The 55,677-nt window shown below is 64.7% G+C and carries 55 protein-coding genes (2 of these 55 only partly in view); 32 read left to right on the forward strand and 23 right to left on the reverse strand.

Annotation, left to right across the window (positions count from 1 at the left end; translation table 11 throughout):
• The 4 genes in view from ilvD to Q0L25_RS08005 are tightly spaced (each overlapping or abutting the next) and all read left to right on the forward strand, a layout consistent with a single transcriptional unit that may run on beyond the window.
• Nucleotides 1-201, forward strand: the 3' portion of a protein-coding gene (gene ilvD, locus Q0L25_RS07990) for a dihydroxy-acid dehydratase (protein ID WP_296613155.1). Its footprint begins 1,521 nt before the window's first position; the window shows 201 of its 1,722 coding nt (coding positions 1,522-1,722); its start codon lies off the left edge, out of view; it ends in the stop codon at nucleotides 199-201.
• On the forward strand, nucleotides 182-607 hold the full coding sequence (locus tag Q0L25_RS07995) for a hypothetical protein (protein WP_296613156.1): 426 nt from the start codon (nucleotides 182-184) through the stop codon (nucleotides 605-607). Before ilvD ends, Q0L25_RS07995 begins: the two co-directional genes overlap by 20 nt.
• Nucleotides 604-1,998, forward strand: a complete 1,395-nt coding sequence (locus tag Q0L25_RS08000) for an NAD(P)H-hydrate dehydratase (RefSeq protein WP_296613158.1) — start codon at nucleotides 604-606, stop codon at nucleotides 1,996-1,998. Before Q0L25_RS07995 ends, Q0L25_RS08000 begins: the two co-directional genes overlap by 4 nt.
• Nucleotides 1,995-3,182 (forward strand): class I SAM-dependent RNA methyltransferase, encoded by a 1,188-nt coding sequence (locus tag Q0L25_RS08005; protein ID WP_296613159.1) that lies wholly within the window; start codon nucleotides 1,995-1,997, stop codon nucleotides 3,180-3,182. Before Q0L25_RS08000 ends, Q0L25_RS08005 begins: the two co-directional genes overlap by 4 nt.
• On the opposite strand, the gene truA is transcribed toward Q0L25_RS08005, so the two are convergent.
• Complete coding sequence (gene truA, locus Q0L25_RS08010) at nucleotides 3,172-3,921, reverse strand: tRNA pseudouridine(38-40) synthase TruA (RefSeq protein WP_296613161.1); 750 nt, start codon at nucleotides 3,919-3,921, stop codon at nucleotides 3,172-3,174. The two genes, Q0L25_RS08005 and truA, sit on opposite strands and share 11 nt — an antisense overlap.
• A complete protein-coding gene (gene fmt, locus Q0L25_RS08015) occupies nucleotides 3,918-4,826 on the reverse strand; it encodes a methionyl-tRNA formyltransferase (RefSeq protein ID WP_296613162.1) in 909 nt (302 codons plus the stop codon). The genes truA and fmt overlap by 4 nt, the downstream gene beginning before the upstream one ends.
• Before the next feature lie 55 nt (nucleotides 4,827-4,881).
• Here fmt and recR point away from each other — a divergent pair, with 55 nt between their 5' ends.
• A complete protein-coding gene (recR, locus tag Q0L25_RS08020; RefSeq protein ID WP_296613164.1) occupies nucleotides 4,882-5,478 on the forward strand; it encodes a recombination mediator RecR in 597 nt (198 codons plus the stop codon).
• Between the two features lie 15 nt (nucleotides 5,479-5,493).
• Here the strand turns inward: recR and Q0L25_RS08025 are convergent, their stop codons facing one another.
• The 4 genes from Q0L25_RS08025 to Q0L25_RS08040 all read right to left on the reverse strand — a co-directional run bounded on the left by Q0L25_RS08025 (nucleotide 5,494) and on the right by Q0L25_RS08040 (nucleotide 9,338).
• Nucleotides 5,494-6,225 (reverse strand): NYN domain-containing protein, encoded by a 732-nt coding sequence (locus tag Q0L25_RS08025; RefSeq protein WP_296613165.1) that lies wholly within the window; start codon nucleotides 6,223-6,225, stop codon nucleotides 5,494-5,496.
• 57 nt (nucleotides 6,226-6,282) lie between these two features.
• Nucleotides 6,283-6,672, reverse strand: coding sequence for a DoxX family protein (locus Q0L25_RS08030; RefSeq protein WP_296613167.1), 390 nt, complete (start codon nucleotides 6,670-6,672; stop codon nucleotides 6,283-6,285).
• 77 nt (nucleotides 6,673-6,749) lie between these two features.
• The gene (locus tag Q0L25_RS08035) at nucleotides 6,750-7,250 is read right to left on the reverse strand and encodes a GreA/GreB family elongation factor (RefSeq protein WP_296613168.1); all 501 of its coding nucleotides are present in this window, start codon (nucleotides 7,248-7,250) and stop codon (nucleotides 6,750-6,752) included.
• A 105-nt stretch (nucleotides 7,251-7,355) separates the two neighbouring features.
• A complete protein-coding gene (locus tag Q0L25_RS08040; protein ID WP_296613170.1) occupies nucleotides 7,356-9,338 on the reverse strand; it encodes a lytic transglycosylase domain-containing protein in 1,983 nt (660 codons plus the stop codon).
• An 88-nt stretch (nucleotides 9,339-9,426) separates the two neighbouring features.
• Between Q0L25_RS08040 and dapA the strand changes: the two genes are divergently transcribed.
• Nucleotides 9,427-10,308, forward strand: coding sequence for a 4-hydroxy-tetrahydrodipicolinate synthase (dapA, locus tag Q0L25_RS08045; RefSeq protein WP_296613171.1), 882 nt, complete (start codon nucleotides 9,427-9,429; stop codon nucleotides 10,306-10,308).
• Between the two features lie 88 nt (nucleotides 10,309-10,396).
• On the opposite strand, the gene Q0L25_RS08050 is transcribed toward dapA, so the two are convergent.
• From Q0L25_RS08050 to Q0L25_RS08060, 3 genes are read right to left on the reverse strand one after another with little or no spacing between them, the layout of a single operon-like run.
• The gene (locus Q0L25_RS08050; RefSeq protein ID WP_296613174.1) at nucleotides 10,397-11,326 is read right to left on the reverse strand and encodes a TauD/TfdA family dioxygenase; all 930 of its coding nucleotides are present in this window, start codon (nucleotides 11,324-11,326) and stop codon (nucleotides 10,397-10,399) included.
• Between the two features lie 27 nt (nucleotides 11,327-11,353).
• Nucleotides 11,354-12,757: an MFS transporter gene (locus Q0L25_RS08055; protein ID WP_296613176.1), complete on the reverse strand. Its 1,404-nt coding sequence runs from the start codon at nucleotides 12,755-12,757 to the stop codon at nucleotides 11,354-11,356.
• An 8-nt stretch (nucleotides 12,758-12,765) separates the two neighbouring features.
• Nucleotides 12,766-15,168, reverse strand: coding sequence for a TonB-dependent receptor (locus Q0L25_RS08060; RefSeq protein ID WP_296613178.1), 2,403 nt, complete (start codon nucleotides 15,166-15,168; stop codon nucleotides 12,766-12,768).
• A gap of 516 nt (nucleotides 15,169-15,684) precedes the next feature.
• Here Q0L25_RS08060 and Q0L25_RS08065 point away from each other — a divergent pair.
• The 7 genes from Q0L25_RS08065 to Q0L25_RS08095 all read left to right on the forward strand — a co-directional run bounded on the left by Q0L25_RS08065 (nucleotide 15,685) and on the right by Q0L25_RS08095 (nucleotide 23,289).
• On the forward strand, nucleotides 15,685-16,311 hold the full coding sequence (locus Q0L25_RS08065) for a DUF805 domain-containing protein (RefSeq protein WP_296613180.1): 627 nt from the start codon (nucleotides 15,685-15,687) through the stop codon (nucleotides 16,309-16,311).
• A gap of 41 nt (nucleotides 16,312-16,352) precedes the next feature.
• Complete coding sequence (gene smpB, locus Q0L25_RS08070) at nucleotides 16,353-16,838, forward strand: SsrA-binding protein SmpB (protein ID WP_296613182.1); 486 nt, start codon at nucleotides 16,353-16,355, stop codon at nucleotides 16,836-16,838.
• Between the two features lie 127 nt (nucleotides 16,839-16,965).
• Nucleotides 16,966-18,981 (forward strand): M13 family metallopeptidase, encoded by a 2,016-nt coding sequence (locus tag Q0L25_RS08075; RefSeq protein WP_296613184.1) that lies wholly within the window; start codon nucleotides 16,966-16,968, stop codon nucleotides 18,979-18,981.
• Between the two features lie 150 nt (nucleotides 18,982-19,131).
• The gene (locus Q0L25_RS08080) at nucleotides 19,132-19,710 is read left to right on the forward strand and encodes an LptA/OstA family protein (protein ID WP_296613186.1); all 579 of its coding nucleotides are present in this window, start codon (nucleotides 19,132-19,134) and stop codon (nucleotides 19,708-19,710) included.
• An 89-nt stretch (nucleotides 19,711-19,799) separates the two neighbouring features.
• Nucleotides 19,800-22,202: a response regulator gene (locus tag Q0L25_RS08085; RefSeq protein WP_296613188.1), complete on the forward strand. Its 2,403-nt coding sequence runs from the start codon at nucleotides 19,800-19,802 to the stop codon at nucleotides 22,200-22,202.
• Entirely contained in the window at nucleotides 22,199-22,936 is a 738-nt protein-coding gene (locus tag Q0L25_RS08090) for a polysaccharide deacetylase family protein (protein ID WP_296613190.1), read from the forward strand. Before Q0L25_RS08085 ends, Q0L25_RS08090 begins: the two co-directional genes overlap by 4 nt.
• Before the next feature lie 8 nt (nucleotides 22,937-22,944).
• On the forward strand, nucleotides 22,945-23,289 hold the full coding sequence (locus tag Q0L25_RS08095; protein WP_296613192.1) for a response regulator: 345 nt from the start codon (nucleotides 22,945-22,947) through the stop codon (nucleotides 23,287-23,289).
• Between the two features lie 28 nt (nucleotides 23,290-23,317).
• Here Q0L25_RS08095 and Q0L25_RS08100 read toward each other — a convergent pair whose 3' ends face one another.
• Nucleotides 23,318-23,833, reverse strand: a complete 516-nt coding sequence (locus Q0L25_RS08100; protein WP_296613194.1) for a phosphoribosyltransferase — start codon at nucleotides 23,831-23,833, stop codon at nucleotides 23,318-23,320.
• On the reverse strand, nucleotides 23,833-24,852 hold the full coding sequence (locus tag Q0L25_RS08105) for an adenosine deaminase (RefSeq protein WP_296613195.1): 1,020 nt from the start codon (nucleotides 24,850-24,852) through the stop codon (nucleotides 23,833-23,835). The genes Q0L25_RS08100 and Q0L25_RS08105 overlap by 1 nt, the downstream gene beginning before the upstream one ends.
• 169 nt (nucleotides 24,853-25,021) lie before the next feature.
• On the opposite strand from Q0L25_RS08105, the gene recA reads away from it, so the two are divergent.
• The 3 genes from recA (at nucleotide 25,022) to Q0L25_RS08120 (ending at nucleotide 27,825) form a co-directional block, all read left to right on the forward strand.
• The gene (recA, locus tag Q0L25_RS08110; RefSeq protein WP_296613197.1) at nucleotides 25,022-26,101 is read left to right on the forward strand and encodes a recombinase RecA; all 1,080 of its coding nucleotides are present in this window, start codon (nucleotides 25,022-25,024) and stop codon (nucleotides 26,099-26,101) included.
• Nucleotides 26,102-26,349: 248 nt separating this feature from the next.
• A complete protein-coding gene (locus Q0L25_RS08115) occupies nucleotides 26,350-27,168 on the forward strand; it encodes a trans-aconitate 2-methyltransferase (RefSeq protein WP_296613199.1) in 819 nt (272 codons plus the stop codon).
• Between the two features lie 30 nt (nucleotides 27,169-27,198).
• Nucleotides 27,199-27,825 carry a glutathione S-transferase gene (locus Q0L25_RS08120; protein WP_296613201.1) on the forward strand — a complete coding sequence of 209 codons (627 nt, stop codon included), beginning with the start codon at nucleotides 27,199-27,201 and terminating at the stop codon, nucleotides 27,823-27,825.
• Nucleotides 27,826-27,829: 4 nt separating this feature from the next.
• Here the strand turns inward: Q0L25_RS08120 and Q0L25_RS08125 are convergent, their stop codons facing one another.
• Nucleotides 27,830-29,137, reverse strand: coding sequence for a dicarboxylate/amino acid:cation symporter (locus Q0L25_RS08125; protein ID WP_296613203.1), 1,308 nt, complete (start codon nucleotides 29,135-29,137; stop codon nucleotides 27,830-27,832).
• 75 nt (nucleotides 29,138-29,212) lie between these two features.
• Between Q0L25_RS08125 and Q0L25_RS08130 the strand changes: the two genes are divergently transcribed.
• Nucleotides 29,213-30,478: a Xaa-Pro peptidase family protein gene (locus Q0L25_RS08130; protein ID WP_296613206.1), complete on the forward strand. Its 1,266-nt coding sequence runs from the start codon at nucleotides 29,213-29,215 to the stop codon at nucleotides 30,476-30,478.
• 174 nt (nucleotides 30,479-30,652) lie between these two features.
• On the opposite strand, the gene Q0L25_RS08135 is transcribed toward Q0L25_RS08130, so the two are convergent.
• The gene (locus Q0L25_RS08135; protein WP_296613208.1) at nucleotides 30,653-30,943 is read right to left on the reverse strand and encodes an I78 family peptidase inhibitor; all 291 of its coding nucleotides are present in this window, start codon (nucleotides 30,941-30,943) and stop codon (nucleotides 30,653-30,655) included.
• Nucleotides 30,940-32,115, reverse strand: coding sequence for a ribonuclease D (gene rnd / locus Q0L25_RS08140; protein ID WP_296613210.1), 1,176 nt, complete (start codon nucleotides 32,113-32,115; stop codon nucleotides 30,940-30,942). Before rnd ends, Q0L25_RS08135 begins: the two co-directional genes overlap by 4 nt.
• 171 nt (nucleotides 32,116-32,286) lie before the next feature.
• On the opposite strand from rnd, the gene aspS reads away from it, so the two are divergent.
• The 6 genes from aspS (at nucleotide 32,287) to Q0L25_RS08170 (ending at nucleotide 37,735) form a co-directional block, all read left to right on the forward strand.
• Nucleotides 32,287-34,122 carry an aspartate--tRNA ligase gene (gene aspS, locus Q0L25_RS08145; RefSeq protein ID WP_296613212.1) on the forward strand — a complete coding sequence of 612 codons (1,836 nt, stop codon included), beginning with the start codon at nucleotides 32,287-32,289 and terminating at the stop codon, nucleotides 34,120-34,122.
• An 88-nt stretch (nucleotides 34,123-34,210) separates the two neighbouring features.
• Nucleotides 34,211-34,816 (forward strand): NAD(P)-dependent oxidoreductase, encoded by a 606-nt coding sequence (locus Q0L25_RS08150; protein WP_296613214.1) that lies wholly within the window; start codon nucleotides 34,211-34,213, stop codon nucleotides 34,814-34,816.
• Between the two features lie 43 nt (nucleotides 34,817-34,859).
• A complete protein-coding gene (locus Q0L25_RS08155) occupies nucleotides 34,860-35,633 on the forward strand; it encodes a polyphosphate kinase (protein WP_296613216.1) in 774 nt (257 codons plus the stop codon).
• Nucleotides 35,634-35,679: 46 nt separating this feature from the next.
• A complete protein-coding gene (locus Q0L25_RS08160; RefSeq protein WP_296613218.1) occupies nucleotides 35,680-35,946 on the forward strand; it encodes a DUF6356 family protein in 267 nt (88 codons plus the stop codon).
• 1 nt (nucleotide 35,947) lies between these two features.
• Nucleotides 35,948-37,303: an FAD/NAD(P)-binding protein gene (locus Q0L25_RS08165; protein ID WP_296613219.1), complete on the forward strand. Its 1,356-nt coding sequence runs from the start codon at nucleotides 35,948-35,950 to the stop codon at nucleotides 37,301-37,303.
• Nucleotides 37,304-37,360: 57 nt separating this feature from the next.
• Complete coding sequence (locus Q0L25_RS08170) at nucleotides 37,361-37,735, forward strand: hypothetical protein (RefSeq protein ID WP_296613221.1); 375 nt, start codon at nucleotides 37,361-37,363, stop codon at nucleotides 37,733-37,735.
• A gap of 27 nt (nucleotides 37,736-37,762) precedes the next feature.
• Here the strand turns inward: Q0L25_RS08170 and Q0L25_RS08175 are convergent, their stop codons facing one another.
• On the reverse strand, nucleotides 37,763-38,392 hold the full coding sequence (locus Q0L25_RS08175) for a carbonic anhydrase (protein ID WP_296613222.1): 630 nt from the start codon (nucleotides 38,390-38,392) through the stop codon (nucleotides 37,763-37,765).
• Between the two features lie 83 nt (nucleotides 38,393-38,475).
• Here Q0L25_RS08175 and lipA point away from each other — a divergent pair, with 83 nt between their 5' ends.
• Nucleotides 38,476-39,399 carry a lipoyl synthase gene (gene lipA / locus Q0L25_RS08180; RefSeq protein ID WP_296613224.1) on the forward strand — a complete coding sequence of 308 codons (924 nt, stop codon included), beginning with the start codon at nucleotides 38,476-38,478 and terminating at the stop codon, nucleotides 39,397-39,399.
• Nucleotides 39,399-39,881: a type II toxin-antitoxin system RatA family toxin gene (locus tag Q0L25_RS08185; protein ID WP_296613226.1), complete on the forward strand. Its 483-nt coding sequence runs from the start codon at nucleotides 39,399-39,401 to the stop codon at nucleotides 39,879-39,881. The genes lipA and Q0L25_RS08185 overlap by 1 nt, the downstream gene beginning before the upstream one ends.
• Here the strand turns inward: Q0L25_RS08185 and Q0L25_RS08190 are convergent.
• Genes Q0L25_RS08190 through Q0L25_RS08200 form a run of 3 tightly spaced genes read right to left on the reverse strand, consistent with a single transcriptional unit; the run spans nucleotide 39,818 to nucleotide 42,040 of the window.
• A complete protein-coding gene (locus Q0L25_RS08190) occupies nucleotides 39,818-40,348 on the reverse strand; it encodes a CinA family protein (protein ID WP_296613228.1) in 531 nt (176 codons plus the stop codon). The genes Q0L25_RS08185 and Q0L25_RS08190 overlap by 64 nt on opposite strands.
• Nucleotides 40,345-40,899: a hypothetical protein gene (locus Q0L25_RS08195; protein ID WP_296613229.1), complete on the reverse strand. Its 555-nt coding sequence runs from the start codon at nucleotides 40,897-40,899 to the stop codon at nucleotides 40,345-40,347. Before Q0L25_RS08195 ends, Q0L25_RS08190 begins: the two co-directional genes overlap by 4 nt.
• Before the next feature lie 10 nt (nucleotides 40,900-40,909).
• Entirely contained in the window at nucleotides 40,910-42,040 is a 1,131-nt protein-coding gene (locus Q0L25_RS08200) for a bifunctional 2-C-methyl-D-erythritol 4-phosphate cytidylyltransferase/2-C-methyl-D-erythritol 2,4-cyclodiphosphate synthase (RefSeq protein WP_296613231.1), read from the reverse strand.
• Nucleotides 42,041-42,118: 78 nt separating this feature from the next.
• Here Q0L25_RS08200 and dusB point away from each other — a divergent pair, with 78 nt between their 5' ends.
• The 7 genes from dusB to hflX all read left to right on the forward strand — a co-directional run bounded on the left by dusB (nucleotide 42,119) and on the right by hflX (nucleotide 51,223).
• A complete protein-coding gene (gene dusB / locus Q0L25_RS08205) occupies nucleotides 42,119-43,117 on the forward strand; it encodes a tRNA dihydrouridine synthase DusB (RefSeq protein ID WP_296613233.1) in 999 nt (332 codons plus the stop codon).
• Complete coding sequence (locus Q0L25_RS08210; RefSeq protein WP_296613235.1) at nucleotides 43,086-44,150, forward strand: ATP-binding protein; 1,065 nt, start codon at nucleotides 43,086-43,088, stop codon at nucleotides 44,148-44,150. Before dusB ends, Q0L25_RS08210 begins: the two co-directional genes overlap by 32 nt.
• Nucleotides 44,147-45,583, forward strand: a complete 1,437-nt coding sequence (gene ntrC, locus Q0L25_RS08215; protein ID WP_296613237.1) for a nitrogen regulation protein NR(I) — start codon at nucleotides 44,147-44,149, stop codon at nucleotides 45,581-45,583. Before Q0L25_RS08210 ends, ntrC begins: the two co-directional genes overlap by 4 nt.
• Nucleotides 45,584-45,647: 64 nt before the next feature.
• Nucleotides 45,648-47,918 carry an ATP-binding protein gene (locus Q0L25_RS08220; protein WP_296613239.1) on the forward strand — a complete coding sequence of 757 codons (2,271 nt, stop codon included), beginning with the start codon at nucleotides 45,648-45,650 and terminating at the stop codon, nucleotides 47,916-47,918.
• A complete protein-coding gene (locus Q0L25_RS08225; RefSeq protein WP_296613240.1) occupies nucleotides 47,915-49,285 on the forward strand; it encodes a sigma-54 dependent transcriptional regulator in 1,371 nt (456 codons plus the stop codon). Before Q0L25_RS08220 ends, Q0L25_RS08225 begins: the two co-directional genes overlap by 4 nt.
• 97 nt (nucleotides 49,286-49,382) lie before the next feature.
• On the forward strand, nucleotides 49,383-49,940 hold the full coding sequence (gene hfq / locus Q0L25_RS08230; protein WP_296613241.1) for an RNA chaperone Hfq: 558 nt from the start codon (nucleotides 49,383-49,385) through the stop codon (nucleotides 49,938-49,940).
• Nucleotides 49,937-51,223, forward strand: coding sequence for a GTPase HflX (gene hflX, locus Q0L25_RS08235; RefSeq protein WP_296613243.1), 1,287 nt, complete (start codon nucleotides 49,937-49,939; stop codon nucleotides 51,221-51,223). The genes hfq and hflX overlap by 4 nt, the downstream gene beginning before the upstream one ends.
• A 48-nt stretch (nucleotides 51,224-51,271) precedes the next feature.
• On the opposite strand, the gene mazG is transcribed toward hflX, so the two are convergent.
• The 5 genes in view from mazG to metG are tightly spaced (at most 60 nt apart) and all read right to left on the reverse strand, a layout consistent with a single transcriptional unit that may run on beyond the window.
• Nucleotides 51,272-52,027, reverse strand: a complete 756-nt coding sequence (gene mazG / locus Q0L25_RS08240) for a nucleoside triphosphate pyrophosphohydrolase (RefSeq protein ID WP_296613244.1) — start codon at nucleotides 52,025-52,027, stop codon at nucleotides 51,272-51,274.
• 60 nt (nucleotides 52,028-52,087) lie between these two features.
• Nucleotides 52,088-52,690, reverse strand: coding sequence for a TIGR02281 family clan AA aspartic protease (locus tag Q0L25_RS08245; protein WP_296613246.1), 603 nt, complete (start codon nucleotides 52,688-52,690; stop codon nucleotides 52,088-52,090).
• Nucleotides 52,687-53,457 carry an MBL fold metallo-hydrolase gene (locus Q0L25_RS08250; protein WP_296613247.1) on the reverse strand — a complete coding sequence of 257 codons (771 nt, stop codon included), beginning with the start codon at nucleotides 53,455-53,457 and terminating at the stop codon, nucleotides 52,687-52,689. The genes Q0L25_RS08245 and Q0L25_RS08250 overlap by 4 nt, the downstream gene beginning before the upstream one ends.
• Complete coding sequence (locus Q0L25_RS08255; RefSeq protein ID WP_296613249.1) at nucleotides 53,454-54,233, reverse strand: TatD family hydrolase; 780 nt, start codon at nucleotides 54,231-54,233, stop codon at nucleotides 53,454-53,456. The genes Q0L25_RS08250 and Q0L25_RS08255 overlap by 4 nt, the downstream gene beginning before the upstream one ends.
• Nucleotides 54,230-55,677: the 3' portion of a methionine--tRNA ligase gene (metG, locus tag Q0L25_RS08260; RefSeq protein ID WP_296613251.1), read on the reverse strand. 91 nt of this gene lie beyond the right edge of the window; only the last 1,448 of its 1,539 coding nucleotides appear in the window; the start codon falls outside the window, past its right edge — the gene reads right to left on this strand; the stop codon is at nucleotides 54,230-54,232. The genes Q0L25_RS08255 and metG overlap by 4 nt, the downstream gene beginning before the upstream one ends.

The following is a 55,677-nucleotide window of genomic DNA, read 5'->3' on the forward strand; positions in this document are numbered from 1 at the left end:
ATCGATGCCGAGGCGGGCACGATCGATCTCGACGTGGCCGAGGACGTGCTGGCCGAGCGGCGCAAGGCGTGGAAGGCGCGGGTGTCCGATTATGGGTCGGGCGCTTTGTGGCGCTATGCGCAGAATGTCGGCCCTGCCTATAAGGGCGCCGTGACCCATCCCGGAGCGGCGGCCGAAAAACATGTCTACGCGGATATCTAGCGCGCTCGCGGCTGTTCTGATTCTCACTGGCTGTTCGGCCGACCCGCGATCGTCGGCCGGCAGCGGCAATAGCGAGTTCGACAACGCGCTTGCCCAAGCAAGCTCGGATGCCGAGGACGATGGCCGCATCGTCTGCGCGCCTGCGGGCAATGCCGCATTCTCGCGCCAATGCACGCTCGATCGCGTGCAATCGGCCGAGGGGCTGATCCTGACCGTCCACAAGCCCGACGGCGGATTCCGCCGCCTGCTGGTGGTCAAGGACGGGCGTGGCGTCATCGCCGCCGACGGTGCCGAGCCGGCCAAGGTCACCATCGTCGACGATCATCAGATCGAAGTGGCGATAGGCGGCGACCGCTTCCGTTTGCCCGCGACGATGAAAGGCAAGGACGCTAAGGCGACCAAATGATTTCGAATGAAGGCTTCCCGGTCGTCACCGCCGCCGCAATGCGCGCGGCGGAAGAAGCGGTGTTCGCGAGCGGGGTTCCGCAAGCCGATCTGATGGAGCGGGCCGGGGCCGCCGTTGCGCGCGAGGTGGCCCGCTTTGCGATGGGGCGCCCAGTCCTGGTGCTCGCCGGTCCCGGCAATAATGGCGGCGACGCCATGGTCGCGGCGCGCCTGCTGCAAGCGAGCGGGCATGACGTCACGGTCGCGGCGCTTGGCGAGGCAAAGGCCGGCGCGGCCGCCGCTATGCGCGCTAAATGGACCGGTCGGGTGGTCGACCTTGCCGATGCGCCGGCGCGGCCGATCGTCGTTGACGGATTGTTCGGAACCGGCCTGACTCGCCCCCTCGCGCCCGATATGGCCGGCCACTTGCAGCGGTTGGTGAGCGCGGCCCATTTCACTCTCGCCATTGATCTGCCCTCGGGCATGGACACCGACTTCGGCCGCGACCTGGGGGCCGCCGGCGCCACGGTCACTCTTGCGCTCGGCGCGCTCAAGCCGGCGCATCTGCTCGGCAACGGTCTCGACCGTTGCGGGCACGTCCTGCTCGACGATATCGGTATTCCCATCGCGACGACGTGGCGGACAGTCGCGATGCCGCGCCTGAGCGCTCCCGGCCCCCAAAGCCAGAAATATACTCGCGGCCTGGTGGCGGTCCTGCAGGGCCGCATGCCCGGTGCCGCGGGGCTCGCGTCGAATGCGGCGCTGCATGGCGGCGCCGGCTATGTCGTGCGCGTCGGCGACTACGACGGCCAGGGACCGAACGCGATCGTCCATCGACCACTCGCGGAGTTCGACACTCTGCTGAACGACGAACGCACCGGCGCGGTGATCGTCGGCCCCGGACTGGGACGTGATGAAGGCATGAGTGCATATCTCGACGCGGCGATCGCCTCGACACGGCCGTTGGTGCTCGACGGCGACGCGCTGAGTGTGATCGGGAGCGATACCGGCCGGCTGCGCGGTCGCGCAGCGCCGACCTGCCTGACTCCGCATAGCGGCGAGTTCGACCGCATGTTCGGTGAGGGGGCGGGGAGCAAGATCGATCGCACGATCGCGGCGGCGGCGGAAACTGGGACGGTCATCGTGCACAAGGGCGCTGATACGGTCATCGCGACGCCTCAGGGCGATATGCGGGTCCATGCCGGAGGCTCGCCTTGGTTGTCGACGGCAGGCACTGGCGATGTGCTTGCCGGCCTCCTCGGCGCGCGGCTTGCCGGAGGCGTGACGCCGCTCGCGGCCGCTGAGACCGCCGTTTGGCTGCACGGTCGCGCCGCGCAGCTCGCCGGACCGGCTTTCGCCGCGGACGATCTGATCCCCTGCCTGCCACGCGCGATTGCGGAATGCCTGCGATGACCGCGGACACGATCGTTCGCGTCGCTGCGCGTGGCGAGGGCGCCACGGCGGATGGACGTCATGCGGCATTGGCGGCGCCGGGGGATACGCTCAACGCCGATGGCTCGATCACGCCTGGCCCGCATCACCAGATACCGCCCTGCCGTCACTTCCCGACCTGTGGCGGGTGCCAGCTCCAGCATCTCGACGATGCGAGCTACGCCCAGTTCATTACCGACCGCATCGCCGGTGCGCTCGCCGCCCACGAGCTGGTAGCCGATATCCGCACGCCGATCCTTTCGCCGCCCAGGACGCGGCGGCGGGCCTCGCTCCACGCCGAGGCCAAGGGCGGTCGGATACGCTTGGGCTTCGCCGAGGCCGGTAGTCATGCAATCGTCGATATTCAGAAATGTCATATACTTGCGCCGGAATTGTTCGCCCTGGTGGCACCGTTGCGCAAGCTGCTGGCACGCCTGGGATTGAAACGCCGCCGCGCCGATATCCAGATGACGTCATGCGATCAGGGTGTGGATCTACTGATCGGCGCGAGCTTCGACGGGCTGGAAGCGGCGGAGGCGATCATCGCGTTTTGCCAGCAGCACAAGGTCGCCCGCTTCGCGACCGATGACGGCATGGGACCCGAGGTGCGCTGGGAGCCTGATCCAGTCACCATCACTTTAGGGGAGGTGGCAGTACCGTTCCCGCCGGGCAGTTTCCTTCAGGCGACGCGCGACGGCGAGGCGGCGTTGATCGCCGCGGTGCGGGAAGCGGTCGGGCAGACAGGCACGATCGCCGACCTGTTTGCGGGGCTCGGCACGTTCGCGCTCTCCCTGGCCCCGGCGCGCGTCTATGCGGCCGAAGCAGGACGTGACGCCATTATGTCATTGAAAAGCGCCGCTGCGAGGGTGGGGCGGCAGGTGTTCGCCGATCATCGCGATCTCTATCGCCGGCCGCTGACGGTGGAGGAACTCGGCCGGTTCGGCGCGGTCGTGCTCGACCCGCCGCGCGCGGGGGCAAGGGATCAGGCGGCTGCTCTGGCCCAAGCGACCACACCGGTCATCGCCTATGTGTCCTGCAATCCCAGCAGTTTCGCACGGGATGCTCAGGTGATTTGCGAAGGTGGCTATCGTCTCGACTGGGTCCAGCCGGTCGGCCAATTCCGCTGGTCGACCCATGTCGAGCTTGCGGCGCGGTTCAGCCGATAGGCGGATAGTCCGCGCGCAGGAAGTACAGGCCATCCGGCGGTGCGTTGAATCCCAATTCGGCGCGATCCGCCGCTTCCAACGCCGCCCCAAGGTCGCCTTTCGACCATTTGCCCTGGCCGACGAGCTCCAGACACCCAACCATCGACCGCACCTGGTGATGCAGGAACGACCGCGCCGAGGCGAATATGCTGATCCGCGCGCCGTCGCGGACAACGTCGAGGCGGTCGAGCGTCTTGACCGGGCTGTCCGACTGGCAGTGCGCGGAGCGGAAAGTTGTAAAGTCGTGCCGTCCGACCAGGATTTGCGCGGCATCGTGCATCGCCGCGGCATCGAGTTCCTGCGGCACGCGCCACGCCAGCCCCTTTTCCCAGGTCAGCGGCGCGCGGCGGCAGACGATGCGATATTCGTAATGGCGGGCGAGGCACGAGAAGCGGGCATGCCAATCGTCGGGCACTACCTCGCACTCGAGGATCGCCACCGGATCGGGCCGCAACCGCGCATTGAGCGCTTCCATCAAGCGGAACGGCGTGATCGCCCGCGTGACATCAAGGTGCGCACGCATGCCCAGCGCATGGACGCCGGCATCGGTACGACCGGCCGCATGCGCGGTGACATGTTCCTGCAGGATTTCCTTGGCGGCGCGCTCGATCGCGGCTTGCACGCTCGGTCCATGATCTTGCCGCTGCCAACCCATGAAAGGACGGCCGTCATATTCCACCGTCAGCGCGAAACGCGTCACAGGCGCGTGCCTATGTCGATGGAAAAGCCGCGCAAAAGCTCGTTTGACGTCATGACGCCGCGTCCCGCGCGCTGCACCGCGAGCGGACGGATAGCGCCCTGGCCGCAGGCGATGGTCAGTTGGCCGTCGAGAACCTCACCCGGCCCGCCCGACAGGTCCATTACGGCGGCGCTGAGCACTTTGATCCGTTCGCCGGCATATTCGAAATAAGCACCCGGCGCCGGGTTGAACGCGCGGACCTGGCGTTCGACTTCCGCGGCGGAGCGGGTGAAGTCGATCCGCGCCTCGGCCTTGTCGATCTTCGACGCGTAGGTGATGCCATCTTCCGGCTGGGGCCGGGGCGAGAAGGCAGCGGGATCCTCGAGCACGCGCACCATCAGCCGGGCGCCCATTGCGGCCAGCTCAGCGGACAGAATTCCCGAAGTCTTTCCGTCGATTGAGGTGCTTTCCTCAAGCAGAACAGGGCCCGTATCTAGTCCAGCCTCCATCTGCATGATGCCAACGCCTGTTTCGGCATCGCCAGCCAGGATCGCACGCTGGATCGGGGCCGCGCCACGCCACCTTGGCAGCAAGGAGCCATGCACGTTGAGGCAGCCCAGTCGCGGCGCATCAAGCACCGCCTGCGGCAAGATCAGTCCATAAGCTGCTACCACCGCTACGTCGGGCGCCAGTGCCGCAAAGGCCTCGATCGCCCCCGGCTCCTTACGGAACGACAGCGGCGTGCGCACCTCGATCCCCAGCGTCTCGGCGCGCGCCTGGACCGGGGAGGGGGTCAGCGCCTTGCCGCGACGCCCGCCGGCACGTGGCGGCTGGCTGTATGCCGCCACGACGTCGTGGCCAGCGCCGATCAGGGCGTCGAGCACCGGAACGGCGAAATCCGGGGTTCCCATGAAGACGATCCGCATGGGATCTGCCTTTCGCCCCTTGGCAGGGGGGCACGCAACCCCCTATTTGTTCCGGATGGCATCGCAGGAAATCGAAGCGCTCACCCAGGCGCTGGCCCGGCTCCCCGGACTAGGGCCCCGCTCGGCGCGGCGGGCGGTGCTCCATCTGCTCAAGAAGCGCGAGGCCGCGCTGGGGCCGTTGCTCGCTGCGCTGGAGGCGGTGGATCGGAAGCTCGCTACCTGCTCGACCTGCGGTAATGTCGACACCAGCGACCCGTGCGCGGTGTGCGCCGATCCGCGCCGCGATCAACGGTCGTTGTGCGTGGTCGAGGAAGTCGCCGATCTATGGGCGCTCGAACGCTCGCGGCTGTTTCCGGGGCGCTATCACGTGCTCGGCGGGCGATTATCGGCGCTCGACGGCGTGCGGCCCGAGGATCTGGCGATCGCCAAACTGGTCGGCCGGGTTGAAGCCGGCGGGATCGACGAAGTGGTGCTGGCAATGAACGCCACGCTCGAAGGGCAGACCACCGCCCATTACATCGCCGAACGGATCGAACGGTTTCCGGTCCGACTTACGCAATTGGCCCACGGCCTGCCCGTCGGTGGCGAGCTCGACTATCTCGACGAGGGCACGCTCGCCCAGGCGATGCGCGCACGGCGGCCAGTGGGATGATGTCGCGCGAAGAAGCTACCGCACGCGCTTGACGTAGATGCGGCCGCCATCGCGGCGCTCCGTCTGGAAATTGGGTACTGCTTCGATCAGGTCGGAAAGGCGCTTGTAACCATAATTTCGCGCGTCGAAGCTTGAGCGATTGCCCGCCCGCTCGCCGAGTTCGGACAGGTTGACGAACCCGCGCTCGTCGCGCTTCACCGCATCATAGGCGTCGACCAGCAGCTTGAGCAGCTCGGGGTCCATGGCGGTCTTGCCCCCGGCTGCGGCACTCGTGTTGCCGTTGACGGTCTCCGGGGCGGGAGCGGGGCGAAGCGCGGTGACGTCGATGAACCGCGTGCACGCCTGGCGAAACGCCTCGGACGTCTTCGACGTGCCAAACCCGTAAACGGGCAGGCCGTCCTGCCGAATCCGCATCGCCAGCGGCATGAAGTCCGAATCCGACGACATGATACCGAAGCCGTGGACGCGGCCGCGATAGAGCAGGTCCATCGCGTCGATCGTCATCTTCATGTCGGTCGCGTTCTTACCCTTGGTGAGGTCGAACTGCTGCTGCGGCTCGATGCCGTAACGGACCGTCTGGTCGCGCCATCCCTTGAGCGCGGGCTTGGACCAATTGCCGTAGACGCGACGGATGTTGACCGTGCCGAGTTCAGCGAGAATGGTCAGCACCGGATCGAGGGTTTGCGACGAGGCATTGTCCGCGTCGATCAGCAACGCGATGTTGCGCCCATGAGTCTCGTCGGTCATGACGCCGGTGATAGCGGGCGCGACACGGCTTGCGCAATCGCGCCCGAATTAGCGGCCTTATTGCGAGGCCGGACGGCTACGCATGGCGTCGATGCTCCACGCTCCCGCGCCGGCCGCAGCGAAGAACAGGAAGATGAAGGCGTAGAGCATCGCCGGCTCACCGCCATTGACCGCCGGGAAGAAGCTCTTCGGCGCGTGTGCCATGAAATAGGCGACGGCCATCATGCCCGACAGGATAAACGCTACCGGTCGAGTGAAGAGGCCAAGCAGGAACAGCCCGCCGCCGACCAGTTCGAGTGTTCCCGCAGCGTAGAGCAAAGGATTGAGCGGCATCGGAAAGGGCGGAATGCCAAAGAACTTGGACACGCCATGTTGCATGAAACCGAGCGCAGTCACGATCCGCAGCAGGGACTGAAGCTGGGACGACCAATTGGCAGGAATGGGCATGGCGATCTCCTCGTCGTTACGAGCTTGATCTAGAATGCATCGACAGCGGCGACCAGCCAAGCGAAGGAAACGCTCCGTTACGCTCCAGAAGCATCGAGCGGCGGATAGGCCAGTGCGATGACCTCATATTCCTTTTCGCCCGCCGGCAGCGTGACGCGGCGCAAATCGCCGATCGCGGCACCGCGAAGCGCACGGGCGAGGGGGGCATTCCATCCTACCAACCCCTTACCGGCATCGGCCTCGTCGTCGCCGACCAGGGTCAGGGCGCGGTGGTTGTCGTCCTCGTCGGCGATCGTGATCGTGCAGCCGAACCAGGCGCGGCTGCGGTCGGGCTGTCGCGCCGGATCGACCACCTTCGCTGCCTTCATCCGCTTCGACAGCCAGCCAAGCCGGCGGTCGATCTCGCGCAGGCGCTTGCGGCCGTAGATATAGTCACCATTCTCCGACCGGTCGCCATTGCCGGCCGCCCAGGCGATGGTCTCGACAAGCTTCGGGCGCTCCTCGGCAAACAGCTGCTCATATTCGGCGCGCAGCGCGGCGAAGCCGGCAGGGGTGATATAGTTGGGGCGGTCGTTCATTCTCTATCCGTCGCCCCGGCGAAAGCTGGGGTCTCTAGCCGTACCGCGTCGTCGCCTGAGATCCCAGCTTTCGCCGGGATGGCGATGAGATTTGAAAGCCGACAGTCAGCCCGGCCGCTTGTTGCCCAAATACCAACTCAGCCGCGCATTGCCGCTCGAGAGCGACCTCTGCGGGTTGATCAGGTCATAGACTACCGCGTTTTCGAGCACGTGCTGGACGTAGCGCTTGGTTTCGTCGAACGGTATCGCCTCGATCCAGTCGACCCAGTCGACCGTGCCGGTGCGCGGATCGCCGTTCGCGGCGAGCCATTTGTTCACATTGCCGCCGCCGGCATTGTACGCCGCGATCGCCAGCGGGTAGCTGCCATATTGATTGTAGAGCCGCTGGAAATAGGCCGTACCAAGCTCGATGTTATAGTCGGTGCTGCTGAGCAGCATGCCTTGATCCCAGGCGAGGCCAAGCTTGCCGGCCTGCTCGCGCGCGGTGCCGTTCATCAGCTGCATCATGCCTCGCGCGCCGGCGCGGCTGATCAACGAGCGGTCGAACTGGCTTTCCTGGCGCATAATCGCATGCGCCATCGTCCAGCTCGACGCCGAGGATGCGGGTATATTGACCGTCGGGAATCCGGAGCGGCTATAATCGGTGACGCCGTTCAACAGCGCGCTGCGTCCGACCATCACCGACAGATCGGGCCGCCCAAGCGTCCGGGCCAATTCGTCGGCCAGCACATGGTCGTCGACGGTGCTCGCAAGGTTTGCGATCTGACGCAGGAAAAGGCTTTGATCCTCATGCGCGCCGACCGTGCCGAGAAACTGCGCCGCGCGGACGACCTCATTATTGTAGAAGGCTGAGCGTTCGGCGGGCGGAATCGACGGAGGCGTCGGCTCGGCCGGAGCGAGCAGCGGCTGGCCAAGGCGCTCGGCCGCTAGCTGGCCGTAGAATTGATCGCCATAGCGCGCCGCCGCAGTGAGGTTGCGCGTTGCTTCATCACTCTGCCGGGCGGCCTGGGCGGCGCGTCCTGCCCAATAGAAGCCCTTGGACTTGAGCGCAGTCGACCGCGACCCGCCGGTATAACGGACAAACATGCCGATCGCGTCGGCCGGACGACCTAGGCGCTTGAGCGCAGTCTGTCCGGCAAGCCACACCAGATCGGTATAGGGATCGCGCTCGGCGAGGGGGCGCAGCGCAATGTCGGTACCGGTCGGATAGGCGTCGTCGACCTGGCTCGCGATATTGTACGCGGTCGAATAGTCGCCCGCCTCCACCGCAGCCTTCGCATTGCGCAGCAGCAGGTCGAACCAGCGGTCGACATCGAGCGGCCGGCTCGTGAAATTGTGCGGGCGGGCCAGCAGCGCGCGCGCCGATCCCGCGGCGCCCGTGTTGGTCAGCCAGATTGCTTTGTCGGCCAGATAGCCGGGATCGCCGGCGCCTATCGCGTCGGCATTACCGGCGTCAGGGGCGTTGGTGCGCAGAGCTAGCCGCGCCGCGAACAGCGGGCGGCGCGCGGCGCTGGTGAACGCGAGCTGGCGCGCCGCCGCGGTGGTCTGGCCCTGCCACAGCAGCTGGTCCATCCGCACGTCCTGGTCCTTGGGCAGCAGCGCGTCGGGCCAGGTCGTCAGTACCTTGCTCTCGTCGGTAGGCGTCAGGCTGCCCTGAGCCCAGGCGTTGCGTGCGGCCGTCCGCGCATCGTCCAACGAACCCGTCGCAGTCAATGCCTCGGCGAAGCGAACCCAGGACGTACCGCTTTGCGGCGGATAGCGGCGGAAGAAGGCAACCGCGGTCGATGGCGACCAGCCGGGCATCGCCAGCGACGCTTCGGCGGCGCGGCGCATCGCGACATCGCCCGGCCAACCCGGATGCGCGAGCAGGAAACGAGCGTAGCTTTCGAACGGGGCGCTATTGGTCTGCCTGAGCGAGCGCCACTCGGTGATCGCCGCCGACAAGGCGCTGACCGACCTGGGGTCGGCGCTCGGCGCGCCCATCAATTTGGACTTGGCCCATTCGAGCTGGTCCTGGAACGCCATACCCGTCGCCGCCATCCCTGAAAGGGCGGCGGCGGCGATCCCGCTTCTGAACAACGCAAGCATGTGGACAGGATATGCTCTCCCGCCCTATCTGTCAGGATATAAAACAACGAAAAAACGGCGGATCGCCGCCGCGCGGGAGCGTTTAAGCATGTTTTCGGGATCGATCCCTGCACTGGTCACGCCTTTCGGGGCGGATGGCGCTTTCGCCGAGGACGCCTATCGCGAACTCGTCGAGTGGCAGATAGCCGAGGGATCGGCCGGATTGGTGCCGGTCGGGACGACTGGCGAAGCAGCGACACTGACTGCCGATGAGCATTTCTACGCGGTGCGCGTCTGTGCCGAACAGGCCAATCGTCGCGTGCCCATCCTGGCCGGTGCAGGGTCCAACGACACGCGGGTCGCGATCGCGAACGTCCATGCCGCCAAGGCTGCGGGCGCCGATGCCGCGTTGATGGTGCCGCCTTATTACAACCGCCCGAGCCAGGAGGGCATCTTCCGCCATTTCGAGGCGATCGCGCGCGAAACACCGTTGCCCATCGTGCTCTACAATGTGCCGGGAAGAACCGTCACCGATATCCAGCCGACGACGATGGCGCGGATCGTCAAGGCGTTTCCCGAGATATTTATCGGCGTGAAGGACGCGACCGGCAGTCTTGGCAGGGTGACCGAGCAACGGCTGGGCTGCGGCACGGATTTCGTCCAATTGTCGGGCAATGACGAGACCGCGCTGGCGTTCAACGCGATGGGCGGAGTCGGCTGTATCTCGGTCACCGCGAATGTCGCGCCGCGCTTGTGCGCGGAGTTCCAGGCCGCCTGGGCCACCGGCGATCGTGCCACGGCGCTGGCGCTCCACGATCGGCTTTACCCTTTGCACGTCTCGATGTTCACCGACGCCTCCCCCGGCCCGGTCAAATATGCGCTGGGCAAGCTCAAGCCGGATTGGCCGCTGCATCTCCGCCTGCCGATGACGGAGCCGAACGACGCCAGCCGTGCCGCGGTCGACGCGGCGATGGCCGTAGCGGGGCTATGACCCGGCGATGAAGGTTTCGACGCCGCGTCCGGCGTGACACGGACGCGGCGCCAGGATGGGGCAGCAGTCGCCACCCCATCCAGTTCGATCAGGCTGCGACCGCGACCAACTCGGGCTTGATCACCCGGCTGCGACTACCGTCGATCGCTACTGGCACGTCACCGGCGATGGTCGCCCGGCGCAGGGTCCGGCGTTGCGGCCCGAAATCGGCGATCGCACGGTGCTGGGTCGCGCGATTGTCCCAGATCGCGACGTCGTTGGGCTGCCAGCGCCAACGCACGGTGTTCTCGGGCTTGGTGATGTGGTCCTGCAGGATCGAGAACAGCCGCTGCGAATCCGCCGCGTTCAGCCCAACGAACTGCTTGACGAAATGGCCGAGCAACAACGCACGTTCGCCCGATTCCGGGTGGACGCGGACGACCGGGTGCTCGGTCTCGTAGACCGTCGAGGCGAATACCTTGCGATGCTCCTCGGCACGCTGGCGATCGGCGCCGAACGTGCCGGCATAATCGTAGAGGTTGGTGTGCAGCGCCCAGAGCGTGTCGACCAGGGTCCGCAGGCTGTCAGGCAGTTCCTGATAGGCCGTGACGCCGTTCGCCCATAACGTATCGCCGCCGGCGGCGGGAATGGTGATCGCCCGCAGGATCGACGCCTCGGGATAGGCGTCGACGAAGGTCACGTCGGTATGCCAGCTCGACGCGGCATAGCCTTCCTTCGAATCGAGCTCGAGCAGATACTTGCTGCCCGGCACGACCGGCACGGTTGGGTGAGCGACCGGATTGCCGAACTTTTCGGCGAACGCTTCCTGCGCGGCGTCGTCGAGATGATCTTGGTCACGGAAGAAGATCACCTTGTGGCGGACTAGAGCGGCGCGGATCGCGGCGATGCTGACCTGGTCGAGCTCGCCGGACAGTTTCACGCCGCGGATTTCGGCGCCGATCCGCCCGGCGACCGGCACGATGTCGAGCAGGGCGTCGGCATCCCGCGCATTCACGAATTCATGGACAAGATTGGTCATTGCACGTCTCCTTCGGGGTTTATGGGGTCATTCGGCGGGGGCGAGGGCTGCCCCCTGGGCGTCCAGCGCGCGGCGGACTTCGGCATGCGCCGCCTCATCGAGCGGAAAGCCGCTGACGAGCCAGGCGGAAAAGGCGTGAGCGACGGCGGGGCCGATCGCGAAGACGATAGCGAGGCTCTGCAGGGTGGCGGGGCTGTTGACCGCCTTGGGATCGAAACCGAGCCAGGACACGAGCGGCAGGGCGATCCCGACGGCGGCTGCGGTCGCCGCCTTGCCGGCCAAGCTGAACACCGAGAAATAGAGTCCGGTGCGATCCTCTTCATGGTCGAGCCGGTGCTTGTCGGCGATATCGGCGACGATCGCACGAAGCATCAGGTTGCCCGAACCCTGTGCCAGTCCCTGAGCGAAGGTCAGGGCGAGCAGCAAACCAAAGCGATCAGGCGTTACCAGCAGCAAGCCGAGGTTGATGACGACCTGGACAATCTCTCCGGCAACGGCGGTGCGATGCTTGCCCAGCCGGTATCCAATCTTGAGCCAGATCGGACCGGCCGACACACCAAACACGAACTGAAACAGGAACAGCCCGGCCGCCCAATCGGGCCGGTGCATGAAGAAACTGACATAAAAGACGATCAGCGATGCGCGGATGTTCTGGCCGAGCGTTACCGCGAAATCGGAACCGAGCACGCGCAGCAGCAACGGATCGGCGAGCACCGTGTGGATCGTCCGGCCGATCGGACGGCGGCGTGCCGGCGCTTCGGGCAGCGGCTGCTCGGGAAAGGCCGTCAGCGTGAGCGCAAGCCCGGGCAGGATCGCCGCCAGCACCAGCCCGCCCATCAGCGCGAGCTTCAACCTGCCGTCTCCCGGACGCCATTGGTCGGCGATGGTCGGCAATATCAGGGTCAGCAGCAGCGCCGACGCTGTCACGACCGTCTGGAATGTCGCGATCCGCGTGCGCTCATGATAGCGGCCCGATATCTCCCCCGACCAGGCGAGGAGCGGAATCTGGATCGCGGTCCAGCCGAGATAGAAGAAGAACAGGGTCGCCGCGAGATAGCCGACCGACACCTGTCCTTGGGGAAAGAACAGGAACGCCGCCGCGAGCGCGAATAGCATGCCGCCCGCCGCGATCCACGGGCGGCGCCGGCCGAAACGAGTGCGGGTACGATCGCTCAGCGTGCCGACCAACGGATCGAGCAACGCGTCCCACAGCCGACCGATCAGGAAGATCAGACCGATCGCGCCGAGCGACAGGCCGTGATCCTGGACATAGATCGGCGGTAGATAGACGGCGAGCGGCAGCCCCGCCGCGGCGACCGGCACAGCCACCGCCGACAAGGCGATCAGGCGCCAGGCAGTCGGACGGCCGGGCTCGGCATCGTCGGTCGGGGCCGTGAAGTGCCGGAAGCGGGGTGGGAACAGGCTAGCCATGGTTCACCTCACAATTTGAAGCGGAGGGTGGCGCCGACCGTTCGCGGATCCCCGAGCAATGCGGTGATCAGGCCGGTATTGGCGGCAGCAAGCGTCTGGAAATATTTGGTATCGGTGAGATTTCGGGCCCAGACCGAGAGGTCCCAGAGAACGCTTTCGGGCCGCACGCCGATGCGAGCGTTGAGCACGCCGTAGCCGGGCACCTGGGCGTAGCGCGAATTGGTCGACGAGGTATTCAGCGACGAGCGATGCGCGAAATCGGCATGGCCGTAGAGCCGGAACGCCCGGCCCCCGATACTGCCAAGCGGCTGCGCGATGTCGGCGCCCAGCGTGTAGGTGAATTTGGGAACGCCCGCGAGCGGCTTACCGCTGAGGTTCTGGACCGATCCCACGTCGAGCCGCTCGGGTGCCTGGGGTGCGTTCGGGTAATCGATATAGACCGCGTCGGTATAGGATGCCGAGGCATTCAGACTGACGAGACGCGTCGGCGCGAAGCTGAGATCGGCTTCGGCGCCGCGCGATCGCACGCTGGGAATGTTCGAGATGTACTGGCGATAGGTGAGGCCGCCCGGTGACGGTTCGGTGATCGCGGTCTGGTAATCGGATATGTCGGTCCAGAATGCGGCAAGGTTCGCGGTGAGCCGCTTGTCGAACGCTTGCGCCTTCAGCCCGATTTCGTAGGCATTGACGCGTTCGGGTCGGACGTCAGGAGTGATGCCGGCCGGCAGCGACGTCAGGTTGAGCCCCCCCGACTTCGATCCGCGTGAATAGGTGGCGTAGATCAGCGCATCGGGCGCGATCTTGTACGACACATTGGCGAGCAGCGAGACGTTGTCGTCGGTAAAACTGGTGGCATAGGACGTGACCGGATTGAACTGATTGCGGATCGCGATCACCGCGGAGGCGGCCGCCGGCGACAAGTTGGCGGGATCCGTGCCGGCTGCCCAGAACTGGTTGAACGCGCCGTCCTTCTTTTCATGGGTATAGCGCAGACCCAGGGTGAGTTTCAGGCGGCTGGTCGCGTTCCACGTCGCCTGGCCAAAGGCGGCATAGCTGTGTGTCGTCGGCGTAGAGGTCGAATCCGCTTCGAACCCGTGGAGCGCCGCGTTGGCGACCGCAGCGTTGGTGGTGGGTAGGTACCAATTCGGCGCCGCCGACCCGTAAGCGACCGCGCCCTTTCCCTTGACGATCTGCCAGAAGTAATAGGCGCCGATAACGTAATCGATGCGGTTGTCGCCTTTTGATGCCAGACGCAATTCCTGGCTGAACTGGCGCTGGCGATTGGCCTGTTGCGACTTGGTGACGACAGGCAGGCCCGTGGCGTCGCCATCGTTTTTCGGATCCCAATCCCACCAGCGATAGGCAGTGATCGAGGTCAAGGCGGCGCGGCCGAGGTCCCAGTCGACCTGTCCCGAAGCGCCGTAGCTCTTCATGTTGGCCTGATAAGGACTGTCGGAATCGCCGAGCCGCGCGAACGGCGCGAAGGGCAGCGGCGTGTAACCGGCCCGGCTGGTGCGGTTGAGGAAATTGTTGGCGATCGCCGTGCCGTCGTCATAGGTCCCGAAGAAGCCCGACAGGACCTGAAGCACATGATGCTGCTTCTGATGCGAATAATCGCCGATCAGCTTGATCGACAGGCGGTCGCCCGGCTTGATCAGCAGCTGCCCGCGCAGGCTGAAATTGTAATAATTGGCCGAATCGCTGCCGTCATGGACGTTGGTCAGGAAACCGTCGCGTTTCGTATCGGCGATGCTCAGCCGGGCAGCGACGACGTCGCCGATCAGCGCGCCGGAGGCGGAGGCGCGAAACTGGCGATAGCCGTAGTCGCCAAGCGACGCCTCGGCCGACACTTCGGGGTCGAAACTCGGCGCGCGCGTGGTGATGTTGATCGCGCCCGCGGTGGTATTCTTGCCGAACAGCGTCCCCTGGGGGCCGCGCAGCACCTCGATCTGCTGCAGGTCGACGAGGTCGAATTGCGACTGGCCTACGCGGCCGTAATAGACATTGTCGATATAGATGCCGACGCCGTTCTCCAGACCGTCGTTGGTCAGTGCCACGTTCGAGCCGAGGCCGCGGATGTTCACGTTGGTGTTGCGCGGGTTGAAGCTGAACACTTGCAGGCTGGGGACGAGCTGCTGGATCTGCGACAGCGAATAACTGCCGGTCGCGGCCAGCGCCTTGTCGTCAACCACGCTAAGCGCGATCGGCACGTCCTGCGCGCTTTCGGCGCGCCGCCGCGCGGTAACGACGATGTCGCCGCCTTCCGAATTAGCATCGGTATCGGCGACCGCATTGGGCACGACGCTGGCCGCGCCTGTCGGCGCCGCCTTATCGTCGGCGTATGCAACCGCCGGAAGAGCGGACGCCATCGCCGTCAGGCTGAGGGTCGTCAGGAAAAGATACTTGGACATCAGGCAAAAGGGTCCCCTTTGCCGCAGGCAGCCGCCTCCGGCCGCACCCTCTCAGGGCACGGATGTTCGATGGAATTCGGGCGTGCGCCACCGGCGGTGCCGGTCGGCGTGATCGTCAGGCGATCAGTAGCAGTCGATCAGTCGATCGAGTGAACGGAGTCATGACATCGCATCGTTTCATTCCCTTCATTCGGGGACAACGAAGCCGGGCGTCACGCAGCCCTGCATCGCGCTTTAGCCGTTGGTTACGCGGAGCAAGCTGCATCCCATCAAAAGCCGCAGGCCTGACGGTGGCGTTCGCCAGAGGGACGGCCATTTCCCTCTCGATCCGTTATTCCCATCATCCTGATAGGATATAAAACGGTCAATGTAGATGCGCTAATCGGTGCTAAAGCTGGGGTTTGGCGACGGATCGTCCGTAGCTCGACGAACCAAGGCTTTGCCCGCGGGCAAGTGAGGGCTTTCAATTCGGTGCGCTGGCGTTAGGCTCGGCCCGGATTGCGAGGGGCATTCGCCATGAACCTGCTGACCCGGCACCTGACCGGCATCGTCGATTTCCAGGGCAGGGAAAATCGTCAGCCTTTCTGGCTCTGGATCCTCATCGTCTACATCGTCCAGTTTGTGCTTGTGGCGATCGCGATGATCCCGCTCATGACGTCGTGGTTCGACCAGATGATGCCGATACTGCAGAGCGATCCGCACCGGTTCGACAGTGATCCACAGGCCATGTTCCGGCTGATGATGCCGATGATGCAGAACATGATCATGACGACCCTGGTGGCCGCCGTGCTGTTCTTTGTCCTGACGGCGGCGGCGGTCGTGCGCCGGCTGCACGACAGCGACCGCTCGGGTTGGTGGTCGGCGCCTTATTACGCCATGCAGATCGTATCGCCGGTCGTCATGGCGTCGTTCTTTCCGCGCTACCTTACGATGATGGCGTCGATGTCGGCGGTAAAGCCTGGCGGTCCGCCCGACATGGCCAACCCCGCGTTCCAGCAGGCGATGCAATCGATGTCGATGGTTTCCTTGATCAACCTGCTCAGCTTCGCGATCCTGGTCATGATGATCGTCTTTCTCGTCTTGCCCGGTACGGTCGGGCCAAACCGGTTCGGCGACGACCCGCTGCAGCCGCCCTTTCACTAAAGCTTCCCTTCGGCCGCTGGCACGCCTACATCGCCCGGCCCATGGCCCGTCCCAAACCTGCCACGTTCGACAAGCAGAAGATCGTTGCCGAGAACCGGCGCGCGCGGTTCGACTATGCCATCGAGCAGACGTTCGAGGCGGGGATCGCGCTGACCGGGACCGAAGTGAAGAGCCTGCGCTCGGGTGAAGGATCGATCGCCGAGAGCTATGCCGAAGTGACCGCGGACGGCGGTGTATGGCTGGTCAATTCGAACATCCCAGAATTCAGCCATGGCAACCGCTTCAACCACGAGCCGAAGCGGCCACGCAAATTGCTGCTCAATGCACGCGAGATCAATAAGCTGCACGGCGCGGTGGCGCGCGAGGGCATGACGCTGGTGCCGCTCACGGTCTATTTCAACGGCCGTGGCCGCGCCAAGGTCGAGCTCGCCCTGGCCAAGGGCCGCAAGGCGCACGACAAGCGCGAGCATATCAAGGAGCGGGAGTGGAAGCGGGACGCCGGCCGCATCATGCGGGATCACGGCTGACGCCATCGACCCTCGATTGACTAGGCGTGTCAGCCGCTTAGAACACGCGCCATCAATAAGGGGGACATGACGGCTGCGGCTTGCCACGCGAGCGTCCACTCCTCCATTCGGAAAGGACCCTCCCAACATGAAACCCTTCGCGTTCGCACTTCTCGCGGCGACGGCGCTCGGTGCCGCGGCGTTCGCCCAGCAGACGGTGGCCGCGTCGTCGGCCAAGCCGACCTTCGGCACCTTCGGCATGGACGAAGCCGGCATGGACAAAACGGTGGCCCCGGGGGACAGCTTCTACAATTACGCCAACGGCACTTGGGCGAAGACCACGCCGATCCCGGCCGACAAGTCGAATTACGGGGCGTTCAACCTGCTCGCGGATTTGTCCGAATCGCGGACCAAGGGCATCCTGGAAAAGGCGGCGGCGGACCCCAATTCGAAGATCGGCACCGCCTATGCGACCTATCTCGACACCGGAGCGATCGAGGCGAAGGGTCTGACGCCGATCAAACCGTGGCTCGACCGCATCAAGTCGACCGACAAAAACGGCTATGCGGCATTGCTGGCCGAAGCAGCGATGGGCGGGGTTGGTGGGCCGTTCGGGGCCGGGGTCGGCCAGGACGACAAGGCGCCCGAGACCTATATTCTCGGCCTGCGCCAGGCTGGACTGGGACTGCCGGACCGCGATTATTACAGCGATCCCAAATTCGCCGACGCCAAGGCAGGGTATCAGACGCACATCGCCAAGATGCTGACCCTGGCGGGCGAAGCCAATGCCGATGCCCGCGCCAAGGCGATCGTCGATCTGGAGACGCAGATCGCCGCGGTCAGCTGGTCGCGGATCGACAGCCGCGACGCCAACAAGCGCTACAACAAGATGTCGGTCGCCGACCTCCAGGCCAAGGCGCCGGGCTTCGACTTCCCGACCTATTTCAAGGGCATTGGGGCGCCGGTCGATACGTTGCTGGTGGCGCAGCCGTCGGCGATCACCGGCATCGTCAAGCTGGTCGCCGAGGCGCCGATGGCGGTGCTGCAAGACCAGTTGATCGTGCGCAGCCTCGACTCCTATGCCGACGTCCTGCCCAAGGCGTTCGACGAAGAGAATTTCAACTTCTACGGCAAGACGCTGTCGGGCACGCCCGAACAGCAGGCGCGCTGGAAGCGCGGAGTTGAATTCACCACCAACGCTCTCGAGGACGACGTTTCGAAGTTATACGTCCAGCAATATTTCCCCCCGGCAACCAAGGCGGCCGCCGACCAGCTGGTCAAGAACATCATCGCGGCGATGAACGCGCGGATCGACAAGCTCGACTGGATGTCAGCCGAGACCAAGGTCAAGGCGCACGCCAAGCTGGCGGCGTTCCGGCCCAAGATCGGCTACCCGTCGCAATGGCATGATTATGCGACGCTCAAGATCGAAAAGGGCGATGCCTTCGGCAACGAGTGGCGAGCCAACGAATGGGGCCGCAAGGATAATATCGCCCATCTCGGCAAGCCGCTGCAGCGCTGGGAATGGGGCATGACCCCGATGGAAGTGAACGCCTATGCCAATTTCGGCATGGTCGAGATCGTCTTCCCGGCCGCGATTCTGCAGCCGCCCTTCTTCGATCCCAATGCCGACGCGGCGGTCAATTATGGCGGGATCGGCGCGGTGATCGGCCATGAAATGAGCCATCATTTCGACGATCAAGGCGCCAAGTACGACAAGAGTGGCCAGCTCACCGACTGGTGGACGCCAGCCGACGTTGCGGCGTTCAAGACGCGCACCGACGCGCTGGTCGCGCAATATGACAAATACGAGCCGCTGCCGGGCCAGCATGTCCAAGGCAAATTGACCCTGGGCGAGAATGTCGCCGACCTCGCCGGACTGACCGTCGCGCACGACGCCTATATCAAGTCGCTCGGCGGCAAGGCCCCGCCGGTGGTCGCGGGATACACGGCCGATCAGCGTTTCTATCTCGGCTGGGCACAGGTATGGCGCCGCAGCTATCGCGAGCCCGAATTGCTCAAGCGGCTGCGCACCGATCCGCACGCACCGTCGGAAGCGCGCGCCAGCATCGTTCGCAACATGGACCCGTGGTACGCCGCGTTCAAAGTCCAGTCTGGGCAAAAACTGTATCTCGCACCGGCCGATCGCGTACGCATCTGGTAAGGTTTGAAGGTAGCCGACTGAAGGCGCCGTCGGTGGACATCCACCGGCGGCGTTCGTTCATCAGCGGCGGTTCATCGTTAGGAGTACAACGATACTTTTTGGCGCGGTTCGGCGCTTTCAACCCGCGAAACCTTGTTGTAGGCAAAATTCATGGCTCATCGGCGTACCACCTTCATCCTCCTTGCTTGCGCAGCGACCTTGCTCGGCGCGCGCGTCTCGGCGTTTCAGTCGGGCGGGAACGAAACGCTGAGTGTCGACGCCGACCATATCGAGATCCAGGACAAGACTCAGCGCGCCTTGTTCCAGGGCAAGGTCCGCGCGCGCCAAGGGACGATGACGGTGACGTCCGACCGCGCCGAAGTGCTCTATTCGTCGAGCATCGTCGATTCGGGCGGCGCTCCGCCCGAAATCTCGCAGATCCGGGCCTCGGGCAATGTCGTCGTGACGCGTCCCGATGAGAACGCTTCGGGCGCGTACGCCATCTACGACCTCAACAAGCGCACGATCACGATGATCGGCAATGTCGTGCTCCATCGCGGTGCCAATGTCGTGCGCGGAGGGCGGTTGCTCATCAACCTCAACAACAACGCCGCGTCGCTCGATTCCGGTGGCAAGGTCGGCACCAGCAAATCGGGCGGCCGTGTCACAGGCGTCTTCTCGGTTCCCAAGCGCAATACCGACGCGCCTGCGACGCCGGCGACCACCCCGACCACTCCCGATAAGAAATAATATCGGTTGATGCGGCGGAGAGGCGCCGGCGCAGGTCGGGTATTTCCGACGATGCTTGACCTGCCTCGCGACCGCGCCACAAGGGGCTGATGGCTTCCCGACCCCTTCCGAACGATGCCCGCGCACCCGGCCAGCGCCAGGCGCTGATCGTCGCGACAGCGTGCGGCGTGGGGGCGGCGCTGATCGTGCTGATGGTCCTCCACAATTTCGCCATCGCCGGAGGATTCGCCGCCGCCATGCTATTGCTGGTCGGCGCGGTCGTCACTTGGTCGCGGTTCGCGCCGGCGGCATCAGAGGTGGCCGGCGAAACCGACTGGAGCGTGGCACGCGCGCTGGCCGCGGCAAGCGACGATGCGATCGCGGTGACCGACCGGGCGGGACGGCTGATCTGCGCCAATGAGCGCTATCGCGCCCGCTTTGGCGGCTATCCCACGCCGCCCGGCCTGCCGCTCGATGACAATGGTGCGGGCGAATTGGCGGCGGCGGGACGCATCGCCTGGCGCGACGGGTCGGCCGAACTCGACCGCGTCACGACGCGCGGCGCGCCGCTCGCGGTCGCGATCGAGCGCGCCGGCGAGAGCGAGGACATGTTGGTCTGGCGCTTCCACGAAGCACAGGGGCTCGATCTCGCCACCAACGTTCAGTCGATCATTGCCGGGCCGACCGGCGACCGGCTGGCGGCAGCCGGTATCATGGCCGCGCTGATCGCACCCGACGGCCGCCTGCTCGCCGCCAATCGCGTGCTGCGCGAACGGTCGATGGGGCATGAGGAAAGCGTCGTTGTCGGCCGCGATTTCGCGCGTTTCCTGATCGCCGACGACAAGGGTCAGGTGCGGTTCGAGCGGGAGGGCCCGCGCGGCACGCCGCTCCGCATCCTGCAGATTCCTTTCCTGGACGGCGAGGACGCACCGATCCTGGTCGTCCTGCTCGATGAGGAAGAACATGGGCAACCCGCGATCGGCGGATCGGCCGCGGCGCATGTCAAAAGCCTGATCTCGCTGCTCCCGGTCGGGCTCGCCCTGGTCGATCGCGATGGGCGCTTCGTTCAGATGAACGACCCGTTCGTCCGCGCAGCACAGGTCGATCAGGCGCAACCACCGCTTTATCCGGGCGATCTGGTGGTGCGCGAGGACAAGGCCGCGGTTGCCGACGCGATCCGCCGCTTCGCCAATGGCGCGACCCATTCGATGGACATGGCGATCCGGCTGAAGGACCATCCCGACGAACCGGTCGCTTTGACGATCGCCGGCGCGCGGGGATTGGGCGATGCCGCGGTGCTGCTGAGTCTCAAGGACAATGGCGAGGAGACTCGCCTCAAGCGCGAAGTCGCCCAAGCGACCAAGATGCAGGCGGTCGGCCAACTCGCCGGTGGCGTCGCCCACGATTTCAACAATATCCTGACCGCGATCATAGGCCATTGCGACCTGATGCTGATGCGCCATTCGCCCGGCGACAGCGATTATGACGACATCCAGCAGATCAAGGCGAACTCGAACCGCGCAGCTAGCCTGACGCGGCAATTGCTCGCCTTTTCACGCCAGCAGACGTTGCGGCCGCAGATCCTGCAATTGCCCGATGTGATCTCGGAAGTATCGCAATTGCTCAAGCGCCTGATGGGCGAAACCGTGAAGCTCGAGGTACGGCACGGCCGCAACCTGGGAGCGGTGCGCGCCGACCCCGGCCAGCTCGAACAGGTCGTGGTCAATCTGGCGGTCAATGCCCGCGACGCGATGCTGGCCAAGGACCCCAATGGCGGCGGAACGCTGACGATCACGTCGCGCGCGGTCAGCGCGGCGGAAGTCCGCAAGATGGGATCGGACATCCTGCCCGTCGCCGATTATTCGGCGCTCGAAATCAGCGATACCGGCACCGGCATTCCGCCCGAGATCCTCGGCAAGATTTTCGAGCCGTTCTTTACCACCAAGGAAGTCGGCAAGGGAACGGGGCTCGGCCTGTCGACCGTTTACGGCATCGTCAAGCAATCGGGCGGCTATATCTTCGCCGATTCCAAACCGGGACAGGGCTCGACCTTCTCGATCTATTTCCCCGTCCATACCGCGGAGGCGCCAAAGATGGCCAAAGTCTCCGCAAAGGAAAAGCCGGCCGATCTGTGGGGAACCGGCCTGATCCTGCTGGTCGAGGATGAGGATATGGTCCGCGCGGTTGCCGAGCGCGCGCTGACGCGCCAGGGCTATAAGGTGCTGACCGCCGAGAATGGCGAAGCGGCGCTCGAATTGCTGGCGCAGGGCGAAAAGCCGGATCTGCTGATTTCGGACGTCGTGATGCCGTCGATGGATGGCCCGACCATGGTGCGCCACGCTCGTGAGCGTTATCCAGATCTGCCGATCCTGTTCATGTCGGGCTATGCCGAGGAGCAGCTCAGGAAGTCGATCGACCTCGACAATGTCGCTTTCCTGCCCAAGCCGTTTTCGGTGCAGCAACTGGCGGAAGCCGCGCGCGACTTGCTGACCTCCGCCGTGGTCGAACGATGACCCGACGAGGCGTGACCGTCTCCACCGCAGTGGGGATCGTCATTCTCGTCTTCGCCCTCGGGCTTTTCCGGATCAGCCGGGCCTTGTGCTTTCAACTGATCGGCACGCCGATTTGCCACGTCGACACGCGCGAGAAGCTGGTCGCGTTGACTTTCGACGACGGCCCCACGCCGGACGGGGTGAGCTATATTCTGAGCACGCTCAAACCCTATGATGCGCATGCCACTTTCTTTCTGATCGGCCAGGAGATGGTGAGACATCCGGGCGAGGTCCGGCGGCTGCTGGCGGCCGGACAGGAAGTGGGCAACCACAGCTACAGTCACAAACGCATGTGGGGATTGTTCCCCGGAGACTATGTCGAAGAAATCCGCAGGACTGACGGGCTGTTGCGCGACGAAGGGGCTCGGCCGGACCTTTTTCGTCCGCCTTTCGGCAAGAAGCTTACCGGGCTGCCGATCGCTGTCGAGCAGACGGGATATCGCATGGTCACCTGGGACGTCACCGATCCCGAGGACGCGCACGACTCCCGCCGCTACGCCGATCGCGTGCTCGATAAGGTCAAGCCCGGTTCGATCATCCTGATACACGCGATGTACCGATCGCGCGGGGTTGCGCGAGGTGCGCTGCCGCTGATCCTGGCCGGACTACGCGATCGCGGCTATCGCGCGGTTTCGGTGAGTGAATTGCTCCATCATCGCGCGCCGGGCATGGCGTCCGGCAGTGTCGGAGGCTAAGGCAAGTCATGGCATCGCTGCAACGCATCCTGATCGTCGAGGACGAACCCCTGATTGCCATGATGCTCGAGGATTTCCTCGAGGCGTTGAACAAGACCCACGTCGCGACGTGCGACAGCGTGATGGCCGCGCTTGCGGTGATCGACGCCGAACATCCCGATGCGGCCATTCTAGACGTCAATCTGTCGGGCGGCGAGAAGAGCTGGCCGGTTGCCGATGCATTGGCGGCGCGCAGCATTCCCTTCATTCTGTCGACCGGTGGTGGCGAAGACACGCCGGCCCATGCCGACCGCCCGCGGCTGGTGAAACCCTATACGATGGAAAACGTCGCCAAGGCGCTCGCCGAGCTCTAAGCCTAGTCGCGCACTCGATTTTCGTCGATCAAGCGATCCGGTCGGGCACTTCCGCCGCATCGGCATCGAGCGAGGCTTGCGGGGCGACCGCTTCCCAGGGGAAGACGAACCAGTCCTTGCGCTCGTCGCGGTCGATCACTTCGGCGCGATAGTCGACCTGTTCGCGCGACCGTTTGTTGTCGAGCAGGGTAGCGAACCGGACATGGTCGCGCGCCGCGCCCGCCGTGGCCAATGCGGCGCGCAGCTTGCCTATCGTCGCACCCGAATCGTTGATGTCGTCGACGAACAGCAGTCGTTCCCCGTCGCGCGTGCGTGCCGCCAATTTGATCAGCGGCGCGTCGGAGAAATCCTCGACGCGCGAAGAATGGTCGACCGACAGCATCGGCAGGCCGGTCGCGTGACTGAGATAGACCGCCGGGGCCAGCCCGCCGCGACCGATCCCGATGATGAAGCTGGGGAGCCATCCGCTCTCGGCGATTTCGGCGGCAAGCAATTTCACTTGCGCCTCGAACGTTTCGTGCGGGATCGGGGTGAAGATCGGCATCAGCGTGTCTCCGCGACATAGGCGTCGAGCGCGGCGGTGTGGCGGGCCACCTCATCGTCGGTCAGGAACGATCCCAGGAACGAGTTGCGCGCGAGCGTGACGAGCGCGTCTCTATCCAAGCCCCGCGCCGCCGCTGCCTGGCGGTAATTTTCCGCGATATAGCCGCCAAAATAGGCGGGATCGTCCGAATTGATCGTTGCCCGCAGCCCGAGATCGAGCATCCGATCGATCGGATGGTCCTGCATCGAGGAGACATTGCACAATTTGACGTTCGACAGCGGACATACGGTCAGCGTCATTCCGGTACGCGCCAGGCGGGCGGTCAGCACGGGGTCTTCCAGGCTGCGATTGCCATGGTCGAGCCGGTCGATCGCGAGCAGGTCGAGCGCCTGACGGACATAATCGGGCGGTCCTTCCTCGCCGGCATGAGCGACCAGCCTCAGCCCCTGTTCGCGTGCCGCGGCGAACACTCTTGCGAACTTTTCCGGCGGGTGGCCGAGTTCGGACGAATCGAGCCCGACCCCGGCGATGCGATCGAGCCACGGTTCGGCCTGGGCCAGCGTTGCGAACGCGGCTTCCTCGCTCAAATGGCGCAGGAAGCACAGGATCAGCTTTGAGGTCAGGCCATGTCTGGCCTCGGCTTCGGCCATCCCCGCGAGCAGCCCTTCGATCACGGTGCCGAAGGGGATACCGCGATCGGTATGCGTCTGGGGATCGAAGAAGATTTCGGCATGCACCACGCCGTCCGCCGCGGCGCGGTCGAAATAGGCGAGCGCGAGATCGCGGAAATCCGCCTCGGTGCGGAGCACGTTCGCGCCGGCATAATAGATGTCGAGGAAATCCTGCAGGTTGGAAAAGCTGTATGCCGCACGGACGTCCTCAACCGATGCGTATGGAATCTCGACCCGGTTGCGCTCGGCCAACGCGAACATCAGCTCAGGTTCCAGGCTGCCCTCGATGTGAAGGTGGAGCTCGGCTTTGGGCAGGCCGGTGATAAAGACGTCGAGGTCGCTGTGCATGGCCAGAGCATGAAGCGGGGCGGGGGGCCGAGCAAGAAATATCGGGAAAGCGCCGTTTCGGTGCGAAAAAAGTTCATGTTCCACTATTGTTCCATGAGAACAAATGCGATACACGTCCTCCAACACGATTGAACGCCGGGGCTAACCCGGCTAGCGCGGAGGCCTTTCAATGGCAGCTTCTCTGAAAGTTATCGACGGCATGGCATCGCAAAATTCCGACCGGCAAAAGGCGCTCGACGCCGCTCTGGCCCAGATCGACCGTGCCTTCGGCAAAGGCTCGGCGATGCGGCTGGGCTCGAAAGAGGCAATGCAGGTCGAGGCGATTTCGACCGGCAGCCTCGGTCTCGACATCGCGCTCGGCGTCGGCGGCCTGCCGCGCGGCCGCGTGATCGAAGTGTACGGGCCGGAAAGCTCGGGCAAGACGACGCTCGCGCTGCACGTCATCGCCGAGGCGCAACGCAGCGGCGGCACCGCGGCGTTCGTCGACGCGGAACACGCGCTCGACCCGGTCTATGCCAAGAAACTGGGCGTCAATATCGACGAGCTGATCGTGTCGCAGCCCGACACCGGCGAGCAAGCGCTCGAGATCACCGATACCTTGGTGCGCTCGAACGCGATCGACGTGCTGGTGGTCGATTCGGTCGCGGCCCTGGTGCCGCGCGCCGAAATCGAGGGTGAGATGGGCGACAGCCATGTCGGCCTGCAGGCCCGCTTGATGTCGCAATCGCTGCGCAAGCTGACCGGATCGATCAGTCGCTCGCGCTGCATGGTGATCTTCATCAACCAGCTGCGCATGAAGATCGGCGTGATGTACGGTAACCCGGAGACGACGACGGGCGGCAACGCGCTCAAATTCTACGCCTCGGTTCGCCTCGACATCCGCCGCACCGGCCAGATCAAGGATCGCGACGATATCGTCGGCAACACCACCCGGGTGAAGGTCGTCAAGAACAAGGTCGCGCCGCCGTTCAAGCAGGTCGAATTCGACATCATGTACGGTGAGGGCATTTCCAAGATTGGCGAAGTTCTCGATCTCGGCGTCAAGGCCGGCTTGGTCGAGAAATCGGGCGCCTGGTTCAGCTACGACTCGATCCGCATCGGGCAGGGGCGAGAGAACGCCAAAAATTATCTCAAGGATAATCCCGACGTCGCCGAACGACTCGAACGCGCCATCCGCAATCGTACGGCCGAGGTCGCCGAAGAGATGATGGTCGGCGGTCTGGACGACGGCGGCGACGACGAACTCTGAGGCCTTCTTTCGAGGCTGCGCGGATATTTGCTGCAATGCAACCAATCCGCGCTTGTTTCGTTACCGACACAACCCCAGCGGCGATCCCCCTCCGCCGCAACTCCCGGAAAGGCCCGCCCGCGTCGGCGGGCCTTTCATATTTCGGGCATTCGCTTGGCCGATACTGTTGGGTTCTCGGTCGAGGAGGCGCATAGAACGGAGCGGATGATCCCTCGCGCAATATGCGGGATCGACAAGGGGAGAGCCGAATGACCTTGGCATATGATTGGGCGGGGCGTGTTGGCGACACCTGGGCGGACGAATGGCGCCGCACCGATTTGAGCTTCGTCAATTTGTCTCCCCATCTCAATGCAGCGATTCTCGACGCTGCGCCGGACAGCGGCATCGCGGTCGATATCGGCTGCGGCGCGGGTGGTACCGCGATCGCGCTGGCGTCCGCTCGCCCCGATTTAACTGTGATCGGGATCGACCTTTCCAAAAATCTTGTCGAGGCCGCGCGAGCGAGAGGCGCCACTTATCCCAACCTCCGCTTCGAGGTTGGAGATGCAAGCGAGCTGGGCGGCATCACCGCCGATCTTCTATTCTCCCGGCATGGCGTCATGTTCTTCGACGATCCCGTCGCTGCCTTTACCAGGCTGCGGCACGCGGTGACGGATGATGCACGCCTGGTCTTCTCCTGCTTTCGCGACTTCACGCTCAATCCCTGGGCGATCGAGACCGGCGCCGCGGTGACCGGTGTGACGCCGCAAAAGCCCGGAACGTCTCCGGGCCCGTTTGCCTTCGCCGACGCCGATCATGTCCGCGCCATCTTGCAGGCGAGCGGCTGGACGGGCCAGGCACAGCCGGTTGATTATACCTATCGGGCAGGGGAGGGAGAGCATGCGGTCGATGAGGCACTCGCCTTGTTCAGCCGGATCGGGCCCGCAGCGGCACAGCTGCGCGAGCTCGATGAGGCGGCCCGAGAAGCGGGTCGCCAGCGGTTGCGCGGCGTCCTGGCGGCGCGCCTCAGCAACGATGTGGTGGATTTCCCTGCCTCGGCGTGGATATGGTCGTGCCGGCCCGCTTGAGATTTCATGACGGGGACGGGGAGGCATATCGTGACGCTGATCGTCCATCACCTCAACAACTCGAGGTCGCAGCGCATCCTGTGGATGCTCGAGGAACTCGGGCTGCCGTATGAGATAAAATATTATCAGCGCGATCCGAAGACGATGCTGGCGCCGCCGGCGCTGCGCAAGGTGCACCCGCTCGGCAAGTCGCCGGTGCTCGAGGATGACGGGCGGATGATCGTCGAAACCGGGGCGATCTGCGAATATCTGGTCGAGAAAGGCGACGGCAGGCTGGGGCCGCCCGCGCATCGCGACGACGTGCTGCGTTATCGCCAGTTCCTGCATTATGCCGAAGGGTCGGTCATGCCGCCCTTGCTGGTGATGCTCGTGGTCAATCGCATTCCGCTGATGGGCAGGGCCGCGGCCAAGCGCATCCAGCCGATGATCGACGTCCATCTCGATTATGTCGAAGGTGAGTTGGCGCAGCGCCCCTGGTTCACCGGCGGCGAGATGACTGCGGCCGACATCATGATGAGCTTTCCGCTCGAAGCGGCGCGAAGCCGCGCGGGACTCGGGCCATCACGCCCGGCGACGATCGCCTGGCTGGACAAGATCCATGCGCGGCCCGCCTATCGGAACGCGCTCGAAAAGGGCGGACCCTACGCCTACGCCTGAGTTCTCAATGCTTCCCGCCCAGTCCGTGGCTGGGCGCATGCGGCGGCTCGATTTCAGCAGGTGCGGGGGTTTCAAGCCCACCCTCCCAGCGGGCAACCACGCTTGCCGCGACGGCATTGCCGATGACGTTGGTCGCCGACCGCCCCATGTCGAGGAAATGGTCGACCGCCAGCACCAATAGCAGGCCGGCCTCAGGCAGTTTGAACTGTCCAAGCGTTGCGGCGATCACGACCAGGCTGGCGCGGGGCACGCCGGCAATCCCCTTTGAAGTAATCATCAAGGTGAGCAACATCGCGACCTGCGTGCCGAGATCGAGATGGATGCCATAAGCTTGGGCGATGAACAGCGACGCGAAGGTCATGTACATCATCGAGCCGTCGAGATTGAACGAATAGCCTAGCGGCAGCACGAAGCTGGAAATGCGTGGCGGCACGCCGAACCGGTCGAGAGCTTCGAGTGTGCGCGGGAAGGCGGCCTCGGACGATGCCGCTGAAAACGCGACCAGGACCGGTTCGCGCACATAGCGGAACAAGGTGAGCGCCCGCCCGCCGATAAACAAATAAGCGAGCAAGCCGAGCAGCAGCCACAGCAGGGCTAGCCCGACATAGACGCACAGCATGAAATAACCGAGCTTGCCGATCACTTCGGGCCCGCGCTCGACCAACGCATTGGCGACCGCAGCGAAAACCGCGACGGGCGCGAACCGCATCACATAGTCGGTGACCTGCAGCATGACCTTGGTCAGCGCCTCGGCCGCCGTAACCAGCGGCGCCGCGCGCTCGCCCACGGCGGTGATCGCGACGCCGAAGAACACCGAGAAAATCACGATCTGAAGGATGTCGTTCTGCGCCATCGAATCGACGATCGAACTGGGGAAAATGTGACCGATGATCTGGATCGCGTCGAACTTGCTCTTGTCGATATCGGCAGCAGCGTTGACCGCCGGCAGAGGCATGTTGAGCCCGACGCCCGGCTGCAGGATATGGACGAGGATCAGACCCAGCGTCAGCGACAACAGACTGGCGCAAACGAACCAGCCGAGCGATTTCAACCCCACCCGGCCAAGCGCGCCAGTGTCGCCCATATGCGCGATCCCGACCACCAGGGTACCGAACACCAAAGGTGCGATGATCATCTTGATCAGCTTGAGGAAGATCGTGGTGATCAGCCCGAGCCATTTGGCGATGGTCGCCAGCGTAGCGGCTTGATCGGGCGTCGGATGACTGCCCCCGAACGCGGCATTCGTGACCCAGCCAACGATCAGGCCCAGCACCAAGGCGATCAGAATGTAGGTCGTCAGGCGCTTGGCCAAAATCACTCTCCCCATTTTGGTAATGCAGGGAAAGGGGATTGCGACGCCGCGGTCAAGGACCCTATCGTTACGGTCATGCCCAATTCCCGCTTTTTGCCCGGCCGCCGCGCAATACTTGCCGCGGCTGCCGCCGCTCCCTTGCTCGTCTCCGGCGCGGCCCGTGCCGCCGAACCCGATCTGGCCGATTTGCACGACATGACCACCGGCGCCGTGCCGATCGGCGCTGACGAGCGCCGCCGCCGGCTCGATCGCGCGCAGTTACTGATGAAGCAGCACGGCATTGGCGCCGTGCTGATCGAGCCAGGATCGTCCTTGCTCTATTTCACCGGCATTCGCTGGGGGCGCAGCGAGCGGGCCCTGCTCGCGGTACTGCCGGTCGAGGGCGAGCCCTGCATCGTCTCGCCCTATTTCGAAGAGCCCCGCATGCGCGAGACGCTCGCTATCCGGGCCGAGGTGCGGGTGTGGCAGGAGGACCAGGATCCGCTCAAGGTAGTCGCTGGTTTCCTCAAGGACCGCAAATTGACGACGCGGCCGGTGGGGATCGAGGAGACGGTACGCTTCTTCATCCCGGACATGCTCGCGCATGCCATGCCCGGCGCGAAGATCGTGTCGGCCAATCCGGTCGTGCGTGGCTGCCGCATGATCAAGACGCCGGCCGAGCTCGCCCTGATGCAACTCGCCACCGACGTGACGATTGCCGCCTATCGCTGGACCCACAAGCGCGTCGAAAAGGGCATGACGGGCCGCGACATCGGCGCAATCATGGACGCGGCGACGCGCAAATTGGGCGGCAGCCCCGAGTTCAGCTTGGTGCTGATCGGCGAAGCCGCAGCTTATCCCCATGGCACGCAAGCCGTGCACAAGGTCGACGACGGTCAGATCGTGCTGATGGATTGCGGGTGTACCGTGCAGGGCTATCAGTCCGACGTCTCCCGCACCTTCGTCTACGGCGCGGCCAGCAAAGAACAGCGCACGGTTTGGGATCAGGTCCATCAAGGCCAGCAGACCGCGTTTGCGGCGGCGCGGATCGGCATGTCGGCGGGCAGCGTCGATGAGGCGATCCGCAAACTCTACGAGAGTTTCGGCTACGGCCCCGGCTACAAGCTCCCCGGCTGTTCGCATCGCACCGGACACGGCATCGGGCTCGACGGACACGAACCGGTCAATCTGGTGCGCGGCGAAACGACCAGATTGGCCCCCGGCATGTGCTTCTCCAACGAGCCCGGCATCTACATCCCGGGCAAATTCGGCGTGCGCCTGGAGGATTGCTTCCACATGACCGACACCGGGCCGAAATGGTTCAGCGAGCCGCCGTCCTCGATCGATATGCCGTTTCGTTAGTCAGGCGGCTGCTGATCTCATGAGCTAAACCCCTCTCCCGCTTGCGGGAGGGGGAGGGGCCCGCCGCGTAGCGGTGGGAGGGTGAGGGTCTTCTTACTTCTCCTCTCGGCACACGCTTGGAAGAAGAAAGAAGACCCTCACCCGACCCTCTCCCGCAAGCGGGAGATGGCTAACTTACCCGCAGGTAAGGGTTTTCACGCGGTTCTTCCCGTCGACGTTCACGTTGAGACGGCCGTTCAAATATTCCATCGTCACGATCTGGCCCGGCCGCAACACCCGCGCGACCGATGCGCCCGATCGCCGCTTGGCACGGTCGATCAGCGACGGCGTGGCGATCCGACCGATCATGTTGTCCAGGCCCTTGGCAGAACATTCGCCAGTGGGCGCGCCCGGCAGCGGCGCGACCGGCGCACAGGCAGCAACGGCAAACATGAGACCAAGAGCGGCGATCAGTATCTTGTTCATTGCGCATCCTCAGTCCGGGTCATGCGAAGCTTGCCGTTCTTGACCGCAAACGCCAACCGCCCCTCGACCAGGTCGAGGGCGTCGCGGCCGAACTGCTCGAAGCGCCAGCCCGTCAGGATCGATAGCCCGTCGCGTTGCCCCGCGGCCAGCGCCTCGAGATCCTCCGACCGCGCCAGCAGCCGCGACGCGACATCGATATCGCGCGAGCGGATCTTGAGCAGCAATTTGAGCAGATCGGCGACCAGCGCGCCGTCCTTGCCCAGACCAGGCTTGCGGTCGTCGCGCGCCGGCATTTCGGCGTTGGTCATCGGCTTGGCGTCTTCGAGCGCGGCCATCAGCCGGGCGCCGATATCGTTTCCGGCCCAGGTGGCGGACAGGCCGCGCACGCGTGCCAGATCGGCCTGTTTGCGCGGCGGATGACTGGCGATGTCGGCCAGCGTCTCATCCTTGACGATGCGGCCGCGCGGCAGGTTCTTGCCGCGCGCCTCCATCTCGCGCCAGCGCGCCAGGGCCTTCAACCGGCCGAGTACATCGGGCTTGCGGCCGGCGATGCGCACACGCTTCCAGGCGAGGTCGGGATCGTTGGCGTAATTGGCCGGATCGGCCAGCCGCTCCATTTCCTGGTCGAGCCACGCGCCGCGTCCGGTCTTGCGCAATTTATCGAGCATGCGCGGAAAAATCTCCGCCAGATGGGTCACGTCGGCGATCGCATAGACGATCTGGCGCTCTTCGAGCGGGCGGCGCGCCCAGTCGGTGAAGCGCGCGCCCTTGTCGACTTGAATCCCCAGCCAGCTGTCGACCAGGTTCGAATAGCCGATCTGTTCGCCCTGTCCGAGCGCCATCGCCGCGATCTGGGTGTCGAACAGCGGGTGCGGGGTCTTGGCGGTGAGATTGTAGATGATCTCGATATCCTGCCCGCCGGCATGAAAGACCTTGAGCACGTCCTCATTCTCGACCAGCAGGTCGAGCAGGGGCTTGAGGTCGAGCCCGGGTGTCATCGGATCGATCGCCGCCGCTTCGTTCGTATCGGCGATCTGGATCAGGCAAAGCTCCGGCCAGAACGTGCTTTCGCGCATGAATTCGGTGTCGACGCAGACGAAGTCGGATTGCGAGAGCCGCGCGCAGAGATTGGCGAGGGCGGCGTTGTCCTCGATCAGGCCATGGATATGCATCTTGACCCCATAGCGAGGCGCGCGCGCTTGACAAAGGCCTGTGTGAAGGGAATGCGCGCGGCTTTCCATCAACCGTCATCCCAGCGAAAGCTGGGATCTCGTGCCGCGAGCTGTTCGCCAGTGGCCTGAGACCCCAGCTTTCGCTGGGGCGACGAAGTCAGAGATTACGCCATGCACGCCTATCGTACGCACACCTGCGCCGCACTGACCGCCGCCAATGTCGGCGAGGACGTCCGCCTGTCGGGCTGGGTGCACCGCAAGCGCGACCATGGCGGCGTGCTGTTCGTCGACCTGCGCGACCATTACGGCATTACGCAGGTGGTTGCCGACAGCGATTCTCCGGCACTGCCGATCCTGGAAGGGCTGCGAGCCGAGTCGGTCGTGACGATCGACGGCGTGGTCAAGGCGCGCGCCGAGGGCACCGCCAACCCGAACCTGGCGACCGGAGAGATCGAGGTGTTTGCGCGGTCCGTGACCGTCCAGTCGGCCGCTGCCGAACTGCCGATGCCGGTCGCCGGCGAGGCCGATTATCCCGAGGATATCCGCCTCCGCTATCGCTTCCTCGATTTGCGTCGCGAGCGGCTGCACAACAATATCGTGCTGCGCTCGAACGTGATTTCGAGCCTGCGCAAGCGGATGATCGACCAGGGCTTCACCGAGTTCCAGACCCCGATCCTGACCGCGTCGAGCCCCGAGGGCGCGCGCGACTATCTGGTCCCTAGCCGGGTCCATCCGGGCAAGTTCTACGCGCTTCCCCAGGCGCCGCAGATGTTCAAGCAGCTGCTGATGGTCGCCGGCTTCGACCGCTATTTCCAGATCGCGCCGTGTTTCCGCGACGAGGACGCGCGCGCCGACCGCAGCCCTGGCGAATTCTACCAGCTCGATTTCGAGATGAGCTACGTCACGCAGGACGATGTGTTCGCGGCGATCGAGCCGGTGCTGCATGGCGTGTTCGAGGAATTCGCCGACTGGCAGGGCAAGGGCCGCACCGTCAGCCCGCTGCCGTTCAAGCGCATTCCGTACAAGGAATCGATGCTGAAATACGGCAACGACAAGCCGGATCTGCGCAACCCGCTGATCATTTCCGACGTGTCCGAGCATTTCGTCGGCTCGGGCTTCGGCCGCTTCGCCTCGATCGTCGAGGCGGGCGACATCGTCCGCGCGATCCCGGCGCCGGGGACGGCGGAAAAGAGCCGTAAGTTCTTCGACGACATGAACAGCTGGGCGCAGTCCGAAGGTTTCGCCGGTCTCGGTTATGCAACCCGCAAGCAGGGCGAATGGGGTGGCCCGATCGCCAAGAACCATGGTGAGGACAAGATGTCCGCGCTCGCCGACAGCATGGGCCTTGGCCCGGATGACGGCATCTTCTTCGCCGCTGGCAAGGAAGCGCAGGCGGCCAAGCTTGCCGGGCTGGCGCGCACCCGCGTCGCCGAGCAACTCGAACTGATCGACGACAAGCGCTTCGAATTCTGCTGGATCGTCGACTTCCCGATGTTCGAATATGACGAGGACGCGAAGAAGATCGATTTCAGCCACAACCCCTTCTCGATGCCGCAGGGCGAGTTGGAAGCGCTGGAAACCAAGGATCCGCTCGATATCCTCGCCTTCCAGTACGACATCGTGTGCAACGGCGTGGAGCTGTCGTCGGGCGCGATCCGGAACCATCGGCCTGAGATCATGTACAAGGCATTCGAGATCGCCGGCTATTCGCGCGACGACGTCGACAAGAATTTCGCGGGCATGATCAACGCGTTCAAGTTCGGCGCGCCGCCGCATGGCGGCTCGGCACCTGGCGTCGACCGTATCGTCATGCTGCTGGCCGACGAGCCCAACATCCGCGAGGTCATCGTTTTCCCGATGACGCAAAAGGCCGAGGACCTGATGATGGGCGCGCCCAATTTCGCGACCGCAAAGCAGCTGCGCGAACTCAACATCCGCCTCGTTGACCAGCCGGGCCCGACCAAGGCCGCGCCGGTCACCGAAGCGGTCGACCCGGCCGCGGGTTGAACCGCACGCAACTTAGCGTTTCCGATCCGGCTCTTCCGGTTCCCTCGACCCTTGCCTAGCTCCGGGCAAGGACTTTGGAGGCCGGACGATGAAGATTGCGATGGTGGGCGCGACGGGCAGGGCGGGGTCGGAAATCGCTTCGGAACTTGCGCGGCGCGGGCATGACGTCCTCGCCATTGCGCGAAAGCCTGGGGATGCCAGCGATCACATCACGCCGCTCGCGCTCGACGCTGCCGACAGCGATGCCTTGATCAACGCTATCCGCGGACAGGATGCCGTGGTCAGTGCGATGCGGTTCGCCGATACCGATGCCGCGGCGCTGATCGCCGCGGTGAAGGCATCCGGCGTGCCGCGTTTCCTCGTCGTCGGCGGCGCGGCCAGCCTCAAGAATCCCGACGGCACCCGCCTGTTCGACTCGCCGCATTTTCCTGACGCCTATCGCGCCGAGGCCGGTGCCGGCATCGCCTTTCTCGATGCGCTCAAGGCAAGCGACGGGCTCGACTGGACGTTCCTGTCGCCAGCGATGATCTTCGATGTGGGCCCGCGCACCGGCAGCTATCATACCGGCAAGGACGACCTGCTGGTCGATGGCGAGGGCAAGAGCTTCATCAGCTTCGCCGATTATGCCATCGCCATGGCCGACGAGATCGAGACGCCGAAGCATCATATCGAGCGCTTCACTGTTGCTTCCTGAACACGGCTCGACGGCAGTTGTCCGGCGCGTCTAGAACGGCCGCATGACGATCGACCTAAAGGATTTCGAGAAAGGCGAGAAATATGGCGGCGACTATGCCGGCGACCTCGCCAAGGTGCAGAAGCGATTGGCGCATATCCAGGTCGCGCATATCCTGCACAAGCGGCGCGCGGTCGTGCTGTTCGAAGGCTGGGATGCAGCGGGAAAGGGCGGGATCATCCAGCGCCTGACCGCGGAATGGGACCCGCGCAATTTCCAGGTGTGGCCGATCAAGGCGCCAAGCCCGCAAGAACTGGCGCGGCATTTCCTGTGGCGGTTCTGGAACAAGCTTCCGGCCAACGGCAACATCGGGGTGTTCGACCGCAGTTGGTATGGGCGCGTTCTGGTTGAACGCGTCGAGAATTTCGCCAGCGAAGCCGAATGGCGTCGCGGCTATGACGAGATCAACGAGTTCGAGGCGCAGCAGAGTGATTCGGGTACCACGATCGTCAAGCTGTTCATCCATGTCACCCAGGAGGAACAGGACGAACGCTTGAAAGGGCGGCTCGAACATCCCTGGAAACGCTGGAAGACAGGTTTCGAGGATTATCGCAACCGCGAGCGGAGAGGCGATTATCTCGACGCGATGGCGGAGATGTTCCGGCGTACCGATACGCGGTGGGGGCCGTGGATCGTGATCGACGGCAACGATAAGGAATCGGCACGCATCGCCGCGCTCAACGCGATCGCCGATCGGTTGGAAGCGCATGTGCCGATGGACCCGCCGCCGCTCGACCCGAAACTGGAGAAGCTCGCACGCAAGGCGCTGGGGATCTGAGAATCATCCGGTTCACGCGGCATCGCCCCGGCGCTACTATGGGATCATGTTCGACCGCCTCTTTCTCAGCCACCCGCGCAGCATCGGCGAATCCTATCCCGAGCACGCCGCGACCGCCTTCGGCTTCGGCCTGCGCATGATCGGGGGCGGCTGCGCCTGTCTCGTCCACGGCGTCGTGCCCGCGCTGTTCACCCGCACCGCGAGCAACACCGTCAAGGCGCTTTACGGCCGCATGAAGTCGCGCCAGCCCGCCTATCAGCAACGGCCGCCGGCCTTCACCGAGCCCGATTGGCAGCTCGAATACGAGATCTGACATGATCCGCCACGTCGCCATTGTCGGCGCGGGCTTTTCGGGCACGTTGCAGGCGATCAACCTGCTGCGCCACGATGGCCCCAACGCAACGCTGATCGAACGCGCGCCGGTGCCGGGCGAGGGGCTTGCCTATGGCGCGGCCTATCCAGGCCATGTGCTCAACGTGCGCGCCGCCAATATGAGCGCGCTGCCCGACGATCCGGACCATTTCGTCCGCTGGCTTGCCGAGCATGGCGAGGGCGACGCGGGCGCAACCTTCGTCCAGCGCGTCACTTATGGCGCCTATCTGCGCGACCTGCTGGCAAAGGCGCTGGCGAGCTGCGGTGGCCGGCTGAAGGTCGTGCATGGCGACGTCACCGACGTGGCGCGATCGGGCGACGGCGCGCGCGTGTTGCTGGCCGATGGCGCGACGATCGAGGCCGATACCGCGGTGCTTGCCGTCGGCAACCTGCCGCCGCACGACCCGCCGGGCTTTGCCGACGCGGGCCTGTCGGACGAGCGCTACAAGAGCGATCCCTGGGACCGTAGTGTTCCGCTCGGACTTTGCGACGACGACACGGTGTTGTTGATCGGGACCGGGCTGACGATGGTCGACATCGCGCTGTTGCTCGACTCGAGGGGGTTCAAGGGGCGGATCGTTGCGCTCTCACGGCGCGGCCTCGTGCCGCATCGCCACGATTCGTCCGGGCCGATGGTCCCCAAGCTCGCCGAGCGCCCGGTGGCGCCACCGTCCGAACTGGTCCGCATGGTTCGCAAGCGCGGCGAGGCGATCGGCTGGCGCAACGCGGTCGACGAGTTGCGTCCCTATACCCAGGCGATGTGGGCGAATGGCAGCGATTCCGATCGTGCGCGGTTCCTTCGTCACCTTCGTCCCTGGTGGGATGTACACCGCCACCGCCTAGCGCCGAGCGTAGCCGATCGCCTAGCCGCGATGCAGGCGCGAGGACAGCTGGAGATAGTTGCGGGCAAGACGATCTCCGCGGTCGAGGATGCGAATGGCGTTGCCGTCACTTGGCGACGCCGGGGCAGCGACTTTCCCGAGACGCTGGCCGCGCAGCGCATCATCAACTGCACCGGTCCGCAAGGTGACCTGACGCGCACTACCGAACCGCTGCTCGCCACATTGTATCGGCGCGGCGTGATCCGCCCCGATCCGGCGCATCTCGGTCTCGACGTCGATTCGCGCGCGCAGACGATCGCTGCCGACGGCATCAGCAACGACTGGCTCTACGCGCTCGGCCCGATGACTCGCGGTGCGTTCTGGGAGATCGTCGCGGTGCCCGACATCAGGCAGCAGACCTGGAATCTCGCGCGCCGGCTGTCCAACGCGCAATGGGTCGGTTGGGAAGGGTTGTAACTACTCACTCGATGTTAACCGCCTGAACTTACGCCCTCCCGTGCAGGGGAGGGCAGTGTGGGACGGATTCTTTTCGCGATCGGTTTCTGGGCTTTCGCCATTTGGCTTGCCTCGTCGCAATACGGTCTCGGCGTGGCAATTCCGTTGACGATCCTGCTCGGTGCGTTCGGACTGAAATTCTTCGCACTCGGTATGACTGTGGGCGTATTCCTCGTCATTGTCGGAGTGATCTGGGGACTCATGGTCCTCGGGACCCTGATCGAGGGCGCGCGATTGTTCCGCCGCGAGTTGCTCGATCAGGCAAGCCGGCAATGGACCATCAGCGTTTCGCTAATCGGGCTCGCCATAACGTTTGTTGTCGCGATCCAATCGGCGGAACGCAATTGGGACCATTACAGGAAAGGCGTCGCGCCAATATCGGCCTATCGCTAGTAACTCGCCAGCGCCCCGGAATTTTCGTCAGGCGGGCGCGAAGTTGCCGTCGTCGTCCATGACGTGGAGCACACCGTCGGCGATCGCGAAATAGGCGCCGCGCAGCTTGAGCGTACCGGCCGCTTCGCGCTCGGGGATGCACGGGAACGTACGCAAGTTGCGGATCGACACGCGGACCGTCTCCAGCTCCATCGCGCGCACCGCCTCGGGGCCTGTGCCATGTTCGGCAATGATGCGATCGCGCGCTTCGTCGAGCATGTCGACCCAATGGGCGATGAACCCGCCTTCGCCTGGAGGGGCGCCCTCGAATCGCTTGGAGAGGGCAGCGGCGACACCGCCGCAAGAACCGTGTCCGAGCACCACGACCTCGGGCACTTCGAGCTGGGTGACGGCGAATTCGAGCGCGGCCGACACGCCGTGGCGCCCGCCGCCAAGTTCGAACGGCGGCACGAGATTGGCGATGTTGCGCACCGTGAAGATCTCGCCGGGCACGGTGTCGAATATCTGTGCGGGATCGACCCGGCTGTCGGAACAGGCGATGACCATCACTCGCGGGCTCTGGCCTTCGCTCAGTTCCGCCCAGCGGTCGCGGTGGCGGCGATATTCGCTGGTGCGAAAGCGATGATAGCCGTCGATCAGGTCGTTGAAGTCGGTCATGCGCGCGTCTCTGCCAATCCGAAGCGTGAATCGCAACTGCGCAGGGGGTGGCAAGCATGCGCTCGCATCGCTATCTGGCCCCCATGAACGACATCACTTCCGTCGCGCGCGAACCGCGCCAGCGCAAGCCCGACTGGATCCGGGTCAAAGCGCCAACCTCGGCCGGCTTTGCAGAGACGCGCGCGTTGATGCGCTCAAAGAGCCTGACAACGGTATGCGAGGAAGCGGCCTGCCCGAATATCGGCGAATGCTGGTCGAAGAAGCACGCCACGGTGATGATCCTGGGCGACACCTGCACCCGGGCCTGCTCCTTCTGCAACGTCAAGACCGGCATGCCGCGCGCGGTCGATCCGATGGAGCCGCAGAATGTCGCCGACGCCGCGGCGCAAATGGGGCTTCAGCATATCGTGGTGACTTCGGTCGACCGCGACGACCTTTCGGATGGCGGCGCCAGGCAATTCGTCCGGGTGATCGAGGCGATCCGCAAGGCCAATCCGACCACCACGATCGAGATCCTGACGCCCGACTTCCGCAACAAGCATGAAGCAGCCGTAGAGGCGATCGTCGCGGCCCGGCCCGACGTCTACAACCACAATCTCGAAACCGTGCCGAGGCTCTATCCGACCATCCGTCCCGGCGCACGTTATTATGCGTCGCTGCGCCTGTTGGAATCGGTCAAGAAGCTCGATCCGTCGATCTTCACCAAGTCGGGCGTGATGCTCGGTCTGGGCGAGGAGCGGCTGGAAGTGCACCAGGTGATGGACGACATGCGCTCGGCCGATGTCGATTTCCTGACCATGGGCCAGTATCTTCAGCCGACGCCGCGCCACGCCAAGGTACAGGATTTCGTGACGCCCCAGGCCTTCGATGCTTATGCCGCGATCGCCCGCGCCAAGGGTTTCCTATTGGTCGCCTCGTCGCCGCTGACGCGCTCGAGCTATCACGCCGGCGACGATTTCGCGAAGATGAAAGCTGCCCGCGACGAGAGACTTGCGAAGACGGCCTGATGCCCCGTCATACGGAAACCCGCTTCCTGCCCTACACCGTCGAGCAGATGTTCGATCTGGTGGCCGACGTCGGCCGCTACGCGGAATTTCTCCCTTGGGTCAGCGCGGTCAGGTTGCGTAGCGATACGCCGACCGAAATGGTCGCGGACCTGATCGTCGGATTCAAGGGGCTACGCGAGACTTTCACGTCGAAGGTGAAGAAGGATCGCCCGACCAATATCCATGTCGATTATATCGACGGGCCGCTTAAATATCTCAGCAACGACTGGCATTTCCGCGCCGCGCCAGGCGGGTGCGAGGTCGATTTCGCGGTCGACTTCGCGTTTCGGAACAGGGTGTTCGAGATGCTCGCGGGTCAAGTCTTCTCGTCGGCGCTGACGCGAATGACCAGCGCGTTCGAGATGCGCGCGGCCCAGCTTTATGGCGCGGGGACGTCCGATCCGCGCGGCATCAGCAATTCGAGCGCTACCAGCGCCGCCTGAAGCCTGACCCCGCCGCGACCCAGGTCGCCGAAATCCTTACGGTCGGCGACCACGTCCGACGGATCGGCGTCGCGCTCGGCGCGCGCGAACACTACAGTTCCGACGGGCTTCTTTTCGCTTCCGCCGCCTGGCCCGGCAATTCCGGTGATCGCGACCGCAAGGTCGGCATTTGTCGCTTCCAACGCACCCTGCGCCATCGACCAAGCGGTTGCGATCGACACCGCGCCGAACGTGTCGAGCACATCGTGGCTGACGCGCAGCAGGTCGACCTTCGACTCGTTCGAATAGGTCACGAACCCGCCGAGCAGGACCTCCGACGACCCGGGAATCTCGGTGATTGCCGCCGCGACGAGGCCGCCGGTGCAGCTTTCCGCCAACGCAAACTTGCGGCCGATCGCCTTGTTGGCCTCGACAACCTCGCGCGCCAGGGCAACGAGCTCGGCGGGCAGGACGGTATCGATGCTCACGGGCGTCCCGTTGCCGATACCGACCCTGTAGCTGCCGCGGTCGGACAGATCGAGAACGGACTGTCTTTCTTGTCCTTGCCTCCGGCGGCCGACGCCAGCAGCACGATCAAGCCGGCGGTATTTGAGGGCGGCAGCGGCGACATCAGGCTGACCGCGCGGTCGATCGTGGCGCAATCCCGCGGCTTGATGTCCTGGGCGATCGCGCCCGCGATCATCGGCCCCATCATCGGACGCAGTAATCTGGGGTCGATCCCCGCCACGTCCTTGCCGCCGATCTTGCCGAACGCGGCCATTGCTTGCGGCCACGCGAGATCGGCCGGCGCCTGGTAGCGCGCGACCAATGGCGGCAAACCGCCACGCAGCGTCGCATTCTCGGGCAGCGCGTTGCTGCAGGTCCGGCCGACCTGTTGGAACACATCGGGCAGCACCGCGGTGATCAACGATTGCGCCTCGGCCTCGGTCAGGCACGGCTGCGCCTCGGCCGCCGCCTGCGCGGTCGTTGCCGCCATACCCATCCACAGCGCGATAGCAGCGCCCGCCAACGTCTTCATTGCCTGTCCCTTAAATCCTGATGGTCACCACCGCCTGCGCGGCAATCCCCTCACCGCGACCGGTAAACCCGAGCCGCTCTGTCGTCGTCGCCTTGACGCTAATCTGCTCGCGCGACACCCGCAACAGCGCCGCGACGCGGTCGCGGATCGCGTCTCGATATGGGCCGATCTTGGGCGCCTCGCAAATGATCGTCAGATCGACGAAATCGATCATTCCACCCTTGGCCACGACCAGCGAGGCGGCGTGTTCGAGAAATTGCCCCGACTCGGCGCCTTTCCATCGCGAATCGCTCGGCGGGAAATGCTGGCCGATATCGCCGGCAGCGATCGTGCCCAGAACGGCATCGGTGATCGCATGGAGCGCGACATCGGCGTCGCTATGCCCCGACAATCCCTTGTCGTGCGGGATCAGCACGCCGCCCAGCCACAATTGTTCGCCGGCGACGAGGCGGTGGACATCGTATCCGGTTGCGGTCCTGACGCGCATATTCGCTCCCAGCCGGGCTTCGGCGAGCGCGATGTCGCCGGGATAGGTAATCTTGTCGAGCAGCTGGTCGCCGTCGACCATCGCGACGTCATGGCCCGCACGGCGCAAAATCTGCGCGTCATCGGTCGCTTCCTCGCCGATCGGCCAAGCGTGATGCGCGGCCAGGATGGCGGCGTAATCGAACGCTTGCGGCGTCTGCACGCGCACCAGCGTCGAGCGATCGACCGTGTCGCCGAGACTATCGCTCTTGCCGGCGCCCTTGCCGGCGAGCGTATCGGCGACGGGGAGGGTAGGGACCGCGCCCCTGGCGCTATCCAGTGCCGTCAGCAACCGGTCGATCACCGTGGCCGGCACGATCGGACGCGCGGCATCATGGATCAAGACGCGCCCCGCAGCGCCGATCGCCTCGAGTCCGTTCAGCACCGACTCGCGCCGCGTCGCCCCCCCGATCGCCGTTTGTCCCTCGACCAATGCCTCGTTGCCGGCCGCGACCACAGTCACGACACGATCGATCCCCGGATGCGCGGCCAGCGCACGCCGGCTATGTTCGACCAGCGACAGACCGGCGAGGGGCAGGAATTGCTTGGGCGTATCGCCGCCGACCCGCTCGCCTTTTCCGGCGGCAACGATCAGGGCAATGGTTTCGGCAGACATGGCCGCGCGCCTAGCGCAGCGCGCCCGGCCTTGCCAGCATCATCGCGTCCGGCTATGCGCTGCCTGATTTTTAAGCACATGACCAAGCTCGCGCCCATCCAGGTCGGTCCGGTCCGGATCGAGACCCCGGTGATCCTCGCGCCCATGACGGGTGTGAGCGACCTGCCGTTCCGTCGCCTCGTGCGGCGCTTCGGATCGGGCCTCAACGTGACCGAGATGATCGCCAGCCAGGCGGCGATCCGCGAGACGCGCCAGTCGATCCAGAAGGCGATGTGGGACCCGAGCGAGGACCCGGTGTCGATGCAGCTGGTCGGCTGTACCCCCTATGAGATGGGAGAGGCCGCCAAGCTCGCCGAAGACAAGGGTGCGGCGATCATCGACATCAATATGGGCTGCCCGGTCCGCAAGGTGACCAATGGCGACGCCGGATCGGCGCTGATGCGCGACCTCAAGCTTGCCAGCGCGATCGTCGATACCTGCGTCAAGGCGGTAAAGGCACCGGTCACGCTCAAGATGCGAATGGGCTGGGATCATGCCAGCCTCAACGCCCCCGAACTCGCGCGGATCGCCGAGGATCTTGGGGTGCGGATGGTCACCGTCCACGGGCGGACGCGGAACCAGATGTACAAAGGAGAGGCCGACTGGGCATTCGTCCGTTCGGTCAAAGACGCCGTGAAGGTGCCGGTCATCGTCAATGGCGACATCTGCTCGGCCGAGGACGCGGTGACGGCGCTCGACCAATCGGGCGCTGACGGCGTGATGATCGGGCGCGGTTCCTACGGCAAGCCCTGGCTGCTCGCCCAGGTGATGGCGTATCTGCAGCAAGGCCGGACCGTCGCCGAACCTTCGATCGACGAACAATATGACGTGATCGCAGGGCATTATGAAGAAATGCTCAGCCATTATGGAGCCGAGACCGGCGTCAACATGATGCGCAAGCATATCGGCTGGTACACCAAGGGGCTGCCTGGCTCCGCCGAGTTCCGCAACAAGGTGAACCAGGAGCCTGACGCCAATCGCGTCAAGGCGATGCTGGCCGATTTCTATGCGCCCTGGCGAGCCCGCGCCGCTGCCTGAGGCACCCAATTTCGCCGAGCTTTTCGCCGGACTGCCGATCGCCATCCTGGTGGTCGATCCGGAGGGGCTGGTGCGCAACGCCAATGGCGAATGCGAATTGCTGCTCAATCTGTCGGAGCGCGCGATGCGCGGCTTGCCGCTCGCCGACGTTCTGACGCCGCCGCCAGGGGCTGGAGATGGGCGCGCGGTGTCGGCGTTCGACTACGATATCGGCACCGAACGCACCGGCCGGCTCCGCGTCGATTATTACGAGACGCCGGTCGCCGACCATGACGGATGGCGAGCGATCGCGCTCCACGCCATCAGCGGTACGCGCAAGGTCGGCCAGTCCGCCGAACGCGGCGGCGCACGCGCGGTCGTCGGTGCGGCGGCGATGCTCGGTCACGAAATCAAGAATCCGCTTTCGGGCATCCGCGGCGCGGCGCAATTGCTCGCCGCCGAAGGGGCCGGCGCCGAACTCACCACGCTGATCACGACGGAAGTCGACCGCATCGCCGCGCTGATCGACAAGATGCAGGATTTCACCGGTCGCCAGGTCAATCCTCAGCCGACCAACATTTACCCGCTGCTCGATCATGCCCGCCGCGTCGCCCAGACCGGCTTCGCGCGCGACATCACGATCGAGGAGAGTTTCGATCCCTCGCTGCCCCCGGTTCTCGCCGACAATGATGCGCTGCTGCAGATCATCATCAACTTGTTGAAAAACGCCGCCGAAGCGCTGGATGACGTCAAGAAGCCGCGCATCCTGATCTCGACCGCTTACCGCCATGGCCTGGCGGTGGATGCCGGGCCGGGCCAGCCACGGCGAGGCCTGCCGATCGAATTGTGCGTGATCGACAACGGCCCCGGCGCGCCCGCCGACATCGCCGACCATCTGTTCAGCCCTTTCGTGTCGAGCAAACCCGAAGGGCAGGGGCTCGGCTTGGCCTTGGTCGACAAACTAGTGCGCGATATGGGCGGCCTCGTGCAATATTCGCGCGAAGGGGCGCCCGAAATGACCATCTTCCGTATCTTGCTGGCGCGCGCGCAATGAGCCGATCGGGCAATATCCTGGTCCTCGACGACGATGCGGCGATCCGGACGGTGGTCGCGCACGCTTTGCGCCGTGCCGGGCATCGCGTCACGACCACCGCCAGCCTGGCCGAGTTCAACCGCGAATTGCGCGCCGCGATGCCGGATGTGGTGGTGAGCGACGTCGTCCTGCCCGACGGCAACGGCCTGGATATGGTGGCGGGCCTGGTCCAGACCTATCCGCAGCTGCCCGTGATCGTGCTCTCGGCCCAAAATACGCTTACGACCGCCGTGCGGGCGACCGAAGTCGGCGCCTATGATTATTTGCCCAAGCCGTTCGACCTCGATGACCTGACCCGTGCAGTGGACGGCGCGCTTGCGCGCCAGGGCGACGGTACCGATGAAAAACTCGAAGACGCCGACCGCGCCTTGCCCTTGATAGGACGATCGCCGGCGATGCAGGACGTCTATCGCGTCATCGCGCGAGTGATCTCGAACGACCTCACCGTGCTGATCTCGGGTGAGTCCGGGACCGGCAAGGAACTGGTCGCGCGCGCCATCCACGACCTGGGTCGGCGCGCGCATGCGCCGTTCCTGGCGATCAACATGGCGGCGATTCCGCGCGAGTTGATCGAGGCGGAATTGTTCGGTCATGAACGCGGTGCCTTCACCGGCGCGCAGGCGCGATCGGCCGGGCGGTTCGAGCAGGCCGCCGGGGGCACGTTGTTCCTCGACGAAATCGGCGACATGCCGCTCGAGGCGCAGACGCGGCTGTTGCGGGTGCTGCAATCAGGCGAGTTCACCACAGTGGGTGGTGCCCGCACGATCAAGGCCGATGTGCGCATCGTCGCGGCAACCAACCGCGATCTCAACGCCCTCGTTCAGTCGGGGCAGTTTCGCGAAGATTTATTCTATCGTCTCAACGTCGTACCGGTCACTCTTCCAGCCTTGCGAGAACGGCGCCAGGACATCGCTCTGCTCGCGCGCCACTTCCTCGACCGTGCCGCCGAGAACGGCCTGCCACGCAAGCGCCTCGATGAGGCGGCCGTCGTCGCGCTCGAGGCCCATGACTGGCCGGGCAATGTCCGCGAACTGGAAAACATTATGCGTCGACTCGCAGTGCTGAGTCGCGATGAAGTCATCGGGGCGGGGGAGTTGGGCAGCGTCCTCGGCATGCCGTCGGCCACCGCACCGGCCGGGGCTCCGGACCTCGATACGGCGGTGCGAGCGCGGCTCGACCGCATTGCGCGCGAAGATCCCCGTGCGCTCGACGACGGCACGATCTACGAACGTATCATCGCCGAGATCGAACGACCGCTGATCGAGGCGATGCTGGCGCGCCATGGGGGCAACCAATTGCGGGCTGCGCGGGCGATGGGGATCAACCGCAATACACTGCGCAAACGGCTCGATACGCTGGGCATCGACCCGGGCGGTACGGCGGACGGGGGCTGATCCACGACGGTTTGACGTCAAATATGTGTTTTCCTTGCCACGCAGTCGTTGTATTCCTGCAACGATGAGTGGCGAGAGCACGATCGCCGCGCCCCGGCGTTTCTGGGGCGGGCGCCCCAGGATAACTCCGGCCGTGGAGCTGGCCGTGCTCGTCGTGGCGATCGCGGTAGGGGTTGCTACCTATTTCGTCGTCCGAGCCGGAGCCGCGCCGCAGCGCCTGCTGACGCCGCCGCTCGTCGCATTGCTGCTGGTGGTCAATCTCGGACCGTGTGTCGCGCTGATCATGCTGCTCGGTCGGCGCTTGGCGAAGAGCCGCGTGGCGAAATCCGGGGCGGGCGGGGAAGGGCGGCTCCACGTGCGGCTCGTCGCTCTGTTTTCGACCATCGCCACGGTGCCGACCGTGCTCGCGGTTATCTTCGCCTCGGTCATGTTCCAATATGGCGTCGAGTTCTGGCTGTCCGACCGTGTCAGCAATGTTCTCAAGAACGCCACCACGCTGGCGCAGGAATCCTACGAGCAATCGCTCGCCAATTGGAACGCGAATACATTGCAGGCGGCCGATGATATCGCTGCGCACTGGACCCCCGACTGGTTGCGCACCGCGACACCCCAGACGATCCTGACCAAGCGCGACGCTTATGGCTATACGCTGACCAACTATCTGACGCTGCAGCTTTACAACCGCCAATTGTCCGAAGGCGCGCTCTTCCGGGTGGAGGCGAATAACCAGATCCAGTTCCTGACCAGGGTCGACGAATATGGCAGCGTCGAAAAACAGATCGACCCCGTCGCCGTGGCATCGGTCCAGCGCGACAAGCGCAGTGTCGTCACCGTGCAGGGCGATCGCATTCGCGTAGTGGCGCCGGTGCCGGGCGTAGACGGCCTTCTGCTCTACGCTGGTCGGGTGACCGAAGGCGGCGGCGCCAACCGGCAGCTGCAGCGTTTTGGCGATGTCGTCGCCGATTTCCGGGCATTGCAGGCGCGGGCCCGCGCGCTTCAGCTGCAATTCAACGCCGCCTTGTTCATCGTCGCATTATTGATCGTCGGGATCGCGGTGTGGATCGCGCTGGTCGTCGCCGATCGGCTGGTTCGTCCGGTTGGCGAAATGGTGTCAGCCGCGCGGCGCATTGCCGATGGCGATCTCACCGTCCGCGTGCCCGACCCGCGGACGGATGACGAAGTCGGCACGCTGGCCAATGCGTTCAACCGCATGACCTTCAGGCTGCAGGAGCAGACCGGGGCCCTCGAAAGCCGCCGCGCGTTGATCGAGGCGGTGATGTCGGGCGTTTCCGCCGGCGTGATCTCGGTCGATGGCAGGGGGGCGATCCGGTTGCTCAACGCTTCGGCGGTCGCTCAGCTCAAGCTCGACGAAACGCAAGCGGTCGGCGCGCAGCTTGCCGATGTCGCGCCCGAACTGGCCGAGTTGCTCGAGGGCGATACCCGCGAATCGATCGTGCAACTGACGACGGGCGGTGAGCCCCGGACGCTGGCGGTGCGCATCACGGCCGATGAGGACGGCCGCGTCCTGACGTTCGATGACATCACCCAGCAATTGCTCGATCAGCGCCGCGCCGCGTGGTCCGACGTCGCCCGGCGTATCGCGCATGAGATCAAGAACCCACTGACCCCGATCCAACTCGCCGCCGAGCGGCTGCAACGCCGCTACGGCAAGACGATCGACGAGAAGGACGGCGTCTTTGCCCAGCTGACCGATACGATCGTGCGCCAGGTCGGCGATCTGCGCCGGATGGTCGACGAATTCTCGTCCTTCGCGCGCATGCCCAAGCCGGTTTTCCACCCCGAATCGCTGATCGATCTGACGCGACAGGCGGTATTCCTGCACGAAGTGGCGCATTCCGACATCACCTTCCGGCTCGATATGCCGGAGGCCGCGCCTCTGGTCTGCGACCGCCGCCAGATCGGCCAGGCGCTGACCAACATCATCAAGAACGCGGTCGAGGCGATCGAGGCGCGCGGAGAAGGTGCGCCGCCTGGCGAGATCAATGTCACGCTCGATCATGGCGAGCGCCTGATGACCGCGACGATCGCCGATAACGGCATCGGACTGCCGCTCGAGCGCGACCGGATCGTCGAACCCTATATGACGACGCGCGCGCGCGGCACCGGCCTGGGCCTGGCGATCGTCAAGAAGATCATCGAGGAACATTGCGGCACGATCGCCTTTTCCGACCGCCCGGGCGGCGGCACGGTCGTGACCATCGTCTTCGACACCCTGCAACTCGACGCCCTGCTCGACGATAATCGTGACCCCGCGGAAACCAGCAAGGGCGAAGGCGCGCTGGCGATGCTCACCCGTACCGGACAAAAATCATGAGCCTGGACATCCTCGTCGTAGACGACGAGCAAGACATTCGCGAACTGGTCGCCGGCGTCCTGCAGGACGAAGGCTATGAGACGCGCGCCGCCGCCGACAGCGATTCCGCGCTGGAAGCGATCGCGACGCGCCGGCCGAGCTTGGTCCTTCTCGACGTCTGGCTGCAGGGATCGCGGCTCGACGGACTGGAATTGCTCGAGGAGATCAAGCGGCGTGACGCCTCGATCCCGGTGCTGGTCATTTCCGGCCATGGCAATATCGACACCGCGGTAGCTGCGATCCGGCGCGGCGCGGTCGATTTCATCGAAAAGCCGTTCAACGCCGACCGCCTGTTGCTGATGGTCGGCCGCGCGACCGAAACCGAGCAATTGCGTCAGGAGGTCGCGTCCCTGCGCGCCGCGACCGGGCGCGACACCGACCTCACCGGCACCTCGACCGCGATCAACGCGGTCCGCGCGACGCTCAAGCGCGTTGCCGGCACCGGCAGCCGGGTGCTGATCATGGGCGCCGCCGGAGTTGGCAAGGAAGTCGCCGCGCGCCTGCTCCATAGCTGGAGCCAGCGGACCCAGGGACCGTTCATCGTGGTCAGCGCGGCGCGGATGACTCCCGAACGCGTCGAAGAGGAATTGTTCGGCGTCGAGGAAGCTGGCGACCTGGTGCGCACCGGCCTGCTCGAACAGGCGCATGGCGGGACCTTGTTCCTCGACGAGATCGCTGACATGCCGATGGCGACGCAGGGCCGGATCCTGCGCGTCCTGACCGACCAGAGCTTCACCCGGGTCGGCGGCACCCGCACCGTAAAGGTCGACGTCCGCGTCGTTTCGGCGACCGCGCGAGACCTTCAGGCCGAGATCGCCGAAGGCCGGTTCCGCGAGGATCTCTATTACCGGCTCAACGTGGTCCCCGTTACGATTCCGCCGTTGGCCGACCGCCGGGAGGACATTCCCGCCCTCGTCGACCATTTCGTCGCGCATTATGCCGCCGAACGCCGCGTACCCACGCCCGAAGTCGCGGAAGACGCCATGGTGGCGCTGCAAAGCTACGAATGGCCAGGTAACGTCCGACAACTCAGGAACGTGGTCGAACGCACGATCATCCTGGCGCCGGGCGATCGTATCGGGCGGATCGACGTCGACCTTTTGCCGGCGGAAGTACTGGGCGGAGCGGGCGAGGGGGCAGGCGCTTCGGCGATGATGGGAGCGCCGTTGCGTGAAGCGCGAGAGACGTTCGAACGCGAATATCTGAAGGTCCAGATCCGGCGCTTTTCGGGCAATATCTCGCGGACCGCGACGTTCATCGGGATGGAGCGGTCGGCGCTGCACCGCAAGCTCAAGCTGCTGGGGATTACCGACAGCCGCGACGAATAGATTCGCCCACGTGATGTGTCCCATGCGCGGATCGCGAGCGCGCTGGACGCAGGGGCAGGGCGTCACCTATATAGTGTAGCGCGCGCGCCGCGTGGGCATGCGCTTCAGACGCCAGAGAACGGCGCCATGCGGGTCAAGGCCCGCCAAGACCAAGGATCGCCATATGGCCGACAAACAAACCTCGCTCCAGGACCTGTTCCTGAACGCTCTCCGCAAATCGAAGACGCCGGTGACCATGTTCCTGGTCAAGGGCGTGAAGCTCCAGGGCATCGTGACCTGGTTCGATAATTTCTCGGTCCTGTTGCGCCGCGACGGCCAGTCGCAGCTGATCTACAAGCACGCGATCTCGACGATCATGCCGTCGAACCCGATCGACATTGCGGCGATCACCGCCGCGATCAACCCGGACCCGAAGAAGTCGCCGCTGCTGCAGGAGATTTTCCTCAACGCGGTACGCAAGTCCGAAGACAGCGTGACGATGTTCCTGGTCAATGGCGTCATGCTCCAGGGGCATATCGCGGCTTTCGACCTGTTCTGCATGCTGCTTGAGCGCGAAGGCATGGCGCAATTGGTCTATAAGCACGCGGTATCAACGATTCAGCCGGCCCATCCGCTGAATCTTGCCGAAGAATCAAACGGTTCTGACGAGGATTGACCACAGGATTCGAACGTGATCGCGACGAGTTCGCCCGGGGTGCTCGGGCGATCGTCGTGTTGCCGGACCAAGGCAATGCCAGCCGCGACGCCGATGCCCGGCTCGCGGAAACGGCGGGGCTTGCCTCCGCGATCGGTGTCGAGGTGGCGGAAAAGATCGCCTATCGCGTCCGCCAGCCCAAACCCGCCACGCTGATCGGGTCGGGTCAGGTAGAGCAGCTCGCCGCCCAGGTGCGCATGGAAGACGCGCAGCTCGTCGTATTCGACGCGAGCCTGACGCCGGTCCAGCAGCGCAATCTGGAAACAGCGCTCGAGTGCAAGGTGATCGATCGTACCGGCCTGATTCTCGAAATCTTCGGCGAGCGCGCGGCGACGGCGGAAGGGCGGTTGCAAGTCGAGCTCGCGCACCTCGATTACCAGGCCGGCCGGCTGGTGCGTAGCTGGACTCACCTCGAACGCCAACGCGGCGGCTTCGGCTTTCTCGGTGGTCCGGGCGAAACCCAGATCGAGGCCGACCGCCGCCTGATCCGCGACCGCATGGCGCGGTTGCGTAAGGAACTCGACCAGGTCAGCCGCACGCGCGGACTGCACCGCGAACGCCGCCAGCGCGCGCCTTGGCCGGTAATTGCCCTGGTCGGCTATACCAACGCCGGTAAATCTACACTTTTCAATCGGTTGACCGGCGCTGACGTCATGGCAGAAAATCTGCTGTTCGCGACGCTCGACCCGACGCTACGCCAGATCCAATTGCCGGGCATCGACAAGGCGATCCTCTCGGACACGGTGGGCTTCGTCTCGGAGCTACCGACCCAACTCGTCGCAGCGTTCAAGGCAACCCTCGAAGAAGTGGTCTCGGCCGACCTGTTGATCCATGTCCGCGACATCGCCCATCCCGATACCGAAGCCCAGCGGGCCGATGTCGAACAAGTGCTCCGCGAACTCGGTGTCGCCGACACCACACCGCGCTTCGAGGCGTGGAACAAGATCGACCTGCTCGACGACGACGATCGCCAAGATGCGCTGGCCGAGGCTGCGCGGCGGGACGATGTGGTGGCGATCTCTGCGATGAGCGGGGAAGGGGTGGACGAACTCAAGCGCGAGGTCGCTGCCAAGCTGACTGCAGGACATCGCCGCTATTCGATCACCCTAGATGCCTCCGACGGCGCGGGAGCCGCGTGGCTTCACCAGCATGGCGAAGTGCTGGGGCAGGAGGTTGAGGGGGATCGTGCGACCTATGACGTGCGGATGGCGCCGCGCGATTATGAGCGCTTCCAGCAGCGTTGACCTCCGCAGTACGGAGGATCCTGGAGAGGCACGGAAATTGACCGTCCTTCAGGCGCGCTCGCCGGCCTTTGCAGCCAGCCAAAGCGCTTCCTGCGCGTCAAGGCTGCGTTCGGAGAACTTGTCGTCCGCGGCTTCCATCGCTTTGAAGCGCCGCTCGAATTTCGCGTTAGCGCTGCGCAATGCCGCTTCCGGATCGACCCCGAGCTTGCGCGCCCAATTGACGACGGCGAAAAGTAGGTCGCCGACCTCTTCCTCACGCTCGGCGTCGCTGGCCGCGGTTTCGACCTCGGCCAGTTCCTCGTCGATCTTGGCACGTGGCCCGCTGGCATCGGGCCAGTCGAAGCCGGTGCGCGCGGCGCGCTTTTGCAGCTTCTCGGCCCGAAGCAGGGCGGGTAGACCAACGGCGACGCCGTCCAGCGCGCTCTGGTGCCCCTTGGCCCCCCGCTCCGCGGCCTTGATTTGTTCCCAGAGGTAATGGCCGCCTTCGGCCGCATCGCCAAAGATATGCGGGTGTCGGCGTTCCATCTTGTCGCAGATCGCCGTGACGACGTCGTTCAGCGCGAAATCGCCGGCTTCCTCGGCCATGCGCGCATGGAACACGACCTGGAGCAACAGATCGCCGAGTTCGTCCTTGAGGTCGGCCATGTCGGCGCGCTCGATGGCGTCGGCGACTTCATAGGCTTCCTCGATCGTGTACGGCGCGATCGTCGCGAAGGTCTGGACGGTGTCCCATTCGCAGCCGCTCACCGGATCGCGCAGGCGGGCCATGATCGCCACCAGACGCTCGATATCGACGCTGCTCATGCGAGAGGAGAGCCCCCCGCTCGGTCATCTTCGAGATTGATAATATACATTATGTAAAACTCACTTGGGATTGGGGGAGAGGATCAGGGTCTTCCCCTCGACCCGCCAGGATTTGAGCCGTGACAGGAAATTCATCCCCAACACGTCCTGATCGCCGAATTCGGGCGCGACGATCGTCGGCAAATCGGTTGCGGTGATTCCGCCGACCTTGAGCGTTCCGATGGTCGCCGACTTGCCGGTGACTGTTCCATTGGCGGTCGACACGACCGCCGGCGGCGCCATGCCGTCGAGATCGATCTTGGCGCTCGCCGCGGTCGCCGTAGACAATGCGGTCACGGTCGCGCCGCTGTCGACCAGCATAGTGCGTTCGACACCGTTGATTGTCGCCCGCGCCCAGAAATGGCCGTCATCGGCCATCGGGATGCGAACCTCGCTGCCGACCACCGACTGGTCGGGCCCATAGAACAAGGCGCGCGTGCCGGAGACCAGCCATTGGTTCTGGTTGACGATTCCGACCACGAGCAGACCGGTGGCGAAGATGCCGATCCAGGCCAGCGCCATGACGGCAGCGCGGCCCAGCGGCAGCCGGCGCGCGAACAGCGCCGACAGCGGCAGCACGAGCAGCAACACGTAGAAAATCACGTTTCCGGTCGTATTGCTCATCGCGTCACCTCGAATTCGAACCCGTCATAGGCCGGTTCGACTCTTTTCGGGAGTTCGGCAAGCAAGGTGGCATAATCCATCGACTGGTCGAGATGCGTCAGCGCGCTGCGTCGCGGGCGAAGCTCATCGATCCAGGCCAGCGCCTCGTCGAGATGCGGATGGCTGGGGTGCGGATTGCGCCGCAGGACGTCCACGATCCACAGGTCCAGGCCTTGATACTGGCTCCGCATATCATCGGTCATGATATTGAAATCTGTTGCATATCCGATCGCACCGCCATCAGCCTCGAAGCGCATCCCGGCCGAATGGATCGTGCCATGCGGTTGATCGGTGACGGTGATCGCAATATCGCCGATCATCAGCTGATCGGGCAATGGCTCGAGCGATACGGTTGACGGATAGCCATCACGCCCAGCGAAGACATAGCCGAAACGCTCGATCAGCACCGCCCCCGTCGATGGCCGCGCGAGACCTCGTACCGGCCGCCCGGCAGCATGGAACAACTGACGCAGATCGTCGATGCCATGCGTGTGGTCGGCATGATCGTGAGTCCAGATGACCGCATCCACACGATCGACGTCCGCCGAGAGCAATTGCTCGCGCAGATCAGGCCCGGTATCGACCAGGATGCGCGTGGTCGCGGTTTCCACCAGAATCGACACGCGACGGCGGCGGTTTTTGGGCTCCGTGGGATCGCAGGCGCCCCAGTCATTGCCGATCCGCGGCACCCCCGACGACGTTCCCGAGCCGAGGATGCGGACTTTCATGCCTTAGTCTTGGCGAACAAACGGTGGAAATTGGCGCGCGTTGCCTCGGCCAGCTCGTCGGCGTCCTCGCCGCGCAATTGTGCCAGGAACCGGCAAGTATCGGCGACGAAAGCGGGCTCGCCGGTCTTGCCGCGATGCGGGACAGGAGCAAGGAACGGCGCGTCGGTTTCGATCAGCAAGCGCTCGCGCGGCAGGCGCGCCGCGGTTTCCTGCAGATCCTTGGCGTTCTTGAACGTCACGATCCCCGAAATGGAGATATAAAAGCCGAGTTCCAAGGCCTTGTCGGCAAAATCGCCACTCGCCGTAAAGCAATGGATGACACCGGGATAGGCCCCCTGCTCCATTTCCTCGCGCAGGATCAGGGCGGTATCCTCCTCCGCGTCACGAGTGTGGACGACCAGCGGCAATTGCGTTTCGCGGCACGCGGCGATGTGCGAGCGAAAGCTGGCGCGCTGCCGCTCGCGATCCGAATGGTCGTAATAATAATCGAGCCCGCTTTCGCCGATCCCGACCACGCGCGGATGCGCGGCGCGTTCGATCAGCTTGGCGGTATCGACGTCGGGATGCTGGTCGGCCTCGTGCGGATGGACGCCGATCGTCGCCCAGACGTCCGGTTCGCGTTCGGCGACGGCGATGACGTCATCCCATTCGCGCTCGCGGGTCGAGATGTTGAGCATGGCGACGACGCCACTGTCGCGTGCGCGCTGCAGGACGTCGGCCTGGTGTTCGGCCAGGCCTTTATAGTTCAAATGGCAATGGCTGTCGGCAAGCTTCATGTCGCGTCGGCCGCCATTTCGAGCCGCGGGAACACGCCGCTCGGCGCCGGCAGGGCGGTGCCCGCCTCGATCGGCCGATTGAGCGCGTCGAAATTGCGCACATCCGCCCCCTGCCCAAGCAGATCGAGCAATTTGTCGGCGCTTTCCGGGATTGCCCAGCGCGCCATGATCGCGATCCGGCGCACAGCCTCGGCGGCGTAATAGAGGATCGTGTCGGCGCGCGCGGGATCGGTCTTGCGCACGCTCCACGGCGCCTGGTCGGCGAAATATTGGTTGGCGTCACGCGCGGCCGCCCAGATCGCCTCGAGCGCGGTATGGATCGCCAATTCGCTCATTGCGGCGTGCATACCGGCCTCGGCCGTTTTCACGCTCTCGACCAGCGCTTCCTCGGCCGCGGTCGCCGTTCCGGCCTCGGGCACGCGTCCGGCGCAATTCTTGGCGATGATCGATAGGCAGCGCTGGGCGAGATTACCGAGATTGTTGGCGAGGTCGGCATTGCAGCGCGTGACGATCGCCTCTTCCGAATAGCTGCCATCCTGCCCGAAACTCACTTCGCGCAGCAGGAAGTAGCGCAGCGGATCGACGCCGAAGCGATCGGCCAGTTCCATCGGATCGGTGACGTTGCCCAGGCTCTTCGACATCTTCTCCCCGCGGTTAAGGAGGAAACCGTGGCCGAATACCTGTTTCGGCAGCGCGATGTTCGCGCTCATCAGAAAGGCCGGCCAGTAAACCGTATGAAAACGAACGATATCCTTGCCTATGAGGTGAAGGTCGACGGGCCAGTATTTGCCCAGCGGATTATCGAGGTCCGGATAACCGATTCCGGTCAGGTAATTGGTCAGCGCGTCGACCCAGACGTACATGACATGCCCGTCGCTGCCCGGCACCTTGACACCCCAATCGAAGCTGGTGCGCGAGACCGACAGGTCGCTGAGGCCACCCTCGACGAAGCGCAAGATCTCGTTGCGCCGCGCCTCGGGCCGGATGAAGTCCGGATTGGCCGCGTAGAAGTCGAGCAACGGCTGCTGGTATTTACTCAGCCGGAAGAACCAGGTCTCTTCCGCGGTCCATTCTACCGGGGTACCTTGGGGCGAGAGCTTGCCCCCTTCCCCATCGACCAGCTCCTTCTCGTCGTAGAACGCTTCGTCGCGGACTGAATACCAGCCTTCATAGCGATCGAGATACAGGTCGCCAGCTGCCGCCATGGCTTCCCAGATCGCCCGGCTGGCGGCGTGGTGGTCGGCTTCGACGGTGCGGATGAAGCGATCATAGGAGACATTAAGACGGTCATCCATCGCCTTGAAATATCCGGACATCTCATCGGCTAGAACGCGCGTCTCGACGCCACGGTCGCGCGCGGTCTGGACCATCTTGAGCCCGTGTTCGTCCGTGCCGGTCTGGAAACGGACGTCGCGCCCGGCCTGACGATGATAGCGCGCGATCG

Source organism: Sphingomonas sp., from assembly GCF_024508665.1.
In the GTDB taxonomy this organism is placed as follows: Bacteria; Pseudomonadota; Alphaproteobacteria; order Sphingomonadales; family Sphingomonadaceae; genus Sphingomonas.

Bases quoted from the DNA above. Each gene is read 5' to 3' on its own strand.
- Q0L25_RS07995 (WP_296613156.1), top strand. From the start codon at position 182: ATGTCTACGCGGATATCTAGCGCGCTCGCGGCTGTTCTGATTCTCACT.
- Q0L25_RS08000 (WP_296613158.1), top strand. From the start codon at position 604: ATGATTTCGAATGAAGGCTTCCCGGTCGTCACCGCCGCCGCAATGCGC.
- Q0L25_RS08005 (WP_296613159.1), top strand. From the start codon at position 1,995: ATGACCGCGGACACGATCGTTCGCGTCGCTGCGCGTGGCGAGGGCGCC.
- fmt (WP_296613162.1), bottom strand. From the start codon at position 4,826: ATGCGGATCGTCTTCATGGGAACCCCGGATTTCGCCGTTCCGGTGCTC.
- recR (WP_296613164.1), top strand. From the start codon at position 4,882: ATGGCATCGCAGGAAATCGAAGCGCTCACCCAGGCGCTGGCCCGGCTC.
- Q0L25_RS08025 (WP_296613165.1), bottom strand. From the start codon at position 6,225: ATGACCGACGAGACTCATGGGCGCAACATCGCGTTGCTGATCGACGCG.
- Q0L25_RS08030 (WP_296613167.1), bottom strand. From the start codon at position 6,672: ATGCCCATTCCTGCCAATTGGTCGTCCCAGCTTCAGTCCCTGCTGCGG.
- Q0L25_RS08035 (WP_296613168.1), bottom strand. From the start codon at position 7,250: ATGAACGACCGCCCCAACTATATCACCCCTGCCGGCTTCGCCGCGCTG.
- Q0L25_RS08040 (WP_296613170.1), bottom strand. From the start codon at position 9,338: ATGCTTGCGTTGTTCAGAAGCGGGATCGCCGCCGCCGCCCTTTCAGGG.
- dapA (WP_296613171.1), top strand. From the start codon at position 9,427: ATGTTTTCGGGATCGATCCCTGCACTGGTCACGCCTTTCGGGGCGGAT.
- Q0L25_RS08050 (WP_296613174.1), bottom strand. From the start codon at position 11,326: ATGACCAATCTTGTCCATGAATTCGTGAATGCGCGGGATGCCGACGCC.
- Q0L25_RS08055 (WP_296613176.1), bottom strand. From the start codon at position 12,757: ATGGCTAGCCTGTTCCCACCCCGCTTCCGGCACTTCACGGCCCCGACC.
- Q0L25_RS08060 (WP_296613178.1), bottom strand. From the start codon at position 15,168: ATGTCCAAGTATCTTTTCCTGACGACCCTCAGCCTGACGGCGATGGCG.
- Q0L25_RS08065 (WP_296613180.1), top strand. From the start codon at position 15,685: ATGAACCTGCTGACCCGGCACCTGACCGGCATCGTCGATTTCCAGGGC.
- smpB (WP_296613182.1), top strand. From the start codon at position 16,353: ATGGCCCGTCCCAAACCTGCCACGTTCGACAAGCAGAAGATCGTTGCC.
- Q0L25_RS08075 (WP_296613184.1), top strand. From the start codon at position 16,966: ATGAAACCCTTCGCGTTCGCACTTCTCGCGGCGACGGCGCTCGGTGCC.
- Q0L25_RS08080 (WP_296613186.1), top strand. From the start codon at position 19,132: ATGGCTCATCGGCGTACCACCTTCATCCTCCTTGCTTGCGCAGCGACC.
- Q0L25_RS08085 (WP_296613188.1), top strand. From the start codon at position 19,800: ATGGCTTCCCGACCCCTTCCGAACGATGCCCGCGCACCCGGCCAGCGC.
- Q0L25_RS08090 (WP_296613190.1), top strand. From the start codon at position 22,199: ATGACCCGACGAGGCGTGACCGTCTCCACCGCAGTGGGGATCGTCATT.
- Q0L25_RS08095 (WP_296613192.1), top strand. From the start codon at position 22,945: ATGGCATCGCTGCAACGCATCCTGATCGTCGAGGACGAACCCCTGATT.
- Q0L25_RS08100 (WP_296613194.1), bottom strand. From the start codon at position 23,833: ATGCCGATCTTCACCCCGATCCCGCACGAAACGTTCGAGGCGCAAGTG.
- Q0L25_RS08105 (WP_296613195.1), bottom strand. From the start codon at position 24,852: ATGCACAGCGACCTCGACGTCTTTATCACCGGCCTGCCCAAAGCCGAG.
- recA (WP_296613197.1), top strand. From the start codon at position 25,022: ATGGCAGCTTCTCTGAAAGTTATCGACGGCATGGCATCGCAAAATTCC.
- Q0L25_RS08115 (WP_296613199.1), top strand. From the start codon at position 26,350: ATGACCTTGGCATATGATTGGGCGGGGCGTGTTGGCGACACCTGGGCG.
- Q0L25_RS08130 (WP_296613206.1), top strand. From the start codon at position 29,213: ATGCCCAATTCCCGCTTTTTGCCCGGCCGCCGCGCAATACTTGCCGCG.
- Q0L25_RS08135 (WP_296613208.1), bottom strand. From the start codon at position 30,943: ATGAACAAGATACTGATCGCCGCTCTTGGTCTCATGTTTGCCGTTGCT.
- rnd (WP_296613210.1), bottom strand. From the start codon at position 32,115: ATGCATATCCATGGCCTGATCGAGGACAACGCCGCCCTCGCCAATCTC.
- aspS (WP_296613212.1), top strand. From the start codon at position 32,287: ATGCACGCCTATCGTACGCACACCTGCGCCGCACTGACCGCCGCCAAT.
- Q0L25_RS08150 (WP_296613214.1), top strand. From the start codon at position 34,211: ATGAAGATTGCGATGGTGGGCGCGACGGGCAGGGCGGGGTCGGAAATC.
- Q0L25_RS08155 (WP_296613216.1), top strand. From the start codon at position 34,860: ATGACGATCGACCTAAAGGATTTCGAGAAAGGCGAGAAATATGGCGGC.
- Q0L25_RS08160 (WP_296613218.1), top strand. From the start codon at position 35,680: ATGTTCGACCGCCTCTTTCTCAGCCACCCGCGCAGCATCGGCGAATCC.
- Q0L25_RS08165 (WP_296613219.1), top strand. From the start codon at position 35,948: ATGATCCGCCACGTCGCCATTGTCGGCGCGGGCTTTTCGGGCACGTTG.
- Q0L25_RS08175 (WP_296613222.1), bottom strand. From the start codon at position 38,392: ATGACCGACTTCAACGACCTGATCGACGGCTATCATCGCTTTCGCACC.
- lipA (WP_296613224.1), top strand. From the start codon at position 38,476: ATGAACGACATCACTTCCGTCGCGCGCGAACCGCGCCAGCGCAAGCCC.
- Q0L25_RS08185 (WP_296613226.1), top strand. From the start codon at position 39,399: ATGCCCCGTCATACGGAAACCCGCTTCCTGCCCTACACCGTCGAGCAG.
- Q0L25_RS08195 (WP_296613229.1), bottom strand. From the start codon at position 40,899: ATGAAGACGTTGGCGGGCGCTGCTATCGCGCTGTGGATGGGTATGGCG.
- Q0L25_RS08200 (WP_296613231.1), bottom strand. From the start codon at position 42,040: ATGTCTGCCGAAACCATTGCCCTGATCGTTGCCGCCGGAAAAGGCGAG.
- dusB (WP_296613233.1), top strand. From the start codon at position 42,119: ATGACCAAGCTCGCGCCCATCCAGGTCGGTCCGGTCCGGATCGAGACC.
- Q0L25_RS08210 (WP_296613235.1), top strand. From the start codon at position 43,086: ATGCGCCCTGGCGAGCCCGCGCCGCTGCCTGAGGCACCCAATTTCGCC.
- ntrC (WP_296613237.1), top strand. From the start codon at position 44,147: ATGAGCCGATCGGGCAATATCCTGGTCCTCGACGACGATGCGGCGATC.
- Q0L25_RS08220 (WP_296613239.1), top strand. From the start codon at position 45,648: ATGAGTGGCGAGAGCACGATCGCCGCGCCCCGGCGTTTCTGGGGCGGG.
- Q0L25_RS08225 (WP_296613240.1), top strand. From the start codon at position 47,915: ATGAGCCTGGACATCCTCGTCGTAGACGACGAGCAAGACATTCGCGAA.
- hfq (WP_296613241.1), top strand. From the start codon at position 49,383: ATGCGCTTCAGACGCCAGAGAACGGCGCCATGCGGGTCAAGGCCCGCC.
- mazG (WP_296613244.1), bottom strand. From the start codon at position 52,027: ATGAGCAGCGTCGATATCGAGCGTCTGGTGGCGATCATGGCCCGCCTG.
- Q0L25_RS08245 (WP_296613246.1), bottom strand. From the start codon at position 52,690: ATGAGCAATACGACCGGAAACGTGATTTTCTACGTGTTGCTGCTCGTG.
- Q0L25_RS08250 (WP_296613247.1), bottom strand. From the start codon at position 53,457: ATGAAAGTCCGCATCCTCGGCTCGGGAACGTCGTCGGGGGTGCCGCGG.
- Q0L25_RS08255 (WP_296613249.1), bottom strand. From the start codon at position 54,233: ATGAAGCTTGCCGACAGCCATTGCCATTTGAACTATAAAGGCCTGGCC.